Below are 40,439 nucleotides of genomic sequence, written 5' to 3' on the forward strand. Positions count from 1 at the left end.
GTCTCGTGGGCTCGGAGATGTGTATAAGAGACAGATATATATCTAAAAATAGTTTTTAATGGTAGAATATACTTGTAATATTAATTTAGGAGGGATTTTTATGTATAAAAAACTTACAATTGGCATTCTATCAGTTGGTATTATTTTCATAGGAAATAGTGAAGCATTTGCTACTAATAACTATAATGCATCTCACCCCAAAAATTTCACAGAAAAATTTTCGAATTTTACATTACCTAGCATAAATAATACAATGACAAATTTAGAAAGAATCTATGAATTAAGTATCCCCGTTGGATACCCATACTATTTGCCTTCTAAAATCAGTGCAAGTGGAAATAATTTATATAAATATAAAATAGTACTTAAAAACCCATCAGAAGATTGGGAAATAAATTATTCTAACGGCGAAGTAGTTTGTGGAGTGGAGGGGAATATTAAAATTGAGGTTTTTGATGAATATAATATTCTAATTTCTACTTACATAATAACAGCCGGCGGAATTTAAAATTAAAATACTGATTATTCAAAACCTTTAAATCATTGATAGCCAACTACAGTATGCTAACTATAATGTGTTTACTTTAAAGTAAACACATTATAGTTAGCTATTTCTATTTAATAATTATCTAGATAATTATTATGTTGCAAAACAAAATAAGATTATTATTTTATTAACTTAAATAAAAGTCAGTATTTCTTGTAAACGGTATAGCTCTGTTTCTGGGTTTTTAGTATATTTCATAAATTCAAAATAGCAAAAAAATATTTTGCGAGTTAGATTTTTTAAAAAAATCGCCTGTGAAATTCGCCCCTTATTATGCCATATTTGGTCCCCTAAAAAACTTTACAACAAAACCTTTGTTAATGTTCACTTATCATAAGTAATACTCTCTCTTACAAAAGAAAAATCAAGTGTTTTTCTTTATCTTTTTATGCTATTTTTTCTTAATTCGTTTACAAGGATACTTAACATTTTCTTTGAACTTTCCGCCGGTTTAAGATCACCTACTACCGTTTCAGCTACATCTCCTTTTAAATTAGACATTATAACTACTGTGTCCTTATTGCACATTTCAAGTAGCACAAATTTGCAAAAATCACATGGCTCTATTGGTCCTTCAGTATCTCCTATAATTGAAATCGCTTTAATTTTTTCATCGTTAACAAATGCAGAGAAAATAGCAGTTCTCTCTGCACAAACTCTTGCTGCTGTGATTTTATTTTCTATATTACATCCACGATATATTTTACCTGTCTCTGTGAAAACAGCTGCACCTACTGCCATATTACTATAAGGAGAATATGATTTTTTTCTAGCAATCATAGCTTCTTCTATTAGTTTATTTTTATCCAAATTACTTCCTCCTTCATTTTTTATACTATTTTTTAATATTGTTACGAGTTTTGACCACAATATTTAACTAACCGTTTTTGCAGGACTTTCAATTTTGAATTTTTAAATTTAGAAATTATCATATCGATATAGAAATCAGAGGTGTTATCTAATTGAAAACTGTATTAGGTCTGCCATTAATATAGGAAAAATTATCGGTATTCCTTAAGACTAAGTACAGTTTTTCATCAAAATAATCCCTCATTAGCTAGAAACTCAAACTCGCTCTTATCTATTCACTACATATAATTAGTACTTATTAATAAAGATAATAATTTCTTATATCTCGTTTTTAAACCAAGCAGGTTTTAATGATTCAAAGTATTTATGATCTTCTAATACAATGTTTAGACGGTCTAACATTTCTTCTAGCTGCTGTGGTGCTGATTTTATTGACCAGACGACTGAAGAGAATATAGTCATTGCTACATAAACAGAATATAAATTCCAAAACTCCTCCATTGTCTTGCCACCAAAATATCCGTGAATTTGTCCAATTGAATACGGTATGCTTATATTTCTCCCAAACAAAGCTATTTTTACAAAATCATGTATTGGATCTCCCCAATCAAATCCATTAAAATCAATTACCCCCATGTATTGTTTATCCTTTACAATAATATTTTCGATATGAAAATCATCATGTTGAAATTGATTTGGACGATTTTTTAAATAGCTTTTATTGCTCTCAATAAATTGGATAATTTTTTCATCATTTTTTATTTTAATTCCACAATTTTTATATTCCTCTAAATATCTATAATGTTTCTGCATTGCTCGCTCATCCCAAGGTTCAATAGTGGAAGGTGCTTTATATAAATGCATTTTAGCTAAGTCTTTTCCAGCTTCTATTCCAATTTTATATTGTTCTTCATTAGTATATTTAGGTAGCAAAATTTTAGCGTCTTTTCCTTTAATATAGGAATATAAGTTATAGCAAATCCCTATATCTTCAAAAACACCTAACTCAATCGGTTTTGGAGAGTTAACCTCTAAGTTATGCATTTCATTTAAAATTTGAAACTCTGTATTTTTTCTTTCGTATTCCTCGATATTACCTGTTCGAAGTAAATATTTTTCATCGTTATCAAAGAATACAATATATTTTTTATCCGGAGAAAAACCTTTAGAAATTTGTTCTATTCGAGTAGCAGACCTAAGAGAATGTATTCTCTTTTGAAGTAATTTTATTTTATCCATAAAAACCTCCTAATTAACTTTATTAGAAAATCAATATTTTCAGTAAACTATGTATTATATATATTGCACTACTGCTATTTAGTGAATTAATCGTCACTTAGTAAAACTTAAAACGAGAGCTTCTTAGTATCACGCCAAAAGTAACCTTTCGTCTCCCTGAGCGTTACTTCAGGATGCCCCCCTAAACCTCCAAAACTTGGCTGTCATTTTAGTACAGCTGCTATTTTACTCAGGAACCGAATAGCTTGTTTTCACACTCTATTTTCTTCCTGTAACCTCCCTCTATAAATGTTGATGTTTCAACGGTTTGAGCCGTTGTAAGGGTGTCAAAAAATTTTTTCCGACACTTTAACTAACAGTATTTTTAAAATATGTGAAACTCTAACAGTAATTAGGTACGCTACGCGGTCACTACTGGATAAAAATGGTTGTAGTGATACATTCATATACGATGCACTGCGGATCTCTGCGTTGCTTATGATGATGTACCCTCCCATGTCTCTTGGCATCTTTCGTGCCTACATTCCTTCGTTCGGTCTAGTCATAAGGCAGAGGCTAGCGAAGCTCCTATAGGGACTCGTGGTCGAATGGATGAAATAGTGCCAGCTTCTCCGTGTCACCCAGTTGTCTAGTAATTGAAGTGAATGTAGTCGTTACATCGCCTCTTCGAGCTTTGGAATGTCTTGTATCATTCGTTTGACGTCAAATACCACGTGCTTCGTACTGATCGCATGTAACACCTTGAGAAGTTTCCCGCATAAAACCACAATCGATTGTTTCTTACGTAACGGATTCGTCGGCCGAGTTGTGTAATATTCGTGCAATTGACGAAACGCTTCATTGTGCCGTATTAATGGCATGATTACTCGAAAAAGAAGAGTACGAAGCTGTCTTCTTCCACGTTTTGAAATTCGTTTTTTTCCTTTGTGTTGACCAGAGGAATTTTCTCGTAACGTTAATCCCGCAAATTTTAATAGCTGGCGTGGATGCCCATAATGAGAAAAACTTCCGATTTCGGATAATAAGTCAACAATGGTGGTATCTCCAAGACCAGGAACGGTTTGAAGCCATTCATATTCGGCAGATGCTTGAACGAGAGTCGTCAGTTGTTCTTGAAGGTCTTCAATCTCTTGTTCCAATTGGTGGTAACGACGAACAAGTGTGGCAATTTCGATACGTGCCATCTGTTGTCCTTCTGTTAGACCAATCGATGAACGTGCACAATCAATTAACTGAACGGCTTTCGGTCGTTGTGGAGATTTGATTCCCTCCGTTTGCCGATAAAGGTTCAAAACATCCTCCACTTCTTTTTCAGCGAGATCTATAGGGAACGGTGTACATTCCAGTGCAGCGAGTGCCATCTTACCGAAAGAAGGAAAAACTTGCGTGAATTCTGGAAAATACCGATCTATCCAGCGAATTATCTTGTTTTTCACGATGACTAACTCTTCCACAAGGTTGGTACGAAGTGTAGATCCCACACGTAATTCGGCTTCCACCTCTTTCAAAATACGTGGATAACTAAAGCGACCGTCTTTGACAAGTCTTGCGATAACAAGTGCATCCTTCGCATCGTTTTTCGTCTGAAGATTGTCATCTAGTTCTTTCGAACGCTTGACATGCATCGGATTGCATACGACAAGAGGAATACCTCGTTCATTGAGAAAATACGCCAGATTCAGCCAGTAGTGACCAGTAGGCTCGATCCCAATGATGACGCTTGTTTTGCCAAATTGTTTCATCGCATCAAGAATTTTCTCGTAAAAAGTTTCAAACCCTTGTCTTGACTGTGAAACAGGAAAAGATTTTTTCAGAAGCAAACCTCGTTCATCTACCATACAAGCATAGTGCGTACGTTTTGCGATATCCATGCCGATAACGAGTGTTTGATCAGTGACTTGATTAATTTTGTGATTTTGGTTAAAATTCATATGGTCCTCCTTGGTATTCAAATTAGGGGTCAATCCGTCCAGATTTGACACCCCGCATCATACCAAGGGGGATTTTTTTATTCAAGTCCCTGAACAAACTTCTAACAGGAATGCTCCTATTTAATTATTAAAGATATAATTTCAAAAACAGCACTCATTTTACCATTGATTTTATTTTATATCAATCTATCAATATAGTAATGTTTTATCTAATTTAGAGGGAACTACACCACTATCAAGAAAAAAGGGGGCACTTATTTTGATTAGAAAAAATTGCTCAATTTAAATCTGTTGAAAAATACATTCATTCTATTCAACAATCGGGCCAGATAATTGTGGGAAATGGGGAAAACGAGTTAGCGACAGTGATTACCCTTGAATAATATCTGAATATTCGTTATTATTTAATTGATAATATTTTTATTTTGCTTAAACTAATACACAAGACCTTTCGGGTTATAAGAATTATTGTAAGCCTCTTGCAATAGCACTTATTTCTTCGAAAGGTCTTTTTGTGTTAATAAAAATTAAGGAGTGGTAATGATGACAAGAATTATATCTTGGAATGAAGTAATGCAAAAGCAACATATTGTAGGGACAATACTGAAAAATGGATTAGTAAATAAAAAGGTTAGTCATGCGTATCTATTTAACGGGGAAGCAGGTACTTTAAAAAAAGAGACAGCTCTATTATTTATTAAAAGCCTATTTTGCTTAGAAAATTCAGAGAGAACACCATGTAATGATTGCCGAAATTGTAATCGCATAAATAACAACATTCATCCTGACGTAGTTATTATTTCACCAGAAGAGGGTGGGAGTATTAAAAAGGAACAAATTCAGCAGTTACACAAGGAAATCTCATACACATCTACTGAACTCTCAAGAAAGATTTATCTTATTGATCGAGTTGAAATGCTAACAATTAGTGCTGCTAATAGTTTATTAAAATTTTTAGAAGAACCGGATGGAAATACAACAGCCATTCTTGTTACAGAAAATATACAAAGGGTTCTCGGTACGATTCAATCTAGATGCCAAATTCTAAACTTTCTAGATACACCTATGGGAGAATACGAAGAAGAATTTTCTGCAGCTAACCTATCTCAGGATATAGTAAAGCTTTTAACTCGTATGACAAATAATATTGATAAAGCTATATCACTGGCAAAAGAGCAGTGGTTTATAGATCTACATGTGCAAGTAGTCTGCTTGATGAAGAATTTGATGGAACCTGCAGTCTATATAGAAATAATAAAGTTATTAAAATTAATAGATTCAAAAGAAAAAGAGCCAATTCTATTTAAATTTATAAACATATGGTTTAAGGATGTACTTTATACTTTAACGAAAAAGAAGGATTTTATAACTTTTCAAAGTCAAATCAATATTTTAGAGCTACATGCTGAAAAACTGGGTGTAAAAGGAATTGCTGATGCAATAGAACTTTTAGAAAAAGGTTATATAAGAAGACAAGCGAATGTTTCGTTAAATCTTGTTCTGCAAGAAATGTTCATTAAGATGCAAAAAAATGTATATATGGTTGCTTTGTAAGGGGGCAAATCAATGTGGATAGAACAGTTAAAAAGGATAATGGAAAGAAATGTGTTGGGCTAGAAGCATTTTTTGCTGACTACTGGTGGTGCACTAATAGTCTTGGTGAAGAGGTGAGATGAAAAGATATGAAAAAGCATAATAAAGCATATATATTTCGTTTGTATCTAACAGAAGAACAAGCATGTCTTATGCGTGAAAATTTTGGTTGCTTGCGCTTGTATATAATAGAATATTGGCGGAACGTAAAGAAGTATGTGAGAAATACAAAGGTAATAAAGATCAACTACAGAAACAAAAACTTCCAACGCCAGTAAAATACAAAGAAGAGTTAGAATGATTGAAAGAAGTTGATTCATTAGCTTTGGCAAATGCTTAATTAAACTTACAAACTGCTTATAAGAATTTTTGAGTGGTTAAGATTACTTCCAAACATTCAAAAGTAAAAAAGATAGAAAGTCTTATACAACGAATGTATTAAATAGAAATATTAAATTGGTAAATGGTCATTTACGTAGTTATCTATAGAAGAAATAAAAGAAATTATCCAATTATATATAAAATAACACCTACAAATATGGAGTGAACCCTGTGAGAAAAATAGGGTTTAAAAGCGCAGTTAAACAACCTGAGTTTGATATTGATATGGACTCAGGTTGTTTGATTTTTGGGGAATCTTTAATGATTATAAAATTAAAGATATTGGTGTATGGTTTCCTTATAAAGTTGTACCGCCAGCACAATTTCATTGTTAACAAAATAATATTAGGTTGATAATGCTTCCATTTGAATGATCAAATTTTCCTTTTCTATACGAATTACACACCCTACCTAGAGTAATAATATTAGTATGGCCAAGTTTTATAGATTTATTGTAATTATCCTAAAGCTTTTACACTAGAATTAGAAAAGTGTTACGCCAATGAATTGTTTTCTGTACCATGTTGCTATTTGACAATATTAGAGGCATAAATTGCTGTGAATAGTAAAGCAGTAAACATTTTTTTTTTTTTAATATTATGAATCAAAGGTGAGAAGTGGTTAAACTTAACGTCCTGTTCTTTATTTGAAGCTGTAAATAAAGAATTGTTTAGAAGTTAGTTGCATACTCAATTTGCTAGGAGAGTATATTTAATATTTGTACTAGCTAATTCATAATGTATTATAGACTTTTGAAAGTATAACCGTATTGCTTTTTTTGTTTAGAATGATTTACTTTAATTTTACGTTTGGATTTATTAACTTTTAAGATGACATCATATCGGAAATTACGCAGTTCATTTGATATGGACCCAATTTTATCAGAAATTAATACATCCTCTATAACTTCTCCGCATTCAATTTGAAAATCATCAAAAAATTCTCTTGGAATAAATAATTCATTCTCAAATTGAGTATTATTTCGATATTGAATTTCTGAAGTATTCTTTTGAAATTTTTTAATGCTGTTTATTAAGTTTTCTTTCTGTTTTAAATCCATGACATCACCTATGAAAAGAACCCCTGTTTCAGGAACAAGTGAAATCATTTTCTTTAATACATCACGTAGATAATTAAATCCGTGAAAATATTGAGAAACGCTGTTCATAACTAAAACATTAAACTTTTGTGGGGATAACTGGTCTATTTCGTCAGCTTTCAAACACAAAACTCTAATATTTGTCAATTCTTGTTTTTTAATAAAAAGACGGTTCTGTTCAATCATTTTTTTAGACATGTCAATGCCTGTATAGGTACGAACAAACGGAGATAGTTCATACATGGTTAATCCAGAAGCGCAACCAATCTCAAGGATATCCATTGTTTTTGATAAATGAGGTAGTAATTTTTGTTTTATATTAAAGATATACTCATCCATTTCTTGCTGAGAAAAAGGTTTTCCAGTATAGCTACTGAACCAGCCCCCTGCAGAAATATTATTTTTTGCTCGTCGATTAATAATATCCCAAAGAGAAGGATTCATGAGTTGATTAGGTTGTATTTCTTCTAAGGAGTGGGGATTTTCTACGCCAATACAAACATATGTATGAAAAGAAGGACATTCCCACTGTAAAAGATTAGCTGCTTGTATCCATTGAGAACTGATAAATAATGTGTTTATTTGGTGATTGCATATTTCATTTTTTAAGTTAGAAATTTCATCTGTAGGTAACACAATGCAAGAGATACCATTTGATTTTGCGATAGTTTGAATTATTTGTGCAGAAGTTGAGTCTGTGAGAATCCCCCATTTTTCATTTGTATTAAAAAGTGATTTCTCTGATAGAAAATGTTTAAATTGTTCAAGAGTTTCTGTGCAAATAGACATTTATTCACCCGCTTTTTTTAGATTGAAACAGTTATTTTATGAGAGGCTTGTTTTCAATTAATTCTATAATGCTCAAAATTGATGAAAAACGTTTTGGGTGAAGCTCATTGTCATCAAACTCAATATTAAACTGGCTTTCTAATTTTATGATTAAAGAAACAGTATTTAGCGAATCCATTCCAATAGTTTTTAGGTCATCTGTAGCTTTGGGGCTTTCTGCCAATTTTAAGGTTTCTACAACCATTTTTGTAATAACCTCAATTAAATGTTCATTATTTAAAGTTTTCATTTCCATATTATTCTTCCTTTCATTACAAAATTATTTATCAAAGAATTATCTTTTCTGAAAAAATATATATTTCAAAAAAATAGATAATTATTAAAGTTAAATATATTTATATTTTACATATTATTCACAAAAATTCAATTGTTGTGTATAATATATTTTGTTATGTGCATTATTTGTATAAATACATTAATTATTTTCTTACATAGGGAGATGAATTATTTGTCGTATTCACTTTTTTCAAGAGGTACATCTAAGGTGATATTAATTGCAAAACATAACGTTTCTTCAATGGTAGAGTCTTTAGTTTCACCATATATAACATATGAAAGAGTTTCAGAGCTTCCTGAAAATACATGGACCATTATTGGTGGAAGTTATAAAGGTTTACAAGTAGAAGATTTAGAAGTAGTGGAATACAGTACCCCAGAAGAGCCGGATTGTAGATACTTCTACAATGGAAACCGAAAAATAATTTTGATTGATACCCCAGAAGAAGACCGCTGGATTGCACAACATGCCCTTCGCTTGATACGTGTTCTTTTAAGACTACAGTGTTATCAAGAGGGGTTTATTTATGTACATGGAGGATTAGTAGAGATTAACCAAAAAGGTGTTGCTTTTGTTGGACATTCCAGAGCAGGAAAAACTTCTACTATTCTTTCACTCCTAGCCTATACTTCAGCCCGATATGTAACAAATGATGATATTGCTTTTCAGTATAACGAAGATAAATGGCTGGGATATGGATGGCCTCGATCTATGTGTATTCGAAGGGATACACTAGAGGCAATTAAACCTTTAAATTCTATTTATCGTTTAAGTAAGCAAAATCATCCATTTAATGAGGATTCTAAAAAACATGTCTTTATTTATCCGAAGGAGTTAGAAGAATGGTTTAAGCGTTCTGTTTTAGAAAAAAGTTCTGTAGATATGTTGATATTTCCTAAATTCCTACCCCGTGAAGAAATTGGAGCAAAAATTAATAATTTGACATCTACTGAGGCAGCCGAATTATTGTATGAAAATATGGTTATAAATCCAGGGAAACTGAATGAATTTTTACTACCATATTTTGAGCTTCCATCTAAAGCGTCCTTGATTAAAAATTTGGAGGGAATATTACAAGCCATTCCTTGCTATGAGCTTAATCAATCTTTTCAATCATTGGATGAGGGAGCTAAACAAATCCAAAAACTTGTAGACAAAGAACAACTTTCATTTATATAAAAATTGTTGAGTTATTCTAAGTATGTGAAGTTAATAGTAATGTTTTTGATATTTAGGTGATATTACTTCATTAATAGAAAAAAGTTGTTGTAAAAAAGAAGGTTGGTGATTTATGAGAGAGAAAGAATATAAGCATATGTTAAATGAAACGCAGTATTTGAAAATCTTAGAATATCTACAATATAACTATCAAATTGAATTTAAAATAAATATTAACTATTTTTTTGATACACCCAATCTAGATCTAAGTAAAAAAGGGATTACATTGCGTGTACGACAAATAAATTCTAAATTAGTGCTCGACATAAAGATGCCAGGCGTAAAGAATGGTTATCTTATTCAACGTGAAGAAATCTCAAAAGAGATTAAAGAATTTCCAATTTTTATTAATTTGAGAAACCTTCCTATTTATGAAATCATTCCTGATGTCAAAGGTGCTCAATTAATTGGTACATTGGTTACAGAACGTTATAGTTGTAAGGTTCAAGAGGGAATTATTATTGATCTTGATAAGAGTAGTTATCTGGGTGCCTTAGACTATGAATTAGAAGTTGAATTTCATTCTGATTTTGAAAAAGAAGCGTATGGTTTTTTCCAGAAACTGATTGGTGATTTAAAAAGAAATGAAAAAGTTATAGGTAAAAAGAGCCGTTTTATTAGACGTTTATGCAGCTTACAAAGTACATATTAAGAGTAGGGAGGGGTTTTCATGCTTTTACAAAACGACCAAGTTCAACTCACTAATGAACAACAGTTATTAATTTTAGCTTCGCGTCTTCAACTTACAAAAGAACAAGAAGATGAAATTCAAATGCTACTTGATAAAGGGATTAATGTTCCTTATTTGATTGAATTAGGTACTCGTCATAAGGTATTACAACTGATTACACCACATTTGATTCGAAATGACAAATATAAGAGAATCAACACGTCATACAAATATCTTTTGCAATATAACTATATTGGAAATAGATATAAGAACGAGTCTAGGTTTAAGGAAATTATACCAATTCTTAAATCTTTTTATGAGAAAAATATTAGAGCAATTCCATTGAAGGGAAGCCTGTTGGCTCCGCAAGTATATAAGGATTTAGGTTTACGTACAATGACTGATCTGGATTTTCTTATTTCGCCAGATACTAAAACTGATGCATCAAAAGCGCTGAAAAGCATTGGTTACCAAATGGGGAGTTATGATTGGACAAATAATAAAATTGTGCCCGTTTCACGTGAAGATGAACTAATGTGGCATATGAATGCAGGGAACTTGTATGCCCATGTTAAATTAACGGATGAAGAATTTTTACGCGTTAATCGCGTTGATTTTTCGTATGATGTAGATTTGAAGAAAAATTACGATGCAACATACAAACTACTGGAAGGAGCAGTTGATAGTGTTTTGTTTGGTATACCGACCAAGATATTAGATCCTAATGATTTTTTAATCCATTTGGCTTTCCATTTGTACAAAGAGGCAACAAATGTACAGTTTGTATTTCTGCATGTTGACCTAAACTTAATTAAATTTTGCGACATTCGTGAATATGTTCTGTATTTAGAGGAAATTGGAGAATTAGACTGGGGAAAATTAGCAAAACGTGCGGTGGAACTTAATGCAGAAGAAGCTATATTTTATTCCTTGTATTTCACGGATTATATATATGGAGGGAATTTTTCTGATCTGCTTAATAAGGAATTAAAAATTAATGACTTATCATTTTTGGATAAGTATGGAGAGGTAGATTATGGTTCTGTTAGAATGTGGAAAAAAACATTTGTAGAACGTTTGTTTAGTGAAAATAATTCAGATGAAATTGAAACAAACCCTTCTGTACAATTGCTGAAGCGAAAATAAAGTACATATGTGTGTATGAAATATATGTATTCAAAGTAATACTTGATATAGAATTTATTTTAATAATGTCACATGTAACATTATTAACTAAAAGTCGAGAGACAATTTCGCCGGTTGCAACGTTAGGTTTCTCGTAAAGTATAAGAGAAATGGGGGAAAGCCGTTTCGTCAGAACAAGCAACATTATAAAACTTAAAAAGCGAATATGAAACTTAGGAGAATGTAAAAATATGACTATTAAAATTTCGTATTTACGTTTGCAGAGCATTATTCCAAATTAAAGTAGATTAGTTTTATAAATAGAGTGATGATAAGCTTTAAAAAGTTTTATAAGGTTTTGACAACGGGATAAGAATGCCTTTTTGTTGGGGATTACCTGTTGATACAGAGTCTTTGGAAACAAATGTGGAACAAGCCATTTTAGCAGAAAAACATAATTTTGATGCTGTTTTAGTTGGAAGTAAACAGAAGGCGTTGGATCCGTGGGTGATGGCTAGTCACCTCAGCAAATTTACATCCACTATCCGTTTTCTGGTAGCTCAGAATACTAATCAAGTAACACCTATTCATAGCTCTAAATCGTTACACTCCCTTGCTTATATTACCAGCGGTCGAGTAGATATCAATATTGTGTCAGGAGGAGCAGTACAAGAGATTATAAATATGGACAGTCATACAAACCGTTATTCAAGAACAAAAGAGTTCGCAGAGATTTTTACAATATTAAAAAATCAAGGAGAAGTTTATCAATACAAAGGTGATAACTTTTTTGTGGAAAAATATAATTTGTTTCCTAAACTTAATAAGAGTTTTATTTCTAATGTTTGTGTTGCAGGAAGTTCAGAAGAAGCTATAGATATTGCAGCAGCTTATGCTGATATTTACTTAGTTTATGCTAATGATTTGAAAATAATGCAAAATTGGTACTCTATGGTGAAAAGCAAAGCGGAGAAATTAAACCGTAATGTTACTTGTGGATTACTTATTGATGTAATTGCTCGTGAAACATCTGAAGAAGCTTGGCAAGAGGCATATTGTTTGGAGAAAAAATTCACACCCATGCAAAAAAAAATGAAAAAATTGTATCTTAATACGGTAGATTCGGTAGGTACTGAAGCGCATCGGACATTACTAACTTATAAAAATCTTAAAGTTGATAAAAATTTATGGGCAGGCTTAGCACAAGTTTCAACATCTGTACCATTGTCAATTGTAGGAAGTTATCAAGAAGTAATAGATACAATTAGGAGGCTGCAAGAAATTGGAGCAGAGTACTTTATATTTTCTGGTATAGTAGGTAAAGAGAAAGAAATAGTGCGGATTGGTGATAATGTACTTCCATATGTAAAATAATTTAAGGACTAAAATGAAAATTTTATTCGTTAGATATGGCGAATCTGAGACTGATATTTTTAATGGATAAGATGGACATAGTTATTAATGATTGAATAATAAAACTATTTAGTGTTATCGAGAAATTACCCAAAGGTTATTAGAAGATTTGTTTGAAGACATTGTAATATTAAGTGAATTGTAGTGTACAAGCAAAAATGCGGAAACCCTAGTGGAGGTTTTAGGTTGTCTAGTAAGATGCTTGAATGAGATTCATGAGAGAGATAATAAGGATTTAGCTGAAGATAAATTTAAAAAGGTTAATAATCTATTGCATTTTTTCTAAAATCAAAAGATTGGTTTGGTTGAAGAAAATTAAAAATAATTCCACTGAAATCCAGAATATTCTTCGTTATTTAAACCGAAAAATAACTGAAATAAAAGTGCAGCTATAGTTACCCGTAGCAGAATAATTGTACATTTAATTGAGAGTTTTTAACCCTTTCGTAACTCAGGCGTTATTTTACCTGACTATAGTAAAAAAGGGTGCCATATTCAATTTACAGATAGTACAACTTGTTTAAAATAAAGGAGGAAAACGGATTGAATATAAATGATTTTCTATATAGTAAAGAGTTGAAATTTACATACCAGCGCTCATTTACCTTTGCTGGTATTCGTTTTAATATGCTAACCGAAGAAAAAGCTGCTTTAGAGGAAATTGAACAATATATTTCGCCTATTTATGATGAACGGGAAAATTTTGTTGAAAAAACTGTAGAAGTTCGTTTTATAATTGATCAAAAAATGGAAGCTGTAATTCGTGATCTTTGCTATGAAGAGGGAGAAACAGTTACAGCAAAAACAGATATCACCTATAAAAAAGTCAAACAGGATGATATGACCCTATATACTTCTGATTTAGGCGAGAAACCTCATTCAATTATTGTATATAATAATAAATTTGCAGTGATAGGTGCAGCAAAGTCTGTATCTTCGATTCGTGGTCCATTGCGTGTAATCCGTGAGGTAGCATTACGAAAATTAGAGAATCAGGGTGGATGTTTTACCCATGCAGCTGCAGTTGCGTTCGATCAAGGTAAAGCAGGAGCTTTGATTATTGGAAACAGCGGTGCGGGTAAATCATCTATTATGTGGCACTTATTGATGCACGGTAGTGCAGATTTTATTACAAATGATCGTTCTATTTCATTACTCGAAAAAAATCAACTACATGTTTTTGGGTGGCCAATGTGCCTTCGACTTGGCATGGGAATGGTTAAAGCAACAACAGATGTTAATGAATTAAAAAAGCGTACATACAGCCGTGAACAAACAACTGGATTGTGGGAGCAGGATGTTAATAATGATGAAGAGGCCAAGACAAATTGGGGGAACAAAGACAAATTGGAAATTACACCAGTTGAAGCATCGGAAATTACAGGTGCAAAAATACGTAGTCGTACGCTTATTAATGTATTATTTTTCCCGCAATTGAAGATTGGAACAGGAAAAATCCGTCTAATTCCTGCAAATGATATAAAAGCAGAAGAAATTCTGCGTGATAATATTCGTGAACCTGCAGATGAGGATTACGGTAGGGGATGGTTGAATCAACGTATGGTCAGTGATACATACTTAATAGAGAAAAGTAAAGATATTATTGAGCATCTTTCCAATTTACCTCGATTTTATATCGTTGGAGATCCACGCTATTTGTTAGAAGCAACACCTGATTTATTAGCTTGGACAAAAAGTGAAAATATATCTATTTAGTATATGAACTAATGGGATAATATAGCTTTCTAAAGATAATAGATAAGTATGGTTATTATGTAAGCCCGAATTATAAAAAACAAGCGCACCTTTACGGTGCGCATCACAAATAGCCGTATATCATTCATTTTTTCATGAGATATACGGCTATTTTATCTTCTACATGCTGTTTGGATGTTTTTGGACCATGGCATGTATTGATTTAATATTTCTTGGTTGCGATGGATGTCTAAGTTTGGTAGATCCGTCAGTAACTTCACGAGGTACTGATAGAAATCCACTCCATTCGCTTTTGCTGTTTCTGCGATGCTCAAACAGATAGCGTTGGCTTTGGCACCAGCTTCATTTACGGAAAAAAGCCAGTTTTTCCGACCGATGACATTTGGACGGATGGCGTTTTCAGCTGGATTATTATCCATTTCAATGCGCCCATCCTTCAAAAATACTTGTAGACCGTTTACTCGATTGAGCGTGTATTCGGCTGCTTTGGCGAGCGCATTTTTTCCAAAGAACGGCGACGTTTCAACCCACTCTAAAAACTTTTCCATGATTGGCTTTGCGTATTTTTGCGGTTACTTGGAGATAAGTGCTTAAAATTTTTCTCTAATCGGTATAAATCATCACAATATTTTACACCGATTTTCCCATTTTTACTGTCCGCCTTTAGCCAATATCGACGAACATGCGCCCAACAATTCGCAAAGGTAACACCTTCTATCTTGTCGTAAGCTGAGTAACCGTCGCATACAATCGTTCCAGAATAATCTTAATAAAGCTCTCCAGCACAGACCGAGCGCGTGATAACGAGCTTTGAAACAGAATTACTGTTGGTCCCTGACTAGGTACACTACGATACACCCAATTATAAGCATTCGCTTCCCCGGATTTCCCATCAGAACGGTTGATAATTTGTGCGTACGTTTCATCAATATGTAAAATGGATTTAGCCATCATGAAAGACTTCATTCGTTCATAAATCGGTAATAACCAGTCATGCGATGCACGAATGACCCAATTGGAGAGATTTTTGTCATCTTCGTTGGATGAGAGGTCCCGGTGCTTTTCCGCGTTTTATCTGTGCTTTTTGTAACGGATTATTTTTACATGTTTTACATTCATACGCATGTTCAATGTGTTGCACTTTCAACATTTTCGCCGGAATAAATGTTGCTTCCTCACGAACCAACGTACTTCCAATTTCAATCATTTGCTCTTGGCAACAATAACATTGTGTATGTTCTGGATAATGATGAATCGCTTCTACCTCTATATCATCATGTAATGAATCATTTCGTTTCTTCTTTTGAATGTTTCGTACAACAGTATAAGAGATCGTCTGTTGGTTTTGTTGTTCTGTATACTCAGAATAAGTAAAAGACGGGTCATCTTCAAATAATGACACTTGCCCGTCTGGCGCATTATATTTCGCTTTTTCTGTTTTTGATCCATATAAAAGCTTAGTTAACTGGCGTACTTGCTCAGTTAATGCTTCAATTTGTTTTGATAAATCTTTGTTTTGTTGCTGCATATAAGCTAATTGTTCTTCAAGAATTTGAATAACTTTTTTATCATGAGAAGAATTCACCAGAGCACTCACGACTTTTCATTCAGATTCGCTATTTCTATTATACTTAGTTTACTTCGTAGACCCAAGAAGAAATAACGATGAAACAGATTTTAAATACACCTTTCGTTGACTGTGGAATGGTCTTTGGCTGTTAAATTGATAAACCTTCAAGGAGCCAACGAAGTTCTTGTTGTGTAAGATTGTAAGATTACGTACTTCCTTTTCATCCTTAGGCCATTGTAATTTGCCGTTATCCAAACGTTTATAAAGCATTGCGAAGCCGTCACCATCAAAATACAAACATTATTAGCGGTCTTTGCTCCAGCTCGAAAACAGGAAAATGGAATCGCCATAAGGATCAAGTTCGAAAGAATCTAGAATCAGTTTTGCCAGCCCATCAATTCCTTTTCTCATATCTGTCTTGCCGCAAATAATGTATATGTTTTTCACCTTTGTGTAATCGTATTTCACAGAAGCTTCAACTCCTTCATAACTGTTTGGATAATAGGTTCATCTGTGCTGTTGAAGAAGGAAATTTCAGTATTAACTGTTTTAATCGTGCAAGCAGGATAAGAGGAAGGCCCTGCTGGTGAATGGGTTACAAAAGTTTTTTTGTTTTCGCTATGTAATGTAACGGGGACGATTGTCAATTTTTTGTGTGGCATAGAAAGCAACTCCTTAAATTGATACTTTTATAGTACCGGCGGTGCAGCTCTTTTTATAGGCGTTGTTTGAGTACGGGCTTACGTTATTATCAATTATAAAATTAATATTGGTACGTGATAAAGAGTCCTCTTCTTTCCTAAAGAAGAGGACTCTTTATCACGTTTAGTAATTTATGTAGGTTTGAAAGAAATTCACGATGTTTTAAAAAAGTCGCGAAACTATTTGATTATACATAATTTTATTTTGTGATTTTAATCAATCTTGTTCTATAAAAACTCCCACCACCATAAAATAAAACCTACACATTTTGATCAAACTTTGCAGCATACTTTTGATCAAAATTTATCTCAAACCTACAATTTATTAGAAAATGAATAAGAAAATTATAAACTCAAAAGATTATAGGGTTTAGTACAAAGAAGAAACTTAATCAATTTACCGTAGCAATTGATTAAGTCTTAAGATGCGCTTGGAAAAACGTTCATTTTCTTCTGTTGAAATTAGTGCCTTTAAAATGGAACGGGACAGAGGTTTAGCTTTTTTTTTGTTGGAATTTAAAAAGATACTAATTCCGAGTTTACAATCAGGTAGAAATCCAATATAAGCATTAAATCCATCTTTCTCACCACTGTGTTCTAATATAGTATGCCCTTCGAAACGTTCAATAAACCATGAGAGCGCAGCTCCTCTACTCCAATCTGGTAGCATCATAACAGGACTATGCATTTCACGTAGTGATGTAGGGGTAAGCAAACTATTAGGGTTTTGTTGAAATTGCATCGATAAGAATTTTGAAGTGTCTATCACAGTGGAACATAATCCGTTTGATGGTTCACGCCATCGGATATCATCTGAATTTATAATTAGACTATTAGTACCATCTTCTCCCGTTTGATAACCTACTGCCATTTTAGGGTCAGAAATACGGAAGCCGCTCTTATTCATTTCAAGTGGCTCCAAGATATGTTCAGTTAAATAATCAATATAGGATTGTTTAGAAATCTTCGCTAGTAAGTAACCTAAGATAAAATAACCTAAGCTTGAATAGTTAATATGAGACCATGGGGGAGTGACAAGTTTAACTGCATTGATGGATTTTTCCAGCATATTTTTAACATTTTCTTCATCTTTAATCTGGTATCCTACTCCTTTAGGCAATCCAGAAATGTGTGAAGCAATCATTTTAAACGTAAGTTTTTTTTTCTCTGTATAGGAAGTTTTAAGTTGTTTTAGTAGTGGCTCGTATATTTCTAAGCTATCATCTAATTGCAGTTTTCCTGCATCACGTAAAAGCATTAACATTAGACCTGTGAAAGGTTTGGTAACGGATCCAACACGATAAATGGTTTCCGCTGTAGCAGGAATTTTAGATTCAATATTGGCATATCCAAAACCGTGACTCCAAATAATTTCTTGGTTTAATACGATAGCAATTGAACAACCTGGAATATTGTCTTGAATTAAGCTTTGATCCAATTCAATTGATAATTCAGATAGTTTATCTTGTAAATTTTCTTTATTATACATAGATAGGCACAAGTTATCCATTACCTTTCTTTTCATAGTTTTGTTTAATATACTAGCATAAGTTTTAAAAAATTTCTACAAATAAAATATTCATAAAATTTGTTATTAAACAAAAAAATAGAAAATTCTAATTGAACAAATAATTCGGATATGTTAAATTAAAAATTGTTAATATTTCCATAAGATGAAATTTTATGATGTTTGAATTATTGAGAAATAGATAGTATTAATTATAAGAATAGAAGGAGTAACAAAAATGACAAAAATGACAAAAATAAAAAAGACAATTTTCCAATTGCAAAATAGTAATGATTATGATATAGAGAGTATTCCCTATGAATTGGTAGAACGTAAAGGTGTAGGACACCCCGATACTATGTGTGATGCAATTGCCGAACGTGCTTCGAGATACTATTCAAAATATTGTGTTGAAAAATTTGGACGAGTTGCCCATCATTGGTTTGATAAAGTTATGTTACTTGGTGGTGATGCGGATGTTAATTATGGTAAAGGTGAGCTAGTAAAACCGTATCAGGTAATATTTGCGGGCAAAGGTGCTTATTTATTTGGAAATCAAAAAATTCCTCTTGAGGAAATTCTATTTCAAGCTGCAGCGGATGTTTTATCTGAAGTTACAACAGGGTTTGAACCTAAGAAGCATTTAGTGATTGATTGCCGCATTGTTGATCACCAAGGAGCAGGAAGAAAAAATTCTCGTTATCGTCCTATGACATTAGATGAAATGATTGAAATAGGTGATAAGAGACTGGTTTCTAACGATTGTAATTTACTACATGCCCATGCACCACTAAGTCGCCTAGAAAAGCTAGTTCTTTACACAGAGCAATATATAAATGGTTCTGATTTTAAAGGAGATAATCCAGATACTGGTTGGGATGTGAAAATTTTCGGGAGTCGACAAGGAGAGCACTTTAATTTAATAGTTAACATGCCCTTTTTAGCAAAGGATATTCATAATTTAGACCAATATTTTAATAGAAAAGCAGAGTGTCAAGAGCAAATTGCGACGTTTATTGAAAATACTCTTGGATTAAAACCAGAGCTAATGCTAAATGCTACAGACCGTAATGGTCGTCCCTATTTAACGGCTCTTGGTTCAGTAGCTGATACAGGTGATGTTGGAGTTGTAGGACGAGGAAACCGTCTAAATGGACTAATTACACCAATGCGTTCAATGAGCATTGAAGCACCAGCTGGTAAAAATCCTCTGGATCATACAGGGAAATTGTATGGTGTTTTAACACAAAAAATTGCTGATAAAATTTATGAGGAAATTGGAAAATCAGTAGAAGTGCACATTTTTACATCAAAAGAAGCACCACTGGATAATCCAGATGAAATTACGGTAAATATTCCTAATTGGGATGAAAATTTAGGTGAAAAGGAAAAAATCGAAAAAATTGTTAATGATTTTATTAATTCAGTAGATAAAATAACTCATGAGTTAATATTTCATGGTATAACAATGTGGTGATACAAATGCCACCAAAAATGAATGAACAGATTTTGGGAGCTATCGAACATTGTTTACGAGATCAAGAGAAAGTACTTGATTTTTGGATTAGAGAATATGAATTTAATCTCGAACAAAATATGGATGTGAATCAATTTATCATCATGCTTAAACCAGAATTAACAATGATTGAGGAAGGGGTTAATGTAAAAGCACTTCTCAATCGTATTCTATCTATGTTAAAAGAACATAAAATTAAAGTGAAATCAGCCCGTATATTGTCTTCTTCTTATTTATTGCAGAATAACCTTATGGAAAAACACTACGGAATGCTTAATCAGGTTTCTAAATTCGGTCTTGAAAAGATGTCTATAGAAGCTAGAAATCGTTTATTCAAAAAATTCCCTTATGCTATTAAGGATACAAAGAAGGTATTAGGTGGCCATCAGTTTTTGAGTAAACATCCGAATTTTTCCTCTTATTTCTTAGAGGTGTTAACCCGTAATGTTAAGGTAAATAAATTAGGGGCAGGCATATATGCAATAGAAGCTGTAATTGATGGTGAAAAATATGTGATTCTCAATCCTTTTCATCCTTGTCAAGTAGAATGGTTCACTTCACCAGGTAAATCAGTGGTCTTGTTCGAATGTAGTTCTTCACGGGAGATGAAGAGCATTCGTCGAGAAACGATTGGTGCAACTGATCCTCAGGATGCTGTACAAGGATCAATTAAGCATATGTTACTAAAGGAACAAGAAAGATTTGGACTTTCAAATATTTGTACTAGGTTTAATGGAATCCATATTTCACCAGGCCCTATTGAGGGAATGGCTGGTTTAATCCATTATTTTAGCGATTCAAAACGTACGATTTCATTTTCAGAAACAGCTTTTGGTAACTTGCTTTTAAGAAATGGGTATTCTGAAAAACAGATTCATAGCATTTTAGAGAACCCTGAGATTCAAGTGGGGGATAGAATCGGTGCAATCTTCGAGTTAACTGAAGATTGTAATTCGAATGAATCTTTAGAATTATTAAAGGCGTATATGGGTCCTTTTTAAGTTTGACTTTAAAAACATTACAAAAGTTTCAGCACTTTTTATGTAAAAGACAAAAATATTTCAAAAAACCGGAAATTACAGGAGTAAAACTAGTTAGATTAAGCCATTTCATGTTTACTTAAGGAAATTAGGAGGAACGATGAAAGGAAAAAAAATAGGGAAGCGGATTTGGATTGTGGGACCACCAGGAGCTGGGAAATCGACTCTAGCTCAAATTCTACAGGATAAGTTAAAGTTACAGCATTATGAACTGGATAGTTATTTTTGGATGAAAAACTGGACAAAGGTTGGGCAGGAGGAATTTGAAAATTCCGTTAAATTTTTGGCGCAATCAGAAAAATGGGTAATTGATGGGCAATATTCATCACTTCACAAGATTTTATTAGAATGTGCTGATACAGTAATTTGGTTGGATGTCAAACGTCCAAAAATAATGTTTCGAATTATTAAGCGAGCATTTCGACGTCTCATACAACAAGAGGTACTTTGGAATGGAAATAGAGAACATTTGAAAAATGCCATGAATTTTTTTAGCTACACATACAAAGTTTACCCAGAAGTAAAAACTAATAATCAAGAATTATTTGAAAATCTAAATGGACGTAGTGTAACTTGTATACGTATACAGTCATCTAAAGAATTAGATGATTTCTTGAAGAACTATGAGGGCAAGGAAAACTGGGCATTTAATTGAAATGAAATATTCTTATCGGTTCATGTATGTTGGTTTACTTGTAATGATTTTAAAAGCAAACTGATAAAAATTAAGGTGAAATTGGGAAGATGATAGCTATGGTAAAAAGAGACAGTATGGCAGAAAGAAATCAGCTAGTATGTAATGTGATGCAAACCTGGTTTTTAGAAAAGCCAACAAAAATTGAACCATTAAATGGACAGAGTCCAAATTATGGCTGGAAAATAACTTATAAAGATATTCATTATGTATTACGAAAGTGTGTACGTAATCATTACTTGCCGTGGTTAAAATATTTAGAAACACTTACTAGTGAACTTATTCAACGCGATTATCCTATACAAAATATGATTGAGTCATTTAAAGGGGAGAGAACGGTACTTTATAATGGGTGTTTTTGGCAACTAAGGCCATTTATAGAGGGGCGTTTTCATCAGATGGGAAGTGAAACAGACGAGCAAGAAGTTATAAAAAATATGATTCAATTGCATTCGATGAAAAACTTACCAAAAGGTCCCCCAAACCCTAACTGTCAGCTTTTTCAGTGGATATATCAACCGAAACAAAGCTTGAAAGCTACAGGTAATGCCTTATTGCAGTGCACAGATGAAATGAGAGGTTCCCATTTATTTGCTGTATATGAAAGAGAATTAAAGACAGCTTTAGAAGTCCTAACACCAGAAATTTATGAGAAATTACCTGTCTCTCTTACTCATGGAGACTTTCACGCAAATAACCTTCTGTACAATGGGTCAAATCTTATTATGGTTCTTGACTTTGATACAGTAGAGTTTAGGCCTCGAATATATGATGTTGCGGTTGCAGCGTATTTACTAACACGCGTAAAACGTGGGGCTTTTAAACTGGACATGAGTAGGACTGCAAAGTTTATTAACTCATATTCAGTTGAATGCAATTTATCTGAGTATGAATTAAGATCTATAACACCGCTGATCCAACTACTTTATCTGCCGACAGCACGTTATCTTAACATGTTGCGTAAGGAGTCTCCACATCTTTTAGCGTGGTATCTTGAATGGTCATTTGATGCATTAATATCTGTTCGTAAGCAACTAAATATGGATTGCTTTTTGTAGTATAGGGGGAATAAATTATGCGCGTGGCGGTGATTACTGGTGGAAATCGAGGCATTGGGGAAGAGATTTGCAAACAACTTAGCTTACTTGGGTATCAGGTTATATTGACAGCTCGAAATATTCAAGATGCGAATGAAGCAGCCTCAAGAATTGCAAGGAATGTTGTGCCAGCTTCCCTTGATGTAACAGATGATGAAAGTATAATACGATTGGTTGATTTTGTTATTTCAAAATATAGTCGGATTGATGTACTTGTTAACAATGCAGGAGTCTTTTTGGATAATGAGATTGATAATCAATTTCCTAGCGTGCTTAATATGGATATAAAAGTTTTGCAAAACACGTTAAATGTTAATTTGTATGGCGCTTTGCGACTTATAAAAGCCTTTTTTCCATATATGAAGCTAGCTAACTATGGACGAATTGTAAATGTTTCAAGTGGAATGGGAAGAATAACAAGTTTAACGGCTTCTAAAGATATTCGTCGTGACGCGCGAACTGGCCCATATTATAGAATCTCAAAAACAGCACTAAATGCATTAACTCGAATTGTTGCGGTGGAAGGATTCGATTCAAATATTCTTGTTAATGCAGTTTGTCCAGGGTGGGTACGAACAAGAATGGGAACTCAAGAGGCAATCCGTACTATAGAAGAGGGGGCACGTGGAATTGTATGGGCAGCAACTCTAAAAGATAATGGTCCAACGGGTTTACTTTTTAGAGATGGTCAACCTTTAAATTGGTAAATGAATTTATATAGAAGAAAGAGGATGAAATCGTATGCGTGGTATTGCAGGGAAAGTAGTTATCGTAACAGGTGGGGCACAAGGAATCGGTCGTGCTACTGTGGATCGTTTAGTAATGGAAGGAGCAAAAGTAGTTATTGCTGATAACCATATGGAAATTGGGAGACAAGTAGAATCGGAACTAAACAAGGAAGGCATAGTTACATACTTTGTAGAGACTGATATTTCTGATGAATTATCAATTGAAAATATGGTAAGTGACACAATTGAAAAATTTGGACGTATTGATATGTTGGTCAATTGCGCAGCAACCTTTATTATGCGTGGAATTGAGGCAACTGTAGAAGAATGGCGCCGTATTATGGATGTAAATATTATGGGACAAGCAATTTGTGTAAAACATGTTTCGTCTAAAATGATTGAAGTGGGTAAAGGATCTATTGTGAATATTGCATCAATATCTGGGCATATTGCGCAATCAAAGTATTTAACATATAACGCAACAAAGGCTGCTGTAGCTAATATGACACGATGCATGGCAATGGATTTGGCAGAGAACAATATTCGAGTAAATGCTGTTAATCCTGGAACGGTTTGGAATAAGAACAATGAACGATATCATTTAGAGGAATTGGGTTTAAACCGTGAGCAAGCTAATCAACATCCTGAAATCGGAGGGATGCATATGTTAAAACGTACAGCTGATCCGGAAGAAATTGCATCTGCGATTGTATTTTTATTATCTGATGAGGCGAGTTTCATTACAGGTGAGAATTTGATGGTTGATGGTGGTTATACAGCTATGTAATGGGGGAGTATATATGAAATTTGATATGCATACTCATCATAATAGGTGTGGTCATGCAATAGGAAGTATCCGTGAATATATTGAGGAAGCAATTAAAAATAAATTAGATATAATTGGTATTTCTGATCATTCACCTTTTTTTGGGGAATCACAAGACCAATATAAACCATGGGTTGCGATGGCTAAAAGTGAGTTTTCTCATTATATAAACGAAGTTCTAGAATTAAAAAGAGAATATCAAGATAAAATTAATGTGCTAGTAGGGGTAGAATCTGATTTTTTCCCTGAGCATGCACAACTGTATCGTAATCTGTATAAGAAATATCCTTTGGATTATATTATTGGTTCTGTACATGTATCCAATGGTATTGATTTATTTAATAGAGAGCGTTGGTATAACATTAGTCAGGAACAGGTTTTATATGAGAAAGAGATTTATTATGATCTAATTCAACAATCCGCTAGAAGTGGAATGTTTGATATTTTAGGACATATCGATGCACTAAAAGGCTTTTATCCATCTTTTTCAGATATTAAAACGAAAACTATTGATCAGACACTTCAAGTGATTGCAGAATGTGATGTAGTTATAGAGGTTAATACCTCAGGAAAGACAAAGGATTGCGGTGGTTGGTATCCAGCGGATGATATTTTGGAACGGGCTTTATATTACGGTGTAAAAGTTACTTTTGGCTCCGATGCCCATCATCCTACTCGTGTAGCCGATGACTGGGAACTGGTTCGAAAATTTTTAAAAGAATTGGGTTATAATGAATGGTTTATATTCTTAGAACGGAAAAGAAAACGAATTAAATTGTAATGTTGTTATAGAAAGTATCCTACAAATTATCTTTATCTGTAATTTAACCAGATGAGAGTTTATCTTGAGAATTTTTAATAATAATAAACGTTAAAATAAAGTTTGTGGTCAAAAAGAAAATAGCAATTTTTAATTGATTAGCAAAAAACTTCAAGTAATCTATTGCAAAGAGCCATATTATTGGATTTTATTAATTTCTTGGTTTTCAGATAAAATTATGAAAAATAACAAATGAAAAGGGGTTATCTATTATGAAAAAAATAAAAGTTGCTATTGCTGGAGTTGGGTCTTGTGCATCAAGTATTATTCAAATTGTGTCTATGGCCAAAGAACAAGGTGATTTACTTGCAGGGATTATGCATGAAGAAATCGGAGGGTATAGTTTAAGCAATGTAGAATTTGTTGCAGCATTTGAAGTAGATAGCAACAAAATAGGGCTTGATTTATCAGAAGCGATTTTAATTAATCCTACAGTTGCCATCAGTCATATTGATGTTCCTTTTCAAGATGTAAGCGTAGAGCCTGGTCCGTTGTATGATGGTCTGGAAGGAAATATGGAAGAAATTATTGAAGCTCATCCTGAGACGTTAAAAGTAGATATTACTGATGTAGCAGCACGCTTAAAAAAAGTGGAAGCAGATGTATTAATTTGCTACCTGCCAACGGGTTCTTATAATGCGGTTCGTTCATATGCAAAGGCATGTTCTATATCAAATACTGCATTTATTAATGCAACACCGGAGCCTGTTGCAAACGACCCAGAATATGTAACAATGTTTGAAGAAAGTGGTACACCGCTATTAGGAGATGATATTCGTAGCCACATGGGAGCAACAACATTACATACAGCTTTGATTGAGTTATTACAATCTCGCGGTATAGAAGTTACCAATACTTATCAACTTAACTTTGGTGGTAACACAGACTTTTTGAATTTATCTAATTCAAATCGTTCCGTGAGTAAACAAAAATCGAAGCGAAAAGCATTGTTTGCAGCAGGTATTGATGCGAGTAATGTAGCGGCAGGTCCTAATGGTTATGTAGAATACCTTGGTGATAATAAAGTTTGTTATTTACGATTAGAAGGAAAATCAATTTTAAATTCACCAATTTCATTTGAAGTTCGCATGCAGGTGGAAGATAGCCCTAACTCAGCTGGTGTTATGGCAAATGCAATACGTGTAGCGAAATTTGCTAAAGATAAAAATCTAAGTGGTGTAATTGATGAGGTATGTCCATTTCTATTCAAAAGTCCACGTATTGGTACGACTGAATCAAATAGCTTAAAAATGTTTAATGAGTTTGTAAATATCAGTAATCTCCGACTACAAAATAATTAATTATTAATTTGAAGAAGGGAAGAATGGTATTGAAGTTTGAGGGAATTAAGTATGCTGCGTTTGATTTGGATGGAACAATATTAGATGAAAAGGGAAAGCTATTTGATGGAGTGAATCAAGGGATTAAACTACTGGTCAGTAAGTCTATTACGCCTATCATTATAACAGGGCGTACGTACGATTCATTTCGTGGTCTACGTTTAGAAAAAGAATTTTTAAAAATGTTTAATGATATTGTAATTCTTAATGATGGGAATGTGTTTTTTCATAGAGGTACAGGATCGTTAACAATAAAGAGCGTATTGTCTAGCATGCTGTTTCCATTTATATATAGTTTGTTGCATGATAAAGCAGAATTTGTAATTGAAGCAGATGGAAAGCACTATGCCTCTAATAGACAAGCTGTTTTGAAGTACTCAATGATTTATATGGTTCCAAGAAATTATATACATGTAGTTAATTTTAATCAACAAAATTTTGGAGGAATAACGAACATTTTCGTTTTTCCTCCGGATAAAATAGATTTGTCTATGCTGACGAAACGTTTTGCTTGTAATGTTGCATATATTGATTATTTAAATACAGTAGTAATTACGCCTAGTAATACTTGCAAAGCAGTCGCACTAAAAAAACATTTGCGTGAACATTTTGATGAGACAAGCCTTCAACATATAGTTGCTTTTGGTGATGGTTATAATGACCGTAATATGCTTCGAAATTGTAAAATAGGTATTGCAGTAGAAAAAAGTCATAAAGATGCAGTAGAACATTGTGATTATCATCTGGACCAACCTATAGGGAAATTTCTACATAAAACATTCAAATAAATAATTTAATAGGTATAGCTATCTTTAAGATAATTATAATCCTCTAGAAGTATAAATAATCTTAATTATAAATTACATGGAGGTTACAATGAAAATTCATTTTCCAATACCGGGCCATTTAAAAAAAGAATTTTTATCAGAGTTTATAGAACGGATAGCCTATTTATCACCTAATATTCAATTTGTACAATTTCTTGAATCAGAAGGAGTAATTGAAGTTGAACTTATTAAGGATGAAAATATTGAAAATTTTCAGTTATCATACAGTGAATTATCGGAAAGTTCTAAAAGGTGGAAGTTTTTGAATGAAAAAGAACTGAAGTCTAATTTATCAATGGATCAACAACATATCTATTCTGCAGAAAAAGTTGCTGATGTAGCCTTTTATGGAGAATTAGAGTTGAAATTACTTGAATTTTTTGATCAGCAGTTCATTGAAATTGCCCGAAATGCAGGAGCGACGCTTCGACAATATCCTGTAACATTAACGAATGAAATAATGGAAAAGTGTAAATATCATACTAATTTTCCTCAGAACATTTTTGCTGTTTTTGAAATTCCACATAACTATCAGATAATCGACAGTATTCGCCAAGAAGGAAATGGCTTTCATGCAGGTCATTTTCAAGACAGTGGTCGTTTCCTTCAACCTTGTGTTTGCTACCATTGTTATTCAGAATGGACAAATCAGCAGTTCACAAGTCCAAAAATAATCACTGCAAAAGGAAATTGTTTCCGACACGAAATTCAATGGCGTTTGAATCCTTTGCGAAAGCTCGAGTTTACAATGCGAGAAATTGTCTTTATTGGTTCAGAAGAACAAATACTGGATTTACGTATGGAAATTTTAGATGAAGTATGGAATTTATTCAACGACCTTAATTTAAATGGTAAAGTAGTCACTGCAAGCGATCCATTCTTCTTCTATGAAGATATGGATAAAGTAACGTATCAGAAGATGGCAAACGCTAAATATGAATTAGTTGCAGTAACAAACGGTGAATCAAGTTCAATTGCGTCTTTCAATTACTGTGATGATACGTTATGTAAAAGTTTCGATATTACAAACAAATATGGAGAAAATCTAAAATCTGGTTGTGTAGCTTTCGGTATTGATCGTTGGTTGCAGGTATTTTTAAATCAATATGGCAAAGATGACGCTTGTTGGCCAGAAAAGTTGTTTGAGAAAAAGGGAGGAGAAATTTTTGCATAATACTTTATCACAAGAGGAACAGCTTGTACTACTCTTGTCAAAACTAAGCCTAAATAAAACAGAAATCGAGAATTTGAAAAAGCTATTATATGCAGTGTTGGACTGGAATCTAGTACTCGGTATGTTGCAAGTCCACCGAACCTCTGGAATTGCGTGGAAAAATATACGTGATCATGCTATTCACGAGAGGAAGAATTTTAAAGCAACATATTTTTTGAAATCATTGGAAATTATGTATAAAGGACAATATCAAACAGCTCTCGAAAATATAGAATTAAACTATCAGATGCTCAAAGAGTTTGAAAATCGTGGTGTTGAGTATACTCTGGTTAAAGGAAGCATTATTGCTCAATGGGCATATGAAGATTTTGGATTGCGAATGTTTAATGATAATGACTTATTAATTTCACTTGATAAATTACCAGAGGTTGGGAAAATCCTAAATGAACTCGGGTATGTACAAGGATCGTGGAATTACGATACTAACTCAATTAATCTAGCTAAACGCAATGAAGTACTCTACTTAAAGATGAATTCGCATCAAACATATCCATATATGATGGCAACACCCGACTGTGTTTTTCTCGATTGTCATAAAGTGGACGTTCAGTTTTCAGTAGACCTAATGTCGCGTAATCGTACAGAAGATATTGTAAAAGAAATGCTGAATAGAAGAGTAAAGGTATTAGTCAACGGAAAATTTCCTATGTGGGCATTGCAAGAAGAAGACATGCTGTTCTTTGTATGTATGCATTTCTATAAGGAAGCAATTTATCGTAGTGAAGTTCAAATTATGAAGGATTTGGTGCTATATAAAATGGTAGATATATATGGCTTATTTGTTAACAAGAGATTTTGCTTTAATATTGATACATTTATTGGACGAATAAAAAAATATGGGTTTGAGAAAGAAATATATTTTGCTCTTCATTATGTAAATGAGGTTTTTCCAGATATAATTCCACAAAAACTATTGGAGGCGTTGAGACCAGAATCAATAGATTATCTATCAGAAGTACTTGATAGTTCGAATGCCGTTCATAAATGGGAAGATCCTATTGTAAAGCGCTTTTTTAATATGGATCGAGTAGCAGAGCTAAACAAGTAAATATTTTAATGAGTATATGAAGGGAAGAATAAATAATGGAGCCACAAACTAAAGATAGTATCGTTCAAATTATAACTGATAAACTAGTAGAGATACTAGAATTAAAAGAACCAGTTCAATTTAATGAAAATCTCTCTTTTTATGGTCTTGATTCAATAATGTCGGTACAGTTAATTGTTGAATTAGAGGATTATTATAATATTGCGTTTGAAGATGAAGAGTTGATATTTAGTAACTTTGATACAGTTAGCAAAATTGTTGAATTAATTGAAGGAAAAATTTAAAAATGACAAATTTAATTGATCCGTGGATCTTGTTTAATTTTATGCAGGTGGATAACGTAGTATGGTATTACAACATAAATCAGGAACAAGAATGGAATAATTCGAAAGTATTCCCCACAGTTAAGGATTTACAACAGTGGGAACTAGTTAAACAACAAGAACAACAATTATTCTTTATGGCACGAGCAGAAGACTGTGTGATATTAAGGCATGATCCGGATCCAATATTTCTTTCCTACTTAGAAGAAAACGGTATAATACTTCCTCAATTTCGTCGTATATCTGAAAATTTAGAGGGGTTAGAAAATGAGCAGGGCTCAGGAATTCTAATCCCATATATCAATTCAGAAAATATATTTAATGAAGAACAGATCAATACCTTTTCAATCTTTGGCTCAAGCCCTAAACTAGTCAAATACCTGAATAATAAGTTTAACACGCGGAAATGGGCAATAACGCATAATATTCCTGTGACTAGGGGGTTTTTTTGTTACAATTCAGAAGACTTACAACATGCTTATCAAGTTTTAAGAGAAGAAGGTTTTCAAAAAGTAGTACTTAAAATTCCGTATGGTTCTTCAGGAAAGGGATTAAGGATTTTAGAGAATGAAAAACAGTTTTTTAGTTTGCTTCGTTTTATACAACGTCGTGGTCATGCTTTCGAATTTTTACTAGAAGGTTGGCATACAATTGACCGTTCTCTTAATTCACAGTTGTTAATTCAAGATGAAGGATGTCATCTTCTAGCAATTACTGAGCAAATAATTGATGAAAACGGAGTATATACTGGTACAAATTATACCCCACGATATGACGATGATTTATTAGAACGTTATCAATTAGATATAATAAAAATTGGTGAACTATTGTATGAGGATGGTTATCGAGGGATATTAGGCATAGATTCAGTACTTGATAGAGAGGGAAAGTTATTTCCTATAATTGAATTTAATGCTCGTTTTACGCAAGCTACTTACTTATTATCATTAATTACAAAATTAAGTTTGAAATATACCTATATAGAAAGTCGATTTGTACGATTTGAACTAACAGAAGAGCATTCCTTCGATTCAATTAGAAAGAAACTAGAATGCGTAATAGAACCAGAAGCGGATGATGGTTTTTTAATCTATACTTTTGGAAAATTCACAACAGAGATTAGGACGTACTACCGTGTATTCATCCTGTTTTATGGAAAACAACGTAAAAATGTAGAGAAAATGACATCTCGTTTTATGCAAAATAATTTTTCTATTTTTTAAAGAAAGGAGGGAGCTTATTGTTAATAAATAATAGTGTCTTATTAGAAAAATGTGTTCAATATGGTACCCCGATGTATGTATATGACGGGGATTTTTTAAAAAGCCATTATAATTGTGTTCGTAGTCAGCTTAATTCCGCTGTTGATATTTTTCTTTCGTTTAAGGCAAATTCTAATGCAAGTATTGCATCGCTTTTTCGCTCATGGGGTACCGGCATAGAAGTAGCATCAGTTGGTGAATTGAAGACGGCATTAAAAGTAGGATATACTCCTGATAACATTATTTTTTCTGGTCCAGGGAAAAGAGAAAATGAGCTAGCTTATGCCATTGAACAAAATATTTATTGCATAATTGTGGAGTCAATTCAAGAATTAGAGAAAATCGCAACTTTAGCTTTTGAAAAAGAGAAGAAGGTTTCAATTGGTGTTCGAATTAACCCAGATTCCTTTAAATCGGGTGCAAAAATTAAGATGGGTGGAGTTCCACGGGCATTTGGTATTGATGAATCAAAAATTGATGAAATTTTTTCATTTATTGCGACCTCTAATCAATTGCATTTCAAAGGAATCCATATTTATTCTGGTACTCAAATTCTACAAGCTTCTTCTATTCTTGATTCTTTTGCATATACTATAAATTTAGCGAAAGAAATTTTAGAAAAATTCGAACTGACTTGTGAAATGATTAATCTGGGTGGAGGTTTCGGTATACCTTATTTTCAAAATGAAAAAGAACTTGATTTTAAAGAGGTAGCAAATGGATTAAATCTTCTCATCATGGAAAACAAGAAGATTTTTCCTCGTACACGCTATATTTTAGAAAGTGGTAGGTACTTACTGGCAGAGAGTGGAGCTTATTTAACAGGAATTACCTATGTAAAGGAATCAAAAGGAGAAAAATTTTTAGTGACAGACGGAGGATTACATCATCATCAAGCTGTGACATTTCGAGGGCGAGTTATTCGTAATAATTATCCAATGAGTTTATTAAAAAAATCAGGTGAACTTAAAGGATCTGAAACGGTCTCAGTGGTCGGACCACTCTGTACGCCAGAAGATTTAATAGGGCGTAATGTTCAATTACCTGTGGCAGAAAAAGGAGATGTCCTGTGTATTCAAAAATCAGGGGCTTATGGGCTTTCATATAGTCCGTGTCATTTTTTGGGACATCCTACACCTATGGAATTATTGTTCCTTGAGGGGAGAGAGTTGATTATTCGTGAGAAGGGAGAGCCAGAAGATTTGTTACTAAGACAAAATATTCAATTGTTCGAATAGGAGAGGTTAAATGATTAATGATAATATATCGATATTAGAACATTTATCAAAAAACTTTTTTCAGCGTGCTAAAGATTATGATGGAAAACCAGAATTTCCACATCGAAATTTTGATGATATTGTAGATGAAAATCTACATATTGCGAATATGTCGAGAGATTATGGTGGTTTAGGTATGGGTTTTGAAGAAATTGTAAAATTAATAATTAAGCTGTCTGAAGGATGTTCCTCTACTGGACTTTCTTTAGCCATGCACTACTACTCATTGGGTGGATTCCAGCAAATTCTTAATGAAGAGCAAAAAAATATTGTATTTAAAGACATTAGGGAGAATGGTGAATTTATTGCTTCAGTTAGTGATCCCAATGTATTATTTATGTTTAATAAAGAACAAATTGAGAGTTTAACAACTATTAAGGCTAGGAAGGTACCGGGAGGATATATAATAAATGGATTTAAGCCCACTGTAACAGGGTGTCCACGTATTAAATATTTGCCAATCTATTGTTTCCAAGCGGATTTAAAGAAGGAAACTCCATATGGTTTGACAGCGTTATTAACTGAAATCCCAAGTGAGGGGGTAACTGTTAAAGAGTCATGGAATTATTCTGGTATGCGTGCTTCTATGAGTCATGATGTCTATTTCAATGATGTTTTTGTACCGGATAATTATTTATTAGGGCGAGAAGGGTATGCTATCGAAGATACTCAGGATCTAATTTACTGGTTTCGTTTAGCTTTTGTATCAGTCTACCATGGAATTGCACAGTCTGCGTATAATCATGTTCTAAAGGTTGTGGAAAAGAAGCGTGATCGAATATCTAATAAACCTTTAGCTTTCTTACCCGGGGTGCAATATAAAATAGCTGAAATGAAAATCAAGTTAGAAGTTTCAAAAGCACAACTATTAAGTTCTGCACAACAAGCCGATAGGGAATTAAATAGCGGGAAATTTACTAATGACTTATATACTCAAACATTGATTGCTAAACAATTTGTTACTAAGATAGCAAACGAAATAGTTTACATGGCAATGCAAATTGTGGGTTTCAAATCGTTAGATAAAGGTGATTTATTAGAACGTCTATATCGTGATGTACGAGCAGCTACATTTCATCCACCGACGGAAGATTTATTAAAAGAAGTAATCGGAAAAAAAGAATTAGGAATCATTTCTTTAAAAAAACGCTGGGTATAAGGAAAGAGAGGAGGTATTTAGAGTAATGAATTTAAAGAATCCGCTTTTTAAAAGTAATTATCATAATTGTTCTCAATTAGTTACAGCTGCGATGCTATCACGACATAAAATACCGGTAGAGCAGATATGGAAACAAGCAGGTTTAATATTTGGTAATACAGATAATGAGTTAATCTTAATGTCTTCTTTTCGTATCCTTGCTGAGGATATATATAAATATAACGGAATTAAATTAGAAAAAAATTCATATCCCTATGGTGATTATGAGGAATATGTGAAAAAAGTTTTTGAAGAGAATATTTTAGACACAACTTTTGCTGCTTCTCTTGATGTATTTGAACTACCCTATTGCCACTATTATCAAAGAGAACATGAGTATCATATTGTTGAAGTAATAAAGGCAGAAGAAGATGATTTAATTATTTGTGACCATTTTTATCATTATTACGGGAAACTAAGTAAAGCTCAATTTAAGAAGGCTGCCTATTCTGTTTATAAAAATACGGCACGCCAGGAAAATGTATATAAATTTATTAAAGAGGTTAATTTTAAAAATGAGGTAGATATAGTTAGTGTTCTAGATGAAAATTTAAAGGCTATGGAAGGCCATACTATTCAACTTGAATTTGAAGATACTATGGTAGGGTTACAATCCATTCCCCATATGAAAGAGCATTTTATGCAAATTTTTAAAGAGGACTTCAACACAGCTAGGCCAGTATTAGATGGCTATTTTACAGGGCTTAAAGATATTGCAAACTCTCGTTACCATCTTGCTACATTTTTAAAAAGCTTTGATGATAAAGAAGAAAGTAAGGCATTAATTGAAAGCTATCAAGATGCATATCAATGTTGGGCCGTTCTAGCTAATCTCATTGCACGGATGTTTGTAAGCAAAAGGTTAGATGGTATGGAAGAGCGAGTTTCTAAACGATTTGATAAGGCATATGAATTAGAAAAGATAGTGGTAAAAGAACTAAAGAATTATTTGCATGTGCTTTCGACATCACATTTGTAAATAATTAATATGAGAGGAATGAGTAATATAGGACGCTTTATAGAGTTAGATATAGGACCTTTTGTAAATAATCGTGGAATGACTTATGAAGGGGAATGTAATAAAGGAAATCTTACTCTTGGACAATCTTCTTTGCCTGCTGAGGTATTAATGAGTAGAGAGTTTTTTGAATCTAATGGAGTACCTTTTCATTTTACTTATTATGAAGCAGGAGATAATTTGGAGATGATGGGTCAAACTATAGATATTGAGAATATAACAGCAAGAAGAGCTCATTTTTTTGGTGCTTCTAGTAATGGAAGTTTTTATGAGGATGTCTATTTTTTGAAAGATAGAATAGAAGTATTTAAGTGTTGCGTACATCTCAGTGACATTATTTCTGTAAACCCTGATTTTTCAGATCAATGTGCATTAACTTTAGATTATGTACATTCTATTAATGGGAAAAACTATAATTTTAGTCCGCGTTTATGGCACTATTGTATCGATTTTGTGAATGATGTGGATTTCAATCAGATTCGATTCGAAGATAATCCATTTATACATATTTTTGCCATTACGTTTGAAAAATAAAGAGTTAAAAACTTGATCGATGTAAAATTTATAATCAAATGATAAATTTTCGTTTTAAATCATAGTTTTCCTTTGATTTAATATAAATATATAACAAGATCCTTTAAATTTAGTAGTGCTACTATATTAAAGATGTAAAGTATTTGTAAATATGTACGGGATCTAAAATATTTTTACTTTATTTCTTTTTAATAATTTCAATCTTTTAAAAAAACAGAAAATTATTGTAAACACTGTCATATTAAGTTACAATTATGTATAGGGAGGTGATTATAATGAGAAAAGAGAATTTAATTAAGGTAAACATGATTAAAGTTAACATGATTAAAGTTAACATGTAATGATAATAATTATTGAAGAAATGGACAAGTTTTTAGTCAAAAACTTGTCTATTTCTTTGGAGAAATTTAATGATTCTTACTATTTTAGGAGGAAAGATTATATTAATCTGTTCATAGAATTGGAACAATTTTCATTAAAGTTTTATATATAATAATGTTCTGTATATTTTTTGGGGGAGGATAGCAAGAATGAATAAGCTCACTTTAAAACGGAGTCAAACATTAAAAATCTATAAATGGACCTTATCTTTTTTAAAACCATATAAATGGAAGCTTTTGCTGATTATACTTAGTGGGTTGTTAATCACCTCTAGTGAATTAGCAATTCCAAAACTTATTCAATATATTATTGACACAATATTGCCTTTACAAGATAAAAAACAGTTAGGATATGTCTTTTTTATAATGTTTGGGCTTGTATCAATAAGTATTTTACTAAGTGCAGTACGAAATCTCTGGCAACGTCAATTGATTGAAAAATCTTCTAGAGATTCGCAATTCGCAGCATTCAAACAGTTACGTGATCTTGGATTTGCATATTTTGAACAACATTCTGTAGGAGAGACGCTTTCCTTTATGAACACACAAATGCAGGCAGTTCAAAAAATATATAGACAATACTTACCGACGACGATTGAGCATACGATATTTACGCTAGTATCTTTATGTTTTATGTTACAAATTTCAGTACTACTTACATTAATTATTGTACCTAGTTTTCTTTTCTATTATATTTTCGGACCATTTCTGGAAAGGAAAGCATCTACATATAGCCGTACAAATGCACAAACTTTTCAAAGTTTACAAAAAAAACTCTACGAGAGCTTAGCATCAATGGGAGAAAATCGTACATCTGGGCATGTAGGTTGGGATTTGAAAAGGGTTCAAAATTTACATAGTCAATTGAAAACAAATTATGAGAAAGCTATTTTCTTCGCATATCTCAGAGGAACAAATCGCCGTCTTTCTTATTATATTGGTGCAATTGCTACCTTTTTATGTGGGGCACTTTTAGTACAGAACGGATCATTAAGTACTGGAGAATTTGTTGCATATATTTTGTATTATTTTTCAGCAATGCATATTTTGACTTCTATTGTCACAGCGATTACGGAACAACGAATGTTAATGTATCAAATAGAGCCATTATATCTTTTTATGCAGAGGATTCCTGAAGTTATTGAACCAACAGAGCCTACTTCAATTTCAAATGTTCTTGGGGAAATCACATTTAGCAATGTAGGGTTTGGATATTCTAAGCGTCCATGTGTGCTACAGGAATTTAACTTGAAGATTAAAGCTGGGGAAAGAGTGGCATTGGTGGGAAAGAGTGGTGGTGGCAAATCTACTGTCCTCAAACTAATAGGTCGTTTTTATGATCCACAGCAAGGTAATATCTATTTGGATAGCATTAATTTACGGGACCTTTCATTTGCACAGTTACGTGACTCTATAGGGTTTGTTTTCCAAGAAACCTATCTCTTTAACACTAGCATTAAAGAAAATATAAGATTTGGTAATCCAGATGCTACTGACGCTGAGATATATGAAGCTGCAAAGTTATCGCATTGTCATGAATTTATTATGCAGCTGGATAAAGGATATGATACTCATATTGGTGAACGTGGTTTCAAGCTTTCAGGTGGTCAAAAACAGAGAATTGCTATCGCTCGTATGATTGTTAAAAATCCTTCAATTGTAGTTTTAGATGAAGCGACATCCGCGCTAGATAATATAAGTGAAAAAGAAGTACAATCAGCTTTTAACAAGTTGTTAATAAATCGTACAGTTATAACCATTGCACATCGTCTATCTACAATCAAAGATTTTGATAGAATTGTATTTATAGAAGAAGGAAAAATTATTGAATCAGGCAGTTGGCAGGAATTGATGGAACAACGAGGGAGATTCTATAAACTGGCATCAGGTATCTCGTCTAAAGGGGAGGTAATTGTGTGAAAAATCTAGGTTTAGTGTTCGAGTATATAAAAAAATTAAAGTGGATGTTTGTACTATCTATTTTTTTAGTAATTTTAGAATCAGTAGCTAACCTTTCAATGATAGGTCTTCAAAAATGGTTAATTGATGATGTTTTATTGCAACAACAATACGGCAAACTTTTTTTAGTAATTTTGTTGTTTGCTATAGCATTTATTGGATATGCCATTATGTTTACAGTATCACCTTACGTGATGCGCAAAAATGAAATTATAATTCATAATTCACTCCAAGAGAGAATGCTTTCGGTGCTACAAAAGATATCAATGGCCGATTTCCTTAAGAACCCGACAACACAATATTTGCATAAATTTAATGATGATGTTGCAATTATAGCTGATACAATTGCACTTAATATCCCTCAGGGCATACAGTCAATCCTAACAGTAGTCCTTCTAACAGGAATTATTGGTTATACTAGTCCTGTTCTATTATTAATTGTTTTTTTAATAAGTGTTATTTACTATTTGGTTAGTACTAAGTTAGGGCCAAAAGGAAAAAAAATTTCTAGAGAGGTACAAGAAAATAAGTCTGCACTATTTGTACATATTGAAGAAGGTGTTTCCTCTACTCGGGAAGTAGTGGCATATCATCGTAGACAGTGGGAATTGAAGAATTATAATCGATTATTTGAAAGATTGTTAGCTTCAGGAATAAAAGAAGTAAAGTTTCAAAATAAACTTTCATTCCTCACAGATCCTCTAAAGTGGGGGGCAAATCTAGCGGTTCTTGGATACGGGGCGTTCGAAGTTATACAAGGTAACATCTCTATAGGATTATTTGTTGTTATTTACCAATACACTTCAAAATTAGTACAAGGATATCAAGACGTATTTAATTTTGTTATTAAACTATATAATCGTAAAGCATCAATTGATCGAATTAATGATGTGCTAAATGCAAAAATAATTAAAGACGGTTCGCTTATGTTAGAAGAACCGATTCAAAGTATAGCCTTAAACGAGGTGGATTTTGCATATCAACAAGATTCCCATAATGTTTTACAATCCGTTTCTATGAAATTTCCAGTAGGTCAAAAAATAGCCATTGTTGGGCCAAGTGGATGTGGAAAATCAACAATTGCTAAACTGTTAGTTCGCTTGTATGCTCCTTCCACTGGTGTAATTAAAGTTAACAAAACTAAGATACAAGATATTCGAACAAAAGAATGGTTAGGTCGTGTTGCGATGGTTTCTCAAGAACCCTATTTCTTTCCAGATACAATTCGAATGAATTTGATTATGGGGCTTGAAGCAATTTCAGAGGAACAATTACGTATGGCTTGTAAAGTTGCCCAGATTGATAGTTTTATTAAAGAACTACCTGAGGGCTATGATACAATGGTTGGTGAGAGAGGAGTTTCACTATCTGGGGGACAGAGGCAGCGATTAGCTATTGCACGTGCTATCTTGAAGGATCCTGATATTCTTATTCTTGACGAATCAACCTCTGCACTTGATGTAGAAACTGAATCTTCCATACAAAAGGGATTAGATAAGCTGCGTCAAGGTCGTACAACTATTGTTATTGCACATCGTCTATCAACTATTGAGAATGCAGATATAATTTATGTAATGCAAAGCGGACAAGTTATAGGCTGTGGAACGCATGAAGAACTTATGAATAATTCCACTCAATATAAAAAATTATTTACAGCGCAAGTTATTAGTGCTTAATGTTTGTAGTGTCACATTAATAACGAATATTAAGTGAAGTATACAGTTCAAGATAAAAAATAATGCTTATTATAGTAGATATTATATGACATGAGCATTTAATTATTAATTTTTTGTGTAAAGAGTATTCTGTAATACATAGAGTTAAAATTGGTCAGTATTTTACAATAAGCTCGACTCCTATGGGAATAAAAATTGCTAATCCTACAATAAAAATAAAATATACAAAAGGGCGTAATAATATTAGAAAAAATAGCTAAAATGATTCTGGAATTAAAGGTTAAAAAAACGAATCCATTGTAAGTTATTTGATATGTTTTAATATAAATTTTTAGGTGCTTCTAAAATTCATTCCTAATTACAGTAGTTGAGAATGGATTTTGGGAGCATTTTTCATGTCTAGTTTGGAGTTTAGTCAGTGTGATTATGTATTTGTGGATTATCGTTTAAACTCTTTGTTATTTAATTACTCGGCTTATAATTCCCTAATACTTGTATTTGTATAAAAAGTTACCATTTAAGATATGTTCTTTCTTTTTTATTCAGAGGTTGCTATTTAAGAAAAAATTTCAAACCAATTTCCATTGTAATTATCTCTTTTAGATAAACAGTGAAAATATTGTTAATTAGAGGTTGTTTTACATAAGGGGATTTTTGTGACAAAACAAATTAACACGAGTTTCCTTCTTACAAGGCATCAAAACATGTCTATTTGAGTACTTAATAAACGTAGGATTTTAGGTATTCATTTTTTATGATTTGTTAATTTTTTTGTTCTTTTAATTCATACATAATTTTGTTAAGTCTAGTTTAATTAATAAAATTAGTTTTCACTTAAATGTGAATATGCTTTCTTTTAGAATAAGGTAATTGGCTTTGTCGTTGTGATGTACCTCCCTATTCTGCGTTTGCAATACGAAGCATTTTACTATAATAGAATCTGTTAATACATAAATTAGTTCCTGTCTCTTATACACATCTCCGAGCCCACGAGAC

The 40,439-nt window shown here is 32.8% G+C and carries 33 protein-coding genes and 3 pseudogenes; 27 read left to right on the forward strand and 9 right to left on the reverse strand.

All coding sequences use genetic code 11. The features are described from left to right. Window positions 1-100: 100 nt before the first annotated feature. Window positions 101-508 (forward strand): hypothetical protein, encoded by a 408-nt coding sequence (locus JDS96_RS21480; protein WP_199667968.1) that lies wholly within the window; start codon window positions 101-103, stop codon window positions 506-508. A 417-nt stretch (window positions 509-925) separates the two neighbouring features. On the opposite strand, the gene JDS96_RS21485 is transcribed toward JDS96_RS21480, so the two are convergent. The 3 genes from JDS96_RS21485 to JDS96_RS21495 form a co-directional block, all read right to left on the reverse strand. Next, the gene (locus tag JDS96_RS21485) at window positions 926-1,357 is read right to left on the reverse strand and encodes a cytidine deaminase (protein WP_199667969.1); all 432 of its coding nucleotides are present in this window, start codon (window positions 1,355-1,357) and stop codon (window positions 926-928) included. Between the two features lie 318 nt (window positions 1,358-1,675). After that, window positions 1,676-2,596, reverse strand: coding sequence for an aminoglycoside phosphotransferase family protein (locus JDS96_RS21490; RefSeq protein WP_199667970.1), 921 nt, complete (start codon window positions 2,594-2,596; stop codon window positions 1,676-1,678). Window positions 2,597-3,249: 653 nt separating this feature from the next. Beyond that, entirely contained in the window at window positions 3,250-4,527 is a 1,278-nt protein-coding gene (locus tag JDS96_RS21495; RefSeq protein ID WP_199668000.1) for an IS110 family RNA-guided transposase, read from the reverse strand. A 543-nt stretch (window positions 4,528-5,070) separates the two neighbouring features. Between JDS96_RS21495 and JDS96_RS21500 the strand changes: the two genes are divergently transcribed. Next, window positions 5,071-6,081, forward strand: coding sequence for a DNA polymerase III subunit delta' (locus JDS96_RS21500; protein ID WP_242479958.1), 1,011 nt, complete (start codon window positions 5,071-5,073; stop codon window positions 6,079-6,081). Between the two features lie 128 nt (window positions 6,082-6,209). Beyond that, window positions 6,210-6,597 (forward strand): annotated as a pseudogene (locus tag JDS96_RS21505) (helix-turn-helix domain-containing protein); the annotation flags it as partial. A 646-nt stretch (window positions 6,598-7,243) separates the two neighbouring features. Here JDS96_RS21505 and JDS96_RS21510 read toward each other — a convergent pair. After that, a complete protein-coding gene (locus JDS96_RS21510; protein WP_199667972.1) occupies window positions 7,244-8,389 on the reverse strand; it encodes a class I SAM-dependent methyltransferase in 1,146 nt (381 codons plus the stop codon). 31 nt (window positions 8,390-8,420) lie between these two features. After that, window positions 8,421-8,684: a phosphopantetheine-binding protein gene (locus tag JDS96_RS21515; protein ID WP_199667973.1), complete on the reverse strand. Its 264-nt coding sequence runs from the start codon at window positions 8,682-8,684 to the stop codon at window positions 8,421-8,423. A gap of 213 nt (window positions 8,685-8,897) precedes the next feature. On the opposite strand from JDS96_RS21515, the gene JDS96_RS21520 reads away from it, so the two are divergent. The 5 genes from JDS96_RS21520 (at window position 8,898) to JDS96_RS21540 (ending at window position 14,868) form a co-directional block, all read left to right on the forward strand. Further along, complete coding sequence (locus JDS96_RS21520; protein WP_199667974.1) at window positions 8,898-9,905, forward strand: phosphoenolpyruvate carboxykinase (ATP); 1,008 nt, start codon at window positions 8,898-8,900, stop codon at window positions 9,903-9,905. 112 nt (window positions 9,906-10,017) lie between these two features. After that, the gene (locus tag JDS96_RS21525; protein WP_199667975.1) at window positions 10,018-10,596 is read left to right on the forward strand and encodes a CYTH domain-containing protein; all 579 of its coding nucleotides are present in this window, start codon (window positions 10,018-10,020) and stop codon (window positions 10,594-10,596) included. A gap of 18 nt (window positions 10,597-10,614) precedes the next feature. Then, window positions 10,615-11,760: a nucleotidyltransferase domain-containing protein gene (locus tag JDS96_RS21530; protein ID WP_199667976.1), complete on the forward strand. Its 1,146-nt coding sequence runs from the start codon at window positions 10,615-10,617 to the stop codon at window positions 11,758-11,760. 354 nt (window positions 11,761-12,114) lie between these two features. Further along, entirely contained in the window at window positions 12,115-13,113 is a 999-nt protein-coding gene (locus JDS96_RS21535; RefSeq protein WP_199667977.1) for an LLM class flavin-dependent oxidoreductase, read from the forward strand. Window positions 13,114-13,695: 582 nt separating this feature from the next. Further along, a complete protein-coding gene (locus JDS96_RS21540; RefSeq protein ID WP_199667978.1) occupies window positions 13,696-14,868 on the forward strand; it encodes a phosphoenolpyruvate carboxykinase (ATP) in 1,173 nt (390 codons plus the stop codon). A 152-nt stretch (window positions 14,869-15,020) separates the two neighbouring features. Here JDS96_RS21540 and tnpC read toward each other — a convergent pair. From tnpC to JDS96_RS21565, 4 genes and pseudogenes are all read right to left on the reverse strand, one after another. Then, window positions 15,021-16,465, reverse strand: a pseudogene (gene tnpC, locus JDS96_RS33485) (IS66 family transposase). 39 nt (window positions 16,466-16,504) lie between these two features. Next, a pseudogene (gene tnpB, locus JDS96_RS32320) lies at window positions 16,505-16,906 on the reverse strand (IS66 family insertion sequence element accessory protein TnpB). Next, complete coding sequence (locus JDS96_RS21560) at window positions 16,903-17,100, reverse strand: hypothetical protein (protein WP_199667981.1); 198 nt, start codon at window positions 17,098-17,100, stop codon at window positions 16,903-16,905. The pseudogene tnpB and the gene JDS96_RS21560 overlap by 4 nt, the downstream one beginning before the upstream one ends. 436 nt (window positions 17,101-17,536) lie before the next feature. Continuing rightward, window positions 17,537-18,649 carry a serine hydrolase domain-containing protein gene (locus JDS96_RS21565; protein ID WP_199667982.1) on the reverse strand — a complete coding sequence of 371 codons (1,113 nt, stop codon included), beginning with the start codon at window positions 18,647-18,649 and terminating at the stop codon, window positions 17,537-17,539. A 235-nt stretch (window positions 18,650-18,884) separates the two neighbouring features. Here JDS96_RS21565 and JDS96_RS21570 point away from each other — a divergent pair, with 235 nt between their 5' ends. The 19 genes from JDS96_RS21570 (at window position 18,885) to JDS96_RS21660 (ending at window position 39,443) form a co-directional block, all read left to right on the forward strand. Further along, window positions 18,885-20,123, forward strand: coding sequence for a methionine adenosyltransferase (locus tag JDS96_RS21570; RefSeq protein ID WP_242479959.1), 1,239 nt, complete (start codon window positions 18,885-18,887; stop codon window positions 20,121-20,123). 5 nt (window positions 20,124-20,128) lie between these two features. Then, entirely contained in the window at window positions 20,129-21,163 is a 1,035-nt protein-coding gene (locus JDS96_RS21575) for a DEAD/DEAH box helicase family protein (protein ID WP_199667983.1), read from the forward strand. A 139-nt stretch (window positions 21,164-21,302) separates the two neighbouring features. Next, window positions 21,303-21,857 carry an AAA family ATPase gene (locus tag JDS96_RS21580; protein ID WP_199667984.1) on the forward strand — a complete coding sequence of 185 codons (555 nt, stop codon included), beginning with the start codon at window positions 21,303-21,305 and terminating at the stop codon, window positions 21,855-21,857. 98 nt (window positions 21,858-21,955) lie between these two features. After that, window positions 21,956-22,954 carry a phosphotransferase enzyme family protein gene (locus tag JDS96_RS21585; RefSeq protein ID WP_199667985.1) on the forward strand — a complete coding sequence of 333 codons (999 nt, stop codon included), beginning with the start codon at window positions 21,956-21,958 and terminating at the stop codon, window positions 22,952-22,954. A gap of 17 nt (window positions 22,955-22,971) precedes the next feature. Next, window positions 22,972-23,700, forward strand: coding sequence for an SDR family NAD(P)-dependent oxidoreductase (locus JDS96_RS21590; protein ID WP_199667986.1), 729 nt, complete (start codon window positions 22,972-22,974; stop codon window positions 23,698-23,700). Between the two features lie 34 nt (window positions 23,701-23,734). Next, window positions 23,735-24,508, forward strand: coding sequence for an SDR family NAD(P)-dependent oxidoreductase (locus JDS96_RS21595; RefSeq protein ID WP_199667987.1), 774 nt, complete (start codon window positions 23,735-23,737; stop codon window positions 24,506-24,508). A gap of 13 nt (window positions 24,509-24,521) precedes the next feature. Further along, window positions 24,522-25,328 carry a histidinol-phosphatase gene (locus tag JDS96_RS21600; RefSeq protein WP_199667988.1) on the forward strand — a complete coding sequence of 269 codons (807 nt, stop codon included), beginning with the start codon at window positions 24,522-24,524 and terminating at the stop codon, window positions 25,326-25,328. A 251-nt stretch (window positions 25,329-25,579) separates the two neighbouring features. Next, window positions 25,580-26,668, forward strand: a complete 1,089-nt coding sequence (locus tag JDS96_RS21605; protein WP_206777170.1) for an inositol-3-phosphate synthase — start codon at window positions 25,580-25,582, stop codon at window positions 26,666-26,668. 23 nt (window positions 26,669-26,691) lie between these two features. Beyond that, window positions 26,692-27,495: an HAD hydrolase family protein gene (locus JDS96_RS21610; protein ID WP_199667989.1), complete on the forward strand. Its 804-nt coding sequence runs from the start codon at window positions 26,692-26,694 to the stop codon at window positions 27,493-27,495. A gap of 88 nt (window positions 27,496-27,583) precedes the next feature. After that, window positions 27,584-28,708 (forward strand): aminoacyl--tRNA ligase-related protein, encoded by a 1,125-nt coding sequence (locus JDS96_RS21615; protein ID WP_199667990.1) that lies wholly within the window; start codon window positions 27,584-27,586, stop codon window positions 28,706-28,708. After that, window positions 28,701-29,816, forward strand: coding sequence for a nucleotidyltransferase family protein (locus JDS96_RS21620; RefSeq protein ID WP_199667991.1), 1,116 nt, complete (start codon window positions 28,701-28,703; stop codon window positions 29,814-29,816). The genes JDS96_RS21615 and JDS96_RS21620 overlap by 8 nt, the downstream gene beginning before the upstream one ends. Window positions 29,817-29,851: 35 nt before the next feature. Continuing rightward, a complete protein-coding gene (locus JDS96_RS21625; RefSeq protein ID WP_199667992.1) occupies window positions 29,852-30,100 on the forward strand; it encodes an acyl carrier protein in 249 nt (82 codons plus the stop codon). 2 nt (window positions 30,101-30,102) lie between these two features. Further along, window positions 30,103-31,362 (forward strand): ATP-grasp domain-containing protein, encoded by a 1,260-nt coding sequence (locus JDS96_RS21630; RefSeq protein ID WP_199667993.1) that lies wholly within the window; start codon window positions 30,103-30,105, stop codon window positions 31,360-31,362. Between the two features lie 17 nt (window positions 31,363-31,379). Then, window positions 31,380-32,639: a type III PLP-dependent enzyme gene (locus JDS96_RS21635; protein WP_199667994.1), complete on the forward strand. Its 1,260-nt coding sequence runs from the start codon at window positions 31,380-31,382 to the stop codon at window positions 32,637-32,639. Between the two features lie 10 nt (window positions 32,640-32,649). Continuing rightward, on the forward strand, window positions 32,650-33,837 hold the full coding sequence (locus JDS96_RS21640; RefSeq protein WP_199667995.1) for an acyl-CoA dehydrogenase family protein: 1,188 nt from the start codon (window positions 32,650-32,652) through the stop codon (window positions 33,835-33,837). Between the two features lie 25 nt (window positions 33,838-33,862). Next, window positions 33,863-34,855 (forward strand): hypothetical protein, encoded by a 993-nt coding sequence (locus JDS96_RS21645; RefSeq protein ID WP_199667996.1) that lies wholly within the window; start codon window positions 33,863-33,865, stop codon window positions 34,853-34,855. Window positions 34,856-34,873: 18 nt separating this feature from the next. Then, on the forward strand, window positions 34,874-35,428 hold the full coding sequence (locus JDS96_RS21650) for a hypothetical protein (protein ID WP_199667997.1): 555 nt from the start codon (window positions 34,874-34,876) through the stop codon (window positions 35,426-35,428). A 530-nt stretch (window positions 35,429-35,958) separates the two neighbouring features. Beyond that, on the forward strand, window positions 35,959-37,728 hold the full coding sequence (locus tag JDS96_RS21655; protein WP_199667998.1) for an ABC transporter ATP-binding protein: 1,770 nt from the start codon (window positions 35,959-35,961) through the stop codon (window positions 37,726-37,728). Then, window positions 37,725-39,443, forward strand: coding sequence for an ABC transporter ATP-binding protein (locus JDS96_RS21660; protein WP_199667999.1), 1,719 nt, complete (start codon window positions 37,725-37,727; stop codon window positions 39,441-39,443). The genes JDS96_RS21655 and JDS96_RS21660 overlap by 4 nt, the downstream gene beginning before the upstream one ends. Window positions 39,444-40,439: the final 996 nt, after the last annotated feature.

The organism is Bacillus cereus group sp. N21 (assembly GCF_016483395.1).
Taxonomy (GTDB): domain Bacteria; phylum Bacillota; class Bacilli; order Bacillales; family Bacillaceae_G; genus Bacillus_A; species Bacillus_A pseudomycoides.

Excerpts from the sequence above, each read along its gene's own strand:
- JDS96_RS21480 (WP_199667968.1), top strand. The coding sequence starts at position 101 with ATGTATAAAAAACTTACAATTGGCATTCTATCAGTTGGTATTATTTTC.
- JDS96_RS21490 (WP_199667970.1), bottom strand. The coding sequence starts at position 2,596 with ATGGATAAAATAAAATTACTTCAAAAGAGAATACATTCTCTTAGGTCT.
- JDS96_RS21495 (WP_199668000.1), bottom strand. The coding sequence starts at position 4,527 with ATGAATTTTAACCAAAATCACAAAATTAATCAAGTCACTGATCAAACA.
- JDS96_RS21500 (WP_242479958.1), top strand. The coding sequence starts at position 5,071 with ATGACAAGAATTATATCTTGGAATGAAGTAATGCAAAAGCAACATATT.
- JDS96_RS21510 (WP_199667972.1), bottom strand. The coding sequence starts at position 8,389 with ATGTCTATTTGCACAGAAACTCTTGAACAATTTAAACATTTTCTATCA.
- JDS96_RS21515 (WP_199667973.1), bottom strand. The coding sequence starts at position 8,684 with ATGGAAATGAAAACTTTAAATAATGAACATTTAATTGAGGTTATTACA.
- JDS96_RS21525 (WP_199667975.1), top strand. The coding sequence starts at position 10,018 with ATGAGAGAGAAAGAATATAAGCATATGTTAAATGAAACGCAGTATTTG.
- JDS96_RS21530 (WP_199667976.1), top strand. The coding sequence starts at position 10,615 with ATGCTTTTACAAAACGACCAAGTTCAACTCACTAATGAACAACAGTTA.
- JDS96_RS21535 (WP_199667977.1), top strand. The coding sequence starts at position 12,115 with ATGCCTTTTTGTTGGGGATTACCTGTTGATACAGAGTCTTTGGAAACA.
- JDS96_RS21560 (WP_199667981.1), bottom strand. The coding sequence starts at position 17,100 with ATGCCACACAAAAAATTGACAATCGTCCCCGTTACATTACATAGCGAA.
- JDS96_RS21565 (WP_199667982.1), bottom strand. The coding sequence starts at position 18,649 with ATGGATAACTTGTGCCTATCTATGTATAATAAAGAAAATTTACAAGAT.
- JDS96_RS21570 (WP_242479959.1), top strand. The coding sequence starts at position 18,885 with ATGACAAAAATGACAAAAATAAAAAAGACAATTTTCCAATTGCAAAAT.
- JDS96_RS21575 (WP_199667983.1), top strand. The coding sequence starts at position 20,129 with ATGCCACCAAAAATGAATGAACAGATTTTGGGAGCTATCGAACATTGT.
- JDS96_RS21580 (WP_199667984.1), top strand. The coding sequence starts at position 21,303 with ATGAAAGGAAAAAAAATAGGGAAGCGGATTTGGATTGTGGGACCACCA.
- JDS96_RS21585 (WP_199667985.1), top strand. The coding sequence starts at position 21,956 with ATGGTAAAAAGAGACAGTATGGCAGAAAGAAATCAGCTAGTATGTAAT.
- JDS96_RS21590 (WP_199667986.1), top strand. The coding sequence starts at position 22,972 with ATGCGCGTGGCGGTGATTACTGGTGGAAATCGAGGCATTGGGGAAGAG.
- JDS96_RS21595 (WP_199667987.1), top strand. The coding sequence starts at position 23,735 with ATGCGTGGTATTGCAGGGAAAGTAGTTATCGTAACAGGTGGGGCACAA.
- JDS96_RS21600 (WP_199667988.1), top strand. The coding sequence starts at position 24,522 with ATGAAATTTGATATGCATACTCATCATAATAGGTGTGGTCATGCAATA.
- JDS96_RS21605 (WP_206777170.1), top strand. The coding sequence starts at position 25,580 with ATGAAAAAAATAAAAGTTGCTATTGCTGGAGTTGGGTCTTGTGCATCA.
- JDS96_RS21610 (WP_199667989.1), top strand. The coding sequence starts at position 26,692 with ATGGTATTGAAGTTTGAGGGAATTAAGTATGCTGCGTTTGATTTGGAT.
- JDS96_RS21615 (WP_199667990.1), top strand. The coding sequence starts at position 27,584 with ATGAAAATTCATTTTCCAATACCGGGCCATTTAAAAAAAGAATTTTTA.
- JDS96_RS21625 (WP_199667992.1), top strand. The coding sequence starts at position 29,852 with ATGGAGCCACAAACTAAAGATAGTATCGTTCAAATTATAACTGATAAA.
- JDS96_RS21630 (WP_199667993.1), top strand. The coding sequence starts at position 30,103 with ATGACAAATTTAATTGATCCGTGGATCTTGTTTAATTTTATGCAGGTG.
- JDS96_RS21640 (WP_199667995.1), top strand. The coding sequence starts at position 32,650 with ATGATTAATGATAATATATCGATATTAGAACATTTATCAAAAAACTTT.
- JDS96_RS21645 (WP_199667996.1), top strand. The coding sequence starts at position 33,863 with ATGAATTTAAAGAATCCGCTTTTTAAAAGTAATTATCATAATTGTTCT.
- JDS96_RS21650 (WP_199667997.1), top strand. The coding sequence starts at position 34,874 with ATGAGTAATATAGGACGCTTTATAGAGTTAGATATAGGACCTTTTGTA.
- JDS96_RS21655 (WP_199667998.1), top strand. The coding sequence starts at position 35,959 with ATGAATAAGCTCACTTTAAAACGGAGTCAAACATTAAAAATCTATAAA.